General features: G+C 73.9%; 49 protein-coding genes (1 of these 49 only partly in view). 36 read left to right on the top strand and 13 right to left on the bottom strand.

Translation table 11 applies throughout. The features are described from left to right. Positions 1-347 precede the first annotated feature (347 nt). The 12 genes from pyrG to IE109_RS25325 all read left to right on the top strand — a co-directional run bounded on the left by pyrG (position 348) and on the right by IE109_RS25325 (position 13,953). Positions 348-1,997 carry a CTP synthase gene (pyrG, locus tag IE109_RS25380; RefSeq protein ID WP_189553647.1) on the top strand — a complete coding sequence of 550 codons (1,650 nt, stop codon included), beginning with the start codon at positions 348-350 and terminating at the stop codon, positions 1,995-1,997. Positions 1,998-2,135: 138 nt separating this feature from the next. Next, positions 2,136-2,762: an NUDIX domain-containing protein gene (locus tag IE109_RS25375; RefSeq protein WP_189553646.1), complete on the top strand. Its 627-nt coding sequence runs from the start codon at positions 2,136-2,138 to the stop codon at positions 2,760-2,762. A gap of 261 nt (positions 2,763-3,023) precedes the next feature. Beyond that, complete coding sequence (locus IE109_RS25370; protein ID WP_189553645.1) at positions 3,024-5,081, top strand: tetratricopeptide repeat protein; 2,058 nt, start codon at positions 3,024-3,026, stop codon at positions 5,079-5,081. 142 nt (positions 5,082-5,223) lie between these two features. Next, entirely contained in the window at positions 5,224-6,339 is a 1,116-nt protein-coding gene (gene ald / locus IE109_RS25365) for an alanine dehydrogenase (RefSeq protein ID WP_189553673.1), read from the top strand. A gap of 463 nt (positions 6,340-6,802) precedes the next feature. Next, on the top strand, positions 6,803-7,828 hold the full coding sequence (locus IE109_RS25360) for a ParA family protein (RefSeq protein WP_373297771.1): 1,026 nt from the start codon (positions 6,803-6,805) through the stop codon (positions 7,826-7,828). Beyond that, positions 7,813-8,319: a hypothetical protein gene (locus IE109_RS25355; RefSeq protein ID WP_189553643.1), complete on the top strand. Its 507-nt coding sequence runs from the start codon at positions 7,813-7,815 to the stop codon at positions 8,317-8,319. Before IE109_RS25360 ends, IE109_RS25355 begins: the two co-directional genes overlap by 16 nt. 52 nt (positions 8,320-8,371) lie before the next feature. After that, complete coding sequence (locus tag IE109_RS25350; protein WP_189553642.1) at positions 8,372-9,457, top strand: segregation and condensation protein A; 1,086 nt, start codon at positions 8,372-8,374, stop codon at positions 9,455-9,457. Beyond that, the gene (scpB, locus tag IE109_RS25345) at positions 9,457-10,059 is read left to right on the top strand and encodes an SMC-Scp complex subunit ScpB (protein ID WP_189553641.1); all 603 of its coding nucleotides are present in this window, start codon (positions 9,457-9,459) and stop codon (positions 10,057-10,059) included. The genes IE109_RS25350 and scpB overlap by 1 nt, the downstream gene beginning before the upstream one ends. Next, complete coding sequence (locus IE109_RS25340) at positions 10,059-11,174, top strand: pseudouridine synthase (protein ID WP_189553640.1); 1,116 nt, start codon at positions 10,059-10,061, stop codon at positions 11,172-11,174. Before scpB ends, IE109_RS25340 begins: the two co-directional genes overlap by 1 nt. 244 nt (positions 11,175-11,418) lie before the next feature. Beyond that, positions 11,419-12,168: an NUDIX hydrolase gene (locus IE109_RS25335; RefSeq protein ID WP_189553639.1), complete on the top strand. Its 750-nt coding sequence runs from the start codon at positions 11,419-11,421 to the stop codon at positions 12,166-12,168. Next, positions 12,165-13,187, top strand: a complete 1,023-nt coding sequence (locus IE109_RS25330; RefSeq protein ID WP_189553638.1) for an ADP-ribosylglycohydrolase family protein — start codon at positions 12,165-12,167, stop codon at positions 13,185-13,187. The genes IE109_RS25335 and IE109_RS25330 overlap by 4 nt, the downstream gene beginning before the upstream one ends. 4 nt (positions 13,188-13,191) lie before the next feature. Then, positions 13,192-13,953: a nucleotidyltransferase domain-containing protein gene (locus IE109_RS25325; protein ID WP_189553637.1), complete on the top strand. Its 762-nt coding sequence runs from the start codon at positions 13,192-13,194 to the stop codon at positions 13,951-13,953. Here the strand turns inward: IE109_RS25325 and IE109_RS25320 are convergent. From IE109_RS25320 to IE109_RS25310, 3 genes are read right to left on the bottom strand one after another with little or no spacing between them, the layout of a single operon-like run. Beyond that, on the bottom strand, positions 13,879-14,625 hold the full coding sequence (locus tag IE109_RS25320) for a nucleotidyltransferase domain-containing protein (RefSeq protein ID WP_189553636.1): 747 nt from the start codon (positions 14,623-14,625) through the stop codon (positions 13,879-13,881). The genes IE109_RS25325 and IE109_RS25320 overlap by 75 nt on opposite strands. 10 nt (positions 14,626-14,635) lie before the next feature. Further along, on the bottom strand, positions 14,636-15,163 hold the full coding sequence (locus tag IE109_RS25315; RefSeq protein WP_189553635.1) for a Rieske (2Fe-2S) protein: 528 nt from the start codon (positions 15,161-15,163) through the stop codon (positions 14,636-14,638). A gap of 52 nt (positions 15,164-15,215) precedes the next feature. Continuing rightward, positions 15,216-15,548 carry a DUF952 domain-containing protein gene (locus IE109_RS25310; protein ID WP_189553634.1) on the bottom strand — a complete coding sequence of 111 codons (333 nt, stop codon included), beginning with the start codon at positions 15,546-15,548 and terminating at the stop codon, positions 15,216-15,218. Between the two features lie 164 nt (positions 15,549-15,712). On the opposite strand from IE109_RS25310, the gene aroH reads away from it, so the two are divergent. From aroH to der, 5 genes are all read left to right on the top strand, one after another. Then, entirely contained in the window at positions 15,713-16,075 is a 363-nt protein-coding gene (gene aroH / locus IE109_RS25305; protein WP_189553633.1) for a chorismate mutase, read from the top strand. Continuing rightward, a complete protein-coding gene (locus IE109_RS25300) occupies positions 16,072-17,157 on the top strand; it encodes a prephenate dehydrogenase (RefSeq protein ID WP_189553632.1) in 1,086 nt (361 codons plus the stop codon). Before aroH ends, IE109_RS25300 begins: the two co-directional genes overlap by 4 nt. A gap of 152 nt (positions 17,158-17,309) precedes the next feature. Continuing rightward, positions 17,310-17,972 (top strand): (d)CMP kinase, encoded by a 663-nt coding sequence (cmk, locus tag IE109_RS25295; RefSeq protein WP_189553672.1) that lies wholly within the window; start codon positions 17,310-17,312, stop codon positions 17,970-17,972. After that, positions 17,930-18,610 carry a lysophospholipid acyltransferase family protein gene (locus IE109_RS25290; protein ID WP_189553631.1) on the top strand — a complete coding sequence of 227 codons (681 nt, stop codon included), beginning with the start codon at positions 17,930-17,932 and terminating at the stop codon, positions 18,608-18,610. Before cmk ends, IE109_RS25290 begins: the two co-directional genes overlap by 43 nt. Positions 18,611-18,679: 69 nt before the next feature. Continuing rightward, complete coding sequence (der, locus tag IE109_RS25285) at positions 18,680-20,128, top strand: ribosome biogenesis GTPase Der (protein ID WP_189553630.1); 1,449 nt, start codon at positions 18,680-18,682, stop codon at positions 20,126-20,128. Positions 20,129-20,206: 78 nt separating this feature from the next. Here der and IE109_RS25280 read toward each other — a convergent pair whose 3' ends face one another. Together IE109_RS25280 and IE109_RS25275 are read right to left on the bottom strand one after the other, a co-directional pair. Continuing rightward, positions 20,207-20,548, bottom strand: coding sequence for a hypothetical protein (locus IE109_RS25280; protein WP_189553629.1), 342 nt, complete (start codon positions 20,546-20,548; stop codon positions 20,207-20,209). Between the two features lie 155 nt (positions 20,549-20,703). Beyond that, on the bottom strand, positions 20,704-21,495 hold the full coding sequence (locus IE109_RS25275; RefSeq protein ID WP_189553628.1) for a DUF8842 C-terminal domain-containing protein: 792 nt from the start codon (positions 21,493-21,495) through the stop codon (positions 20,704-20,706). Between the two features lie 192 nt (positions 21,496-21,687). On the opposite strand from IE109_RS25275, the gene IE109_RS25270 reads away from it, so the two are divergent. Beyond that, positions 21,688-22,305 (top strand): LysM peptidoglycan-binding domain-containing protein, encoded by a 618-nt coding sequence (locus IE109_RS25270; RefSeq protein WP_189553627.1) that lies wholly within the window; start codon positions 21,688-21,690, stop codon positions 22,303-22,305. On the opposite strand, the gene IE109_RS25265 is transcribed toward IE109_RS25270, so the two are convergent. The 3 genes from IE109_RS25265 to IE109_RS25255 are packed head-to-tail and all read right to left on the bottom strand — an operon-like array spanning position 22,241 to position 26,089. Further along, positions 22,241-22,954 (bottom strand): ABC transporter ATP-binding protein, encoded by a 714-nt coding sequence (locus IE109_RS25265; protein ID WP_189553626.1) that lies wholly within the window; start codon positions 22,952-22,954, stop codon positions 22,241-22,243. The two genes, IE109_RS25270 and IE109_RS25265, sit on opposite strands and share 65 nt — an antisense overlap. Then, positions 22,951-25,686 (bottom strand): ABC transporter permease subunit, encoded by a 2,736-nt coding sequence (locus IE109_RS25260; RefSeq protein WP_189553625.1) that lies wholly within the window; start codon positions 25,684-25,686, stop codon positions 22,951-22,953. The genes IE109_RS25265 and IE109_RS25260 overlap by 4 nt, the downstream gene beginning before the upstream one ends. 7 nt (positions 25,687-25,693) lie before the next feature. Then, positions 25,694-26,089: a hypothetical protein gene (locus tag IE109_RS25255; RefSeq protein WP_189553624.1), complete on the bottom strand. Its 396-nt coding sequence runs from the start codon at positions 26,087-26,089 to the stop codon at positions 25,694-25,696. A 95-nt stretch (positions 26,090-26,184) separates the two neighbouring features. On the opposite strand from IE109_RS25255, the gene IE109_RS25250 reads away from it, so the two are divergent. From IE109_RS25250 to IE109_RS25225, 6 genes are all read left to right on the top strand, one after another. Continuing rightward, positions 26,185-26,709, top strand: a complete 525-nt coding sequence (locus tag IE109_RS25250) for an MTB12 C-terminal domain-containing protein (RefSeq protein ID WP_189553623.1) — start codon at positions 26,185-26,187, stop codon at positions 26,707-26,709. After that, positions 26,684-27,973 (top strand): ABC transporter substrate-binding protein, encoded by a 1,290-nt coding sequence (locus IE109_RS25245; RefSeq protein WP_189553622.1) that lies wholly within the window; start codon positions 26,684-26,686, stop codon positions 27,971-27,973. Before IE109_RS25250 ends, IE109_RS25245 begins: the two co-directional genes overlap by 26 nt. A gap of 208 nt (positions 27,974-28,181) precedes the next feature. After that, positions 28,182-29,465, top strand: coding sequence for a glycosyltransferase family 4 protein (locus IE109_RS25240; RefSeq protein WP_189553621.1), 1,284 nt, complete (start codon positions 28,182-28,184; stop codon positions 29,463-29,465). After that, positions 29,462-30,298, top strand: a complete 837-nt coding sequence (locus IE109_RS25235) for a hypothetical protein (protein ID WP_189553620.1) — start codon at positions 29,462-29,464, stop codon at positions 30,296-30,298. Before IE109_RS25240 ends, IE109_RS25235 begins: the two co-directional genes overlap by 4 nt. Positions 30,299-30,352: 54 nt before the next feature. After that, positions 30,353-31,351, top strand: coding sequence for a helix-turn-helix transcriptional regulator (locus IE109_RS25230; RefSeq protein ID WP_189553619.1), 999 nt, complete (start codon positions 30,353-30,355; stop codon positions 31,349-31,351). A gap of 324 nt (positions 31,352-31,675) precedes the next feature. Next, positions 31,676-31,891 carry an I78 family peptidase inhibitor gene (locus IE109_RS25225; RefSeq protein WP_189553618.1) on the top strand — a complete coding sequence of 72 codons (216 nt, stop codon included), beginning with the start codon at positions 31,676-31,678 and terminating at the stop codon, positions 31,889-31,891. A gap of 114 nt (positions 31,892-32,005) precedes the next feature. On the opposite strand, the gene IE109_RS25220 is transcribed toward IE109_RS25225, so the two are convergent. Then, positions 32,006-32,986, bottom strand: coding sequence for a phosphatase PAP2 family protein (locus IE109_RS25220; RefSeq protein WP_189553617.1), 981 nt, complete (start codon positions 32,984-32,986; stop codon positions 32,006-32,008). Between the two features lie 462 nt (positions 32,987-33,448). On the opposite strand from IE109_RS25220, the gene IE109_RS25215 reads away from it, so the two are divergent. Beyond that, positions 33,449-35,137, top strand: coding sequence for an MFS transporter (locus IE109_RS25215; RefSeq protein ID WP_189553616.1), 1,689 nt, complete (start codon positions 33,449-33,451; stop codon positions 35,135-35,137). A gap of 128 nt (positions 35,138-35,265) precedes the next feature. After that, positions 35,266-36,456, top strand: a complete 1,191-nt coding sequence (locus IE109_RS25210; RefSeq protein ID WP_189553615.1) for an acyl-CoA dehydrogenase family protein — start codon at positions 35,266-35,268, stop codon at positions 36,454-36,456. Positions 36,457-36,520: 64 nt separating this feature from the next. Here IE109_RS25210 and IE109_RS25205 read toward each other — a convergent pair whose 3' ends face one another. Then, positions 36,521-36,955, bottom strand: coding sequence for a cell division protein SepF (locus IE109_RS25205; protein WP_189553614.1), 435 nt, complete (start codon positions 36,953-36,955; stop codon positions 36,521-36,523). Positions 36,956-37,244: 289 nt separating this feature from the next. On the opposite strand from IE109_RS25205, the gene IE109_RS25200 reads away from it, so the two are divergent. The 3 genes from IE109_RS25200 to IE109_RS25190 all read left to right on the top strand — a co-directional run bounded on the left by IE109_RS25200 (position 37,245) and on the right by IE109_RS25190 (position 41,114). Then, positions 37,245-38,540 carry a DUF5685 family protein gene (locus IE109_RS25200; RefSeq protein ID WP_189553613.1) on the top strand — a complete coding sequence of 432 codons (1,296 nt, stop codon included), beginning with the start codon at positions 37,245-37,247 and terminating at the stop codon, positions 38,538-38,540. 1,051 nt (positions 38,541-39,591) lie between these two features. Continuing rightward, the gene (locus IE109_RS25195; RefSeq protein ID WP_189553612.1) at positions 39,592-40,494 is read left to right on the top strand and encodes a S1 family peptidase; all 903 of its coding nucleotides are present in this window, start codon (positions 39,592-39,594) and stop codon (positions 40,492-40,494) included. A gap of 128 nt (positions 40,495-40,622) precedes the next feature. Next, positions 40,623-41,114 carry a hypothetical protein gene (locus IE109_RS25190; RefSeq protein WP_189553611.1) on the top strand — a complete coding sequence of 164 codons (492 nt, stop codon included), beginning with the start codon at positions 40,623-40,625 and terminating at the stop codon, positions 41,112-41,114. Between the two features lie 6 nt (positions 41,115-41,120). Here IE109_RS25190 and IE109_RS25185 read toward each other — a convergent pair whose 3' ends face one another. Beyond that, positions 41,121-42,023, bottom strand: coding sequence for a DUF4231 domain-containing protein (locus IE109_RS25185; RefSeq protein ID WP_189553610.1), 903 nt, complete (start codon positions 42,021-42,023; stop codon positions 41,121-41,123). 230 nt (positions 42,024-42,253) lie between these two features. Here IE109_RS25185 and fxsA point away from each other — a divergent pair, with 230 nt between their 5' ends. The 4 genes from fxsA to fxsT all read left to right on the top strand — a co-directional run bounded on the left by fxsA (position 42,254) and on the right by fxsT (position 50,019). After that, positions 42,254-42,418 (top strand): FxSxx-COOH cyclophane-containing RiPP peptide, encoded by a 165-nt coding sequence (fxsA, locus tag IE109_RS25180; RefSeq protein ID WP_189553609.1) that lies wholly within the window; start codon positions 42,254-42,256, stop codon positions 42,416-42,418. A 9-nt stretch (positions 42,419-42,427) separates the two neighbouring features. Next, positions 42,428-44,647 carry a radical SAM/SPASM protein FxsBH, inactivated beta-hydroxylase extension form gene (gene fxsBH, locus IE109_RS25175; RefSeq protein ID WP_189553608.1) on the top strand — a complete coding sequence of 740 codons (2,220 nt, stop codon included), beginning with the start codon at positions 42,428-42,430 and terminating at the stop codon, positions 44,645-44,647. Positions 44,648-44,738: 91 nt separating this feature from the next. Then, entirely contained in the window at positions 44,739-46,103 is a 1,365-nt protein-coding gene (locus IE109_RS25170; protein WP_189553607.1) for a TIR-like protein FxsC, read from the top strand. Then, the gene (gene fxsT, locus IE109_RS25165) at positions 46,087-50,019 is read left to right on the top strand and encodes an FxSxx-COOH system tetratricopeptide repeat protein (protein WP_189553606.1); all 3,933 of its coding nucleotides are present in this window, start codon (positions 46,087-46,089) and stop codon (positions 50,017-50,019) included. The genes IE109_RS25170 and fxsT overlap by 17 nt, the downstream gene beginning before the upstream one ends. Positions 50,020-50,142: 123 nt before the next feature. Here the strand turns inward: fxsT and IE109_RS25160 are convergent, their stop codons facing one another. Continuing rightward, positions 50,143-51,015 (bottom strand): alpha/beta fold hydrolase, encoded by an 873-nt coding sequence (locus tag IE109_RS25160; protein WP_189553605.1) that lies wholly within the window; start codon positions 51,013-51,015, stop codon positions 50,143-50,145. A gap of 296 nt (positions 51,016-51,311) precedes the next feature. Between IE109_RS25160 and IE109_RS25155 the strand changes: the two genes are divergently transcribed. Next, positions 51,312-52,397 (top strand): S1 family peptidase, encoded by a 1,086-nt coding sequence (locus IE109_RS25155; RefSeq protein ID WP_444545564.1) that lies wholly within the window; start codon positions 51,312-51,314, stop codon positions 52,395-52,397. 191 nt (positions 52,398-52,588) lie between these two features. Here IE109_RS25155 and IE109_RS25150 read toward each other — a convergent pair whose 3' ends face one another. Beyond that, a complete protein-coding gene (locus IE109_RS25150) occupies positions 52,589-53,623 on the bottom strand; it encodes a DUF3533 domain-containing protein (RefSeq protein WP_189553603.1) in 1,035 nt (344 codons plus the stop codon). Positions 53,624-53,763: 140 nt separating this feature from the next. On the opposite strand from IE109_RS25150, the gene IE109_RS25145 reads away from it, so the two are divergent. Both IE109_RS25145 and IE109_RS25140 read left to right on the top strand, forming a co-directional pair. Beyond that, a complete protein-coding gene (locus IE109_RS25145) occupies positions 53,764-57,327 on the top strand; it encodes a DNA polymerase III subunit alpha (RefSeq protein ID WP_189553602.1) in 3,564 nt (1,187 codons plus the stop codon). After that, positions 57,324-57,671, top strand: partial view of a DNA polymerase Y family protein gene (locus tag IE109_RS25140; RefSeq protein ID WP_189553601.1) — the beginning only. Its footprint extends 612 nt past the window's final position; 348 of the gene's 960 nt are visible here — the first part of the coding sequence; the start codon lies at positions 57,324-57,326; the stop codon falls past the right edge of the window. The genes IE109_RS25145 and IE109_RS25140 overlap by 4 nt, the downstream gene beginning before the upstream one ends.

The following is a 57,671-nucleotide window of genomic DNA, read 5'->3' as shown; positions in this document are numbered from 1 at the left end:
ATACGACGCGTGACGGCCCTCTGTGTGATCGTCCTGGTGGAGCTGTTGAGCAGAACGAGTGACCCTCCTCTCCCCACCCGAAACCCCCGGCTCGTTCGTGTGCCCGCAGTGTCCGGGCGTGCGCGCTGTGTGGCGTCCGGCCCGAGCGGGGGCGCGCCCCCGGCTCGGGCGCGCGCGTGGCCGGAAGCGGGGGCCCTGGGTCGCTGATACCCTGGTAGCCCGTGGACCGGTGGGCGCCGCACCTCGAATCGGCGGCCCCCGAACCGCAGCGACGGCACCCCCGGAACACTCCGGACGGACGCCGGAACGCACCTCCAGAACGCGACCACGGGAGCCCCCTCTTGGCCATGCCGCCCAAATCCACGACGACCAAGCACATCTTCGTCACCGGGGGTGTCGCGTCCTCCCTCGGCAAGGGCCTGACCGCCTCCAGCCTGGGTGCGCTCCTCAAGGCCCGGGGCCTTCGGGTCACGATGCAGAAGCTCGACCCGTACCTCAACGTCGACCCGGGCACGATGAACCCGTTCCAGCACGGTGAGGTGTTCGTCACCAACGACGGCGCCGAGACCGACCTGGACATCGGCCACTACGAGCGGTTCCTCGACGTCGACCTCGACGGCTCGGCCAACGTCACCACCGGCCAGGTCTACAGCCAGGTCATCGCCAAGGAGCGCCGCGGCGAGTACCTCGGCGACACCGTGCAGGTCATCCCGCACATCACCAACGAGATCAAGCACCGCATCCGCCGCATGGCGGCCGACGACGTCGACGTCGTGATCACGGAGGTCGGCGGCACGGTCGGCGACATCGAGTCGCTGCCGTTCCTGGAGACCGTCCGCCAGGTCCGCCACGAGGTCGGCCGGGACAACGTCTTCGTGGTGCACATCTCGCTGCTGCCCTACATCGGCCCGTCCGGCGAGCTGAAGACCAAGCCGACCCAGCACTCGGTCGCCGCGCTGCGGAACATCGGTATCCAGCCGGACGCGATCGTGCTGCGGGCCGACCGCGACGTACCGACCGCGATCAAGCGCAAGATCTCGCTGATGTGCGACGTCGACGAGGCCGCCGTGGTCGCGGCCATCGACGCCAAGTCGATCTACGACATCCCCAAGGTGCTGCACACCGAGGGCCTCGACGCCTACGTCGTGCGCAAGCTGGACCTGCCGTTCCGCGACGTCGACTGGACGACCTGGGACGACCTGCTGGACCGCGTGCACAACCCCGACCACGAGGTCACGGTCGCCCTCGTCGGCAAGTACATCGACCTGCCCGACGCCTACCTGTCGGTGACGGAGGCCATGCGCGCCGGCGGCTTCGCCAACAAGGCCCGCGTCAAGGTCAAGTGGGTCACCTCCGACGACTGCAAGACGCAGGCGGGCGCGGCCAAGCAGCTCGGCGACGTCGACGCGATCGTCATCCCCGGCGGCTTCGGCGAGCGCGGTGTCAACGGCAAGGTCGGCGCCATCCAGTACGCCCGGGAGAACAGGATCCCGCTGCTGGGCCTGTGCCTGGGCCTGCAGTGCATCGTGGTCGAGGCCGCGCGCAACCTCGCGGGCATCGCCGACGCCAACTCCACCGAGTTCGACCCGGCCACCTCCCACCCCGTCATCTCGACGATGGAGGAGCAGCTGGCGTACGTCGAGGGCGCCGGCGACCTGGGCGGAACGATGCGTCTGGGCCTGTACCCGGCGAAGCTCGCCGAGGGCTCCATCGTCCGCGAGGTCTACGGCGACCAGCCGTACGTCGACGAGCGGCACCGGCACCGCTACGAGGTGAACAACGCCTACCGCGCGGAGCTGGAGAAGAAGGCGGGCATCGTCTTCTCGGGCACCTCCCCGGACAACAAGCTGGTCGAGTACGTCGAGTACCCGCGCGAGGTGCACCCCTACCTGGTCGCCACCCAGGCGCACCCGGAGCTCCGCTCCCGCCCGACCCGTCCGCACCCGCTCTTCGCGGGCCTGGTCAAGGCGGCCGTGGAGCGCAAGACGGGCAAGTGACGCGCGGGGCGTCCCGCCGATCAGCCCGTCATGATCGGCGAGACACCCCGTGGCTATACGGTGGACCGGGGTACGGGCCCGACAGGGCAGCGTGCCCCGGTTTTCTGTGTACGTCTGTGTACGAGGAGGGACGTCTTCATGACCATCAAGGACACGCCCGAGGAGTGGCGGGTCACCGCGACCGCCGAGCCGTTCAAGGGCAACAAGACGAGTGTCCGCACCGACGACGTGGTCATGCCGGACGGGACCGTCGTACGCCGCGACTACCAGGTGCACCCCGGCTCGGTCGCGGTCCTCGCCCTCGACGACGACGACCGGGTCCTCGTACTGCGCCAGTACCGCCACCCGGTGCGGCACAAGCTGTGGGAGATCCCGGCCGGCCTGCTGGACGTGCCCGGCGAGAACCCGCTGAGCGCGGCGGTGCGCGAGCTGTACGAGGAGGCGCACGTCAAGGCGGAGACGTGGCACGTGCTCACGGACGTGTACACCACGCCGGGCGGCTGCGACGAGGCCGTGCGGATCTTCCTGGCCCGCGGGCTGTCCGCGGCGGAGGGCGAGCGCTTCGAGGTCGCCGAGGAGGAGGCCGACATGGAGCTCGCGCGGGTGCCGCTCGACGAGCTGGCGCGCGGGATCCTGGCGGGCGAGCTGCACAACACCTGCCTGGTGGTGGGCGTCCTGTCGGTCCTCGCCGCCCGCGCGGGCGACGGCCTGGAGGCCCTGCGCCCCGCCGAGGCCCCCTGGCCGGCCCGCCCGTTCGAGGCGTAGGACCGCGCGGGGCCGGACCGGGTCTGTCCGGCCGGGTGTGCGAGGTCGGGTGTGCCGGGTCGGGTGTGCCGGGTGGGGTGTGCCGGGGGACCGTTCGGGAAAGAGACCGAACGGCCCTGCGGTGTGACGATCGGCTGATCCGATTGAGGGACTCGCCCGCCGTGCTCGGCCGGGCGGGGCACGGTGGCTGAACTACGCTCGGATCGCCCGCCTGGGGACCCGGCGGGATCAGCACGTGCGCAGCGGACGGGAGCGTGGCCCGTGACGGATCAGGCGGTGGACTTCGGCGGCGCGGGCGGTGCGGACCGGTCCGGTGCGCGGCCCGGGCGCCGCCGGTTCTACGGACGGGCGCGCGAGCTCAAGGAGCTGCGGGCCGACATCGCGCGCGCCGGACTCGACACGCTCGCCGGGCGGCCCTCCCCGCGCGCCCGGGTCCTCCTGATCGCCGGCCGCCCCGGCAGCGGCCGCACCGCGCTCGCCGAGGAGCTGGTCGGCGACCTCGCCCGCGGCTACCGCGACGGCGTCCTGCGGGCCCGGCTGACCGAGCCCGGCGGGGAGCCGGTGCCGGTCGAGCGGGCCGCCCGCGAGCTCCTCGACCGCCTCGGCGTCCCCGCGCCCGCCGGAGCCGGCGAGGACGAACTGACCCAGCTGCTGCGGGGCGCGTGCGCCGGGCGGCGCGTCCTGCTCCTGCTGGACGACGCCGCGAGCGCCGAGCAGGTCGACGCGCTGCTCCCCGACAACCCCGACTGCCTGGTCGTGGCCGTCGCGCAGGGCCCGCTCACCGGCATCCCGGGGGTACGGCCCTGCACGGTGGGCGGGCTGGACGCCAAGTCCGCCATCGAGCTGCTCGACGGCTACACCGGCTCGGTGCGGATCACCGTCGACCCCCAGGCCGCCGAGACGCTCGCCGAACTGTGCGCCGGCCAGCCCGCCGCCCTGGTGCTGGCCGGCGGCTGGCTCGCCGCCCGCCCCATGTCGTCCGTCGCCGACCTGACCAAACGGCTGCGCGCCCTGGCCGACGAGCCCGAGCGCCCGGTCGCCGCCCGCCCGCTGGCCCGTGCCTTCCGCCTGGTGTACGAGGCGCTGCCGGCGCCCGCCGCCCGGATGCTCCGCCTGCTCGCCCTCGCTCCGGACGGCACCGCCGACGCCCACACCGCCTCCGCGCTGGCCGGCTGCTCGGTGTCCGCCGCCCGCACCGCGCTGGAGGGCTTCGCCGCCTCCGGGCTCGTGCACGAGGCGGACGACGAGCGCTACGAGGTGCCCGGCTGCCTGATGCCCCTGCTGCGGGAGCTGCTCGACACCGAGGACCGGCCCGCCGAGGTGCAGCTGGCCCGGGCGCGGATGCTGGAGCGGACGGTGCGGCTGCTCCAGTCCTGCCGCGCGGTCACCGAACCGGAGGGCTCGCCGGCGCGGCGCAAGCTCGCCGGGCTGCCCCGGGCCCTGCGCTTCTCCGGCCCCGAGGCCGCCGCCGCGTGGCTGCGCACCCGGCAGCCCGCGCTGCTGGCCGCCGCCCGGGTGGCCGTCGCCGACGGGGAGCTGGACACCCTCGCCCGGCGCCTGGTCGCCGCTCTCGTCCGGGCGCTCGCCGCGCATCGGGGCACCGAGGAGGCCGCGCCGGAGCTGTACGGGCTGCACCAGCTGGTCCTGGACGTCGCCGAGCGGCGCGGGCTGCACCGCGAGCGGGCCGCCGCCCTGCTGAACCTCGCCGACCTGGACGCCCGGACCGGCCGTACCACCGACGCGCTGGTCCGCTACCGGGCCGCACTGGACGCCGGGCGGCTCGCCAACGACCCGTACGCGATCAGCCGCGCGATGGAATCCGTAGGCGGCGCCCACCAGGAGCTGGGGGACTGGCAGCGGGCCGCCGACTGGTACGGGCGCGCCCTGTCGCAGCGCCTCGCCCGCGACGAGCGGGCCGACCAGGCGCGGCTGTACGGCAGGCTCGGCGCCGTACACACCTATGAGGGCCGGTACGGCGAGGCGCTGAGGAACTGGCGGGCCGCCGCGGCCGGATATCGCCGCCTCGGCGATCCGGCGGGCCACGCGCGGGCGTTGAGCGAGGCGGCCCGGGTCCAGGAGTACGCGGGACGGCCGCAGGAGTCGCTGCGCACCTGCGAGGAGGCCGTCGAATGGGCCCGCCGGGCCAAGGACGTGCGGCTTCTCGCGGCGCTCCAGCTGCGGCTGGCGGACACCCTGGACCGGCTCGGCGATCCCGCCGCGGCCCGGCTGCACCGCGCCGCCGCCGACCAGCTGCTGGGAACCGGAAGCTCCGCCCCGCGCACTGCCTACGAAATCCGCAGTGCTTCAGCCAAAGATTAATGCTTTGCAAGGCTAGACAACGACAGACCCTTCAATAGACTGGGCGAGCCGCGATTGACCGCGGTCTATCCCGGTGCGTCCAGTGCATCCGGGTATGTATTGCATTGCCCCCGTACCCCCAAAGCCAAGGACCGTGATCGACGTGAAGGTCGGCATCCCCCGCGAGGTCAAGAACAACGAGTTCCGGGTGGCCATCACCCCCGCCGGTGTGCACGAGCTCGTGCGCAACGGGCACCAGGTCTTCGTCGAGCAGAACGCCGGTGTCGGCTCCTCGATCACGGACGACGAGTACGTCGCCGCGGGCGCGCAGATCCTGCCGACCGCCGACGAGGTCTGGGCCACCGCCGACCTGCTGCTCAAGGTCAAGGAGCCGATCGCCGAGGAGTACCACCGCCTCCGCAAGGACCAGACCCTCTTCACCTACCTGCACCTCGCGGCCTCCCGTGAGTGCACGGACGCCCTGATCGCGTCCGGCACCACCGCCATCGCCTACGAGACGGTCGAGACCGCGAACCGCGCCCTGCCGCTGCTGGCCCCGATGTCCGAGGTCGCGGGCCGGCTGGCCCCGCAGGTCGGCGCCTACCACCTGATGCGCGCGGCCGGCGGCCGCGGTGTCCTGCCCGGCGGCGTCCCGGGCGTGATCCCGGCCAAGGCCGTCGTCATCGGCGGTGGCGTCTCCGGCTGGAACGCCACCCAGATCGCCGTCGGCATGGGCTTCGAGGTGACCCTGCTCGACCGCGACATCAACAAGCTCCGCGAGGCCGACAAGATCTTCGGCACGAAGGTCAAGGCCGTCATGTCCAACTCCTTCGAGCTGGAGAAGGCCGTACTGGAGGCCGACCTCGTCATCGGCGCGGTGCTCATCCCCGGCGCCAAGGCCCCGAAGCTGGTCACCAACGAACTCGTCTCCCGGATGAAGCCCGGAAGTGTCCTTGTCGACATCGCGATCGACCAGGGCGGCTGCTTCGAGGACTCCCGTCCCACCACGCACGCCGAGCCGACCTTCACGGTGCACGAGTCGGTCTTCTACTGCGTCGCCAACATGCCGGGCGCGGTGCCGAACACCTCCACCTACGCGCTGACCAACGCCACGCTTCCCTACATCGTGTCGCTGGCCAACAACGGCTGGGTCGAGGCGCTGCGCCGCGACGCCGCCCTGGCCAAGGGCCTCAACACCCACGACGGCAAGGTCGTCTACAAGGAGGTCGCCGAGGCCCACGGCCTGGAGCACCTCGAACTCGGCTCGCTCATCGGCTGACCCGCGGCCCCACCGGCCGACCGTCAACGGTTGCCGTCAACCTCACACATCCGGCCGGACCTTGCACGACGAGGTCCGGCCGGACGTGTGTCCGGCCACCCGCTGACCCTCGCTCAAGTCGTCTCGAACGTAACCCTTTAACCGTTTCGCACACCCGGGAAACGTGTCGATGCATGGCCGTGCGCCCTTGACACGGGACTGTTTCTTTGCCGACACATCGGCCCGTGTCCGGGCGATTGTGTTGCTGCGGAGCGGTGACACGCCATAGAGTCGCAAACCGTCGGCATGGTGCCACGCTGACCTATCGATAAGTTTCCTGGTCACATCCAAGGAGGTAAGACGACTTGTGAATGAGTCGACATTTACTCCTGGGGGTGGTCAACCGGGAACGGTCGGCGACGCCGGCTCGGTCGCTGTCCGAACCTTCGCGGGCGGCCAGCAGCACAGGACGACAGCCCACACGATGAAGATGATGGACGGCCAACACGTGAACGCCATGGCCGGCAACGAGAGTGGCCGAGAGTCCGCCCACTTCGCCGCCTACGACGAAGTCCCCGAGGGGCACTTCTACGACCCTGACGCCGAGTACGAGCCCGATCCGGAGTACGCGGCCACCCTCGCGCCCGACGCTGCCCGCCAGCGCCGCGAGCGGATCGGCCCCACCGGACGGCCCCTGCCGTACTTCCCGATCCCCGGACCGCTGACCGACCACGGTCCCGCGAAGATCATCGCGATGTGCAACCAGAAGGGCGGCGTGGGCAAGACGACGTCGACCATCAACCTGGGCGCCGCGCTCGCGGAGTACGGACGCCGGGTCCTGCTCGTCGACTTCGACCCGCAGGGAGCCCTGTCGGTCGGCCTCGGCGTGAACCCGATGGAGCTGGACCTCACCGTCTACAACCTGCTCATGGAGCGGGGCATGTCGGCGGACGAGGTCCTGCTGAAGACCGCCGTGCCCAACATGGACCTGCTCCCCAGCAATATCGATTTGTCAGCCGCCGAAGTGCAGCTGGTGAGCGAGGTCGCGCGCGAGTCGACGCTCCAGCGGGCGCTCAAGCCGCTGCTCAACGACTACGACTACATCGTGATCGACTGTCAGCCCTCGCTCGGTCTGCTGACCGTGAACGCGCTGACGGCGGCTCACAAGGTGATAGTGCCGCTGGAGTGCGAGTTCTTCGCGCTGCGTGGCGTCGCGCTGCTCACCGAGACCATCGAGAAGGTCCAGGAGCGGCTCAACCCCGAGCTGGAGCTCGACGGCATCCTCGCCACCATGTACGACTCGCGCACGGTGCACAGCCGGGAGGTCCTCGCGCGGGTCGTCGAGGCCTTCGACGACCACGTGTACCACACGGTGATCGGCCGGACCGTGCGCTTCCCGGAGACCACGGTCGCGGGCGAGCCGATCACCACGTACGCCTCGAACTCGGTCGGTGCGGCCGCCTACCGCCAGCTCGCCAGGGAGGTGCTCGCCCGGTGTCACGCCGAGTGAGTCTGCCCGGTGCCGACGAGTTGTTCCGTACGACAGGGGGGATGGCGCTCCAGTCGTCGACCCCGCGCCGTCAGAACGGCGAGCCGCGGGTGCCGGCGCCGGCGGGCGAGAGCGACCCGGGGGCGGCGGTGTCCTCCCCCGCCCCGGCCCCCGAGGAGCACGCGGCCGCCGGGGCGGACACCGCGGAGCCCCGCAGCCGCGAGGCGGAGTCGTCCGCGAAGGCGGGCCAGCCGACCGCCCCGGCCCGGCGCCGGGGGCGCGCGGCGAACCGGCGCCCCAGCGGGCGTGAGCGGCACGACGAGAAGATCACGGTGTACGTCTCCGCCGAGGAGCTGATGGACCTGGAGCACGCGCGCCTGGTCCTGCGCGGCGAGCACGGTCTGGCCGTCGACCGCGGGCGCATCGTCCGCGAGGCGGTCGCCGTGGTGCTGGCCGACCTGGAGTCGCGGGGCGACGCGAGCATCCTGGTGCGGCGCCTGCGCGGGCGCTGACGGTAGCCTGCGCGGGCCGCCGCCCGTTCCTCGCCCCGCCCCCAGGACCACGATGCCCCCGACCGACGCCTCCTCGCCCCGCCGCCGTGCCCTCGGGCGTGGCCCGGGCGCCGCACGGCCGGAGGCCCCCCTTCACGCCCCGGTGCCGGACGCTCCCGTACCGCCGGACGATTCCGGCTCTCCCGTCCCGCCGGAAGCGCCGGCCACGGCCGGCCCCGCCGCGCCGGACGACGCCGCCGCGCCATCGGCGCCCCTCCTCGGGCCCGCCGACGGGCCGGCGCCCGGCCGGGAGACCGCGGGGGACACGGGGGACACCGGGAACGCCGGGGACGCCGGGGACGCCGGGGACGCCAAGGATTCCGGCGGGAGGTTCACCGTCCGGCTGGCGAACTTCGAGGGGCCCTTCGACCTGCTGCTCCAGCTGATCTCCCGGCACAAGCTGGACGTCACCGAGGTCGCCCTGTCGAAGGTCACCGACGAGTTCATGGCGCACATCCGCGCCATGGGGCCCGACTGGGACCTGGACCAGACCACCGAGTTCCTCGTCGTCGCGGCCACCCTGCTCGACCTGAAGGCCGCGCGGCTGCTGCCCGCCGCCGAGGTGGAGGACGAGGCGGACCTCGCGCTCCTGGAGGCGCGGGACCTGCTCTTCGCCCGGCTGTTGCAGTACCGCGCGTACAAGCGGGTCGCCGACATCTTCAGCGAGCGGCTGGACAGCGAGGGGCGGCGTCACCCCCGTACGGTCGGCCTCGAACCGCACCACGCCGAGCTGCTGCCCGACGTCGTCATCAGCATCGGCGCGGAGGGGTTCGCCGCGCTGGCCGTGAAGGCCATGCGGCCCAGGGCGAAGCCGCAGGTGTACGTCGAGCACATCCACGCCCCGCTGGTCAGCGTCCAGGAACAGGCCGGGGTGGTCGTCGCCCGGCTGAAGGAGCGCGGCGAGGCGAGCTTCCTGGAGCTGGCCGAGGACGCCCCGGACACGCTCACGGTCGTCGCCAGGTTCCTGGCCCTGCTGGAGCTGTACCGGGAGAAGGCCGTCGCCCTCGACCAGGAGGAGGCGCTGGGCCGGCTCATGGTGAGGTGGACCGGGGCGGAGGACGTCGCGGTGACGGACGAGTTCGACCAGGAGGAGTCGTGATGGAGCTGAAGCCGGCCCTGGAGGCCGTCCTCATGGTCGTCGACGAGCCGGCCACGGAGGAGCACCTCGCCAAGGTGCTGGACCGTCCCCGGCGCGAGGTGGCCGACGCGCTGCGGGAGCTGGCCGACGAGTACGACGTGCAGAGGCGCGGCTTCGAGCTGCGGCTCGTCGCCGGCGGATGGCGGTTCTACACGCGGCCCGAGTACGCGGAGGCCGTCGAGAGCTTCGTCCTCGACGGGCAGCAGGCCCGGCTCACCCAGGCCGCGCTGGAGACGCTCGCGGTCGTCGCGTACCGCCAGCCGGTCAGCCGGTCGAGGGTCTCGGCGGTGCGCGGGGTGAACTGCGACGGGGTCATGCGCACCCTCCTCCAGCGCGGTCTGGTCGAGGAGGCGGGCGCGGAACCCGAAACAGGTGCGATCCTGTACAGGACGACGAACTACTTCCTGGAGCGGATGGGCCTGCGCGGCCTGGACGAGCTCCCCGAGCTCGCGCCCTTCCTCCCCGAGGCGGACGCGGTCGAGGCGGAGTCCCGGGAAGGGGTCCCGTCGTTCGATCCGGACGCTCCGGACTCCGAGCACGCAGACGACAAGACGGAACTTTGATGCGAAGCAGCAGCGGCAGGAACAGCAGCGGAAACAACGGCGGGAGCCGTGGTGGCAACAGCGGCGGCCGCGGCAGCAGCGGCGGCCGCGGCGATCACCGGGGTGCCGGTAACAGCCGCGACGACCGCAGGCAGGGCGGCGGCAACCCGCGCCGCCCCCGCCCCGAGGAGCGCAGCTACGACGTGGGCGCCCCCGGCGAGGGCGGCCCCAAGCGCGGGCGCGGCGCCGCGGCCCGGGGCGGCGCCAAGGGCGGCCCCCGGCAGTCCCCCCAGCGCGGGGGCGGCCGCACGACCCCGGCGCGTCCGCGCGAGCTGGACGCCCGGATCGAGGAGCGCAACCGCGAGCGGTACGCGAACAAGCCGCAGATCACGACGCCCAAGACGTTCGGCGAGCCGGAGGGGGAGCGGCTCCAGAAGGTGCTCGCCCGCGCCGGCATGGGGTCGCGGCGCGCCTGCGAGGAGATGATCGACGCCGGCCGGGTCGAGGTGAACGGCAAGATCGTCATCGAGCAGGGCACCCGGGTCGACCCGGAGAAGGACGAGATCAAGGTCGACGGCCTGACCGTGGCGACCCAGTCGTACCTCTTCTTCGCGCTGAACAAGCCCGCCGGTGTCGTCTCCACGATGGAGGACCCGGACGGCCGCCAGTGCCTGGGCGACTACGTCACCAACCGAGAGACCCGGCTCTTCCACGTCGGGCGTCTCGACACCGAGACCGAGGGCATCATCCTGCTCACCAACCACGGTGAGCTGGCCCACCGCCTCACGCACCCGAAGTACGGCGTGAAGAAGACCTACCTGGCCGCCATCACCGGCCCGCTCCCGCGCGAGGTGGGCAAGCGGCTCAAGGAGGGCATCCAGCTGGAGGACGGCTACGCCCGCGCCGACCACTTCCGGGTGGTCGAGCAGACCGGCAAGAACTACCTGGTCGAGGTGCAGCTCCACGAGGGCCGCAAGCACATCGTGCGCCGCATGCTCGCCGAGGCCGGATTCCCGGTCGAGAAGCTGGTGCGGACCGCCTTCGGCCCGATCCAGCTCGGCGACCAGAAGTCGGGCTGGCTGCGCCGCCTGACGAACACCGAGGTCGGCATGCTGATGAAGGAAGTCGGTCTGTAACAGCCCGTACCGGTACGAAAGCCCGCGGCCCGCGAAGGCCGCGGGCTTTCGCGCTTGTGGGACACCCGCGTCCAGCTTTATAGTCAGGGTGACTCTTAAAGGGGGATGGCGTGCACGTCGCCGACAGGACCGTCTTCATCACCTCCGCCGCGCCGGGCCGGCGGATCCGGCCCCACGGGGGTGGACCAGGCCCCGACGCCCGCGCGGCGGAGGTGATGGGGACCCGCACCAAGGGGCGGCGGGCATGAGCGCCCCCCGCCCCGGACCCCGGCGCCCGGACGGCTACGACCCGCGCGCCTTCGAGCCCTTCGCCGTCACCGTCGACCTCGCCGTCTTCACCGTCCGCGAGGAGCGGCTCCAGGTGCTCCTGGTCCAGCGGGGGCAGGAGCCCTACCGGGGCGCGTGGGCCCTGCCAGGGGGCTTCGTCCTGCCCCGCGAGTCGGCCGGCCTGGCGGCCCGCCGCGAACTCGCCGAGGAGACCGGCCTGTCCGACGCCACCGTCGCCCACCTGCACCTGGAACAACTGCGCACCTACAGCGACCCCGACCGCGACCCCCGGATGCGGGTCGTCTCGGTCGCGTACACCGCACTCGTACCGGACCTGCCGGAACCGCGCGGCGGCGGCGACGCGGCACACGCCCAGTGGCTGCCCTACGGGTCGTACGGGCCCCTCGCCTTCGACCACGACACGATCCTCGCCGACGCCCACGAGCGCGTCGGCGCCAAGCTCGAGTACACCTGCCTCGCCACCGCCTTCTGCCCGCCCGAGTTCACCCTCGGCGAGCTGCGGCAGGTGTACGAGACGGTGTGGGGCGTCGAACTCGACCGCCCCAACTTCCGGCGCAAGGTCCTCGCCACACCCGGCTTCGTCCAGGCCGTGGAAGGACCGCCGCGCCTCACCGGCGGACGGGGGAAACCGGCCGCTCTGTACCGGGCGGGCCAGGCCACGGCCCTGCACCCGCCACTGCTGCGACCGGAGGGACGACAGAAATGATCACGTCCAGGACCATCACCAAGCAGGCGGCCACCGGCTCGCTCATCGGGCTCGCGCTCGGCGACGCGCTGGGCTTCCCCACCGAGTTCAACGACGTCCCGGCCATCCTCGCCAAGTGCGGGCCCTGGCGGGCGATGACGCTGCCCACACCCGCCTTCGTCACCGACGACACCCAGATGACCCTCGCCGTCGCCCGCGCCGTCCGCACCGCCCTCGCACGCGGCGCGCTCGCCCCGCAGTGGCTCACCCGCCCGCTGCGCGACGAGTTCGTCGCCTGGTACCACTCGCCCGAGAACAACCGGGCGCCCGGCCGCACCTGCCTGGTCGCGTGCGAGAAGCTCGACGGCGACCGCCCCTGGCAGCAGGCCAGCCGGATCGGCTCCAAGGGCTGCGGCGCCAACATGCGGGTCGCCCCCCTCGGCCTCGTACCGGGCCTCAGCCAGGAGCAGCGCGCCGGCGCCGCCCAGCTCCAGGCCGCCCTCACCCACGGCCACCCCACCGCCCTGGCCGCCTCCGACCTCACCGCCCAGGCCGTCCACCTGCTCACCCGGGGCGCCGAACCGCTCGGCCTGGTCGGGCGCCTGCGCTCCTACGCGTACGACAACCGCTCCCGCTACCGCGAGCAGTGGCTCGGCGACCTGTGGACGTACTCCCACGACGCGTCGCCCCAGGCGTTCATCCAGCGGGGCTGGGACGAGTGCGCGGACGCCCTGAGCAGGCTGGACACGGCGCTGCGCACGGCCGACCCGGAGACCGACCCGTGCCTGCTCACCGGCGAGGGCTGGGTCGCCGAGGAGGCGCTGACCACCGCGCTGCTGTGCTTCCTGCAGTTCCCCGGGGAGCCGCTCACCGCCCTGCGCCGCGCCGCCTGCACCAAGGGCGACTCCGACTCCCTCGCCTGCCTCACCGGAGCGTTCGCCGGGGCCCATCTGGGCGCCGGGGCGTGGCCGAAGGAGTGGGCGGACCGCATCGAGTACGGCAGCGAGCTTCTGACGCTGGGGGCTCTCTGGGACGCTTAGGTCCATGACCGAACTCCTGGAGCTCCCCGACCTGGCCTCCGTCGTCGCCGCACAGCCCGACCGGCTGCTGTTCGCCACCGTCTCCGGCGCGCACCTGTACGGTTTCCCGTCCCGCGACTCGGACGTGGACGTACGCGGGGTGCACCTGCTGCCGGTGGACGCGCTGATCGGGCTGCGCGAGCCCGAGGAGACCCGCTCCCGCATGTGGGAGCGGGACGGGGTCGAGATGGACCTGGTCACGCACGACCTGCGCAAGTTCGTGCGCCTGATGCTGCGGCGCAACGGCTACGTGCTGGAACAGCTGCTGTCGCCGCTGGTCGCCCACACCACCGGCGCGCACACCGAGCTGGCCGCCCTCGCGCCCGGTGTGCTCACCACCCACCACGCCCACCACTACCGGGGTTTCGCCGCCACCCAGTGGCGGCTGTTCGAGCGGAGCGGGGAGCTCAAGCCGCTGCTCTACACCTTCCGCGTGCTGCTCACCGGCATCCACCTGATGCGCACCGGGGAGGTCGTGGCCCACCTGCCGACCCTGCTCGGCTCCGTCCCGGCACCGGAGTACGTGGCGGAACTCATCGCCGCCAAGGCCGACGCCGAGCACGGGGCGGCCACCGGCGTGGACACCGGGCGGGTGCGGGCGGACGTGGAGGCCCTGCACACCGTCCTGGACGAGGCGCAGGCGGCGTCCGCGCTACCGGACGCCCCCGCCCCCGCCACCCACGACGCCCTGCACGACTTCGTCGTACGGGTGAGGCTGGAGGGCTGACGCCCGCCGCGTACGGAACAGGAAGTCCTCGACCGCCCGCCGGTCCGGCCCAGGCGGCAGCGGGGAGCCGGCGACCGCCTCGTCCGCCTCGCCGGCGAGGCGGACCATCCACGCCTCCACCCGTGGCCACGGCACCTCGCCCCGCTTGACCGCCAGCAGCCGCTCGCGGCCGTCGCCGACGTGGATCACCAGCTCGCCGGTGCGCAGCAGGTCCCGGCAGCTCCCGAGCAGGCGCAGCAGGTGCATGGCGTGCTTCCAGCGGGGCGCGCCGTACCGGCGGACGTCCGCGTCCAGCTTCCGGCGCTGACCGGTCGCATACCGGACGAAGGTGCGGTGGGCCTCGCGGGAGAGGAACGCGGAGCGCAGGGCCAGCAGTTCGCGGCCGGTGTCGTCGACGCGCTCGACGAGCGGGGAGTGCAGGCACTCCAGGACGGTGGGGTTGGCGCGCAGGGCCAGCTCGCAGAACCGCTCCAGCTCCCAGCTGAACTGTTCCTCGGCCGGGCCCTCGATGTGCGTGGGCGGCTTGTCGAAACGCCACTGGAGCGCGGTGGGGGCCAGGAACACACCCCGCCGGTCGGTATCGCTGTCGTCGGTGGCCAGCCCAAAGGCGCGCGACCCCATGACACAGGAGTAGATCGTGTGGTCGCGCACCAGTTCGTCGGGGGTCGGCATGCGCCCGACCCTATGCCAGACGGATGGTGTCCCCCGTCACGGTGATCCGCTCGGCGGGCAGCGGGCGGGTGGCCGGGCCGCGCGCCACGGAGCCGTCCGCGATGCGGAAGCGGCTTCCGTGGCAGGCACAGTTGATCGTGCCGTCCTCCACCGTGGCGACGACGCACCCCTGGTGGGTGCAGACCGCGGAGAAGGCCATGAACTCGCCCTCCCGGGGCTGTGTCACGACGACCTTCCGCTCCTTGAGGACCGCTCCGCCGCCGGACGGGATGTCGGACGTCCTGGCCAGCTCCCCGGCGGCGGGCGCGGACGTGGAGGCCGAATCCGCCGGCACGGAGGCCGACGCGGAATCCGTCGGCACGGAGGCCGAGGAGGCGGGGCCGGTCGCGGAGCCGGTCGCCGGGTCGGTCGGGGGCACGGGACCGGTGGTGGGCGGCGGGGCGTCGCCCGCGCCGTCGCCGCAGCCGGCCGCCAGGGCGAGCGTGGCGGTGCCGGCGGCCCGGAGCACGGTACGGCGGGGGGTGGGAGCTGGACTCATGGGCGGCATCCTGGCGCCGTACGGCCCCGGTGCGAAGCCACCGCGCTGCCGGTTAAGCCCAGGGGGCGAGCCCCGTGACACGGCCGGCCGCATCGCGGCGGACCTCCCGCACGCCCGTGACGGCGGCCGGGTCCAGCGGACCGTACACGTGCGGGAAGAGCCGGCCGCCCGAGCCCTCCCAGCGGACCTCCGCGGTGAGCCGCGCCTCGTCGAGGTCCAGCAGCAGCAGCGGCCCCGGCACGTCCCGGTAGTGGGCGTCGGCCACGGCCAGCGCCGTCTCCTCGTCGGGGGAGCAGTGCACGAACCCCTCCGAGGCCAGGGAGGCGGGCCGGTGGGGGACCCCCGGACCGGCCCACTCGGCGGCCGGCGCGATGTGAAGAAGCATGGCGACAGTTCTACCCGGACAGACCCCTCCCCGGACGGACCGCCCCCCGTTCCGCAGGCCGGGCGCCCGTCGGTCCGGCGTCTGCATGCCGGACGGATCGGGCGCCGGCGGCCGGGCTGACTAGGCTGACCGACAGCACAAGGCACCAGGTGAAGGAGCGGGACGTGGCGGTACGAGCGGTCCGAGGGGCCGTCCAGATGGAGCGGGACGACGCCGGGCACATGCGCGACCGGGTGGGCGAGCTGCTCACCGCCGTCCTGGAGCGCAACGACCTCGTCCCCGACGACCTCATCAGCGTCTGGTTCACCGCCACGCCGGACCTGCACAGCGACTTCCCCGCCGCGGCGGTGCGCGAGCTGGGCATCGTGGACGTACCGCTGATCTGCGCGCAGGAGCTGGACGTCGCCGGCGCGATGCCGCGTGTCGTGCGCCTGCTCGCCCACGTCGAGACCGACCTCCCCAAGTCCGCCGTCGCGCACGTCTACCTCGGCGCCGCGGCCGCCCTCCGCAAGGACATCGCCCAGTGAGAACCGCCGTCGTCATCGGAACCGGGCTGATCGGCACCTCGGCCGCCCTCGCGCTGACCGCGCGCGGTGTCACCGTCCACCTCGTCGACCACGACCCGGACCGGGCCCGCACCGCCGCCGCACGCGGGGCCGGCACGGAGGAGCCGCCCGAGGGCCCCGTCGACCTCGCCGTCGTCGCCGTACCGCCCGCGTACGTCGCCGCCACCCTCGCCGACGCCCTGCGCGGCGGGATCGCCCGCGGCTACCTGGACGTCGCCAGCGTCAAGGGCGGGCCCCAGCGGGAGCTGGAGGCGATGGGCCTGGACCTCTCCGCGTACATCGGTACGCACCCGATGTCCGGCAAGGAGCGCTCGGGTCCGCTGGCCGCGACGGCCGACCTGTTCGAGGGCCGCCCCTGGGTGCTGACCCCCACCCGGGACACCGACACCGAGGTGCTGAACCTCGCCCTGGAACTGGTCGCCCTGTGCCGGGCGGTCCCGGTCGTGATGGACGCGGAGACCCACGACCGGGCGGTCGCGCTGGTGTCGCACACCCCGCAGCTGGTGTCGTCGATGGTCGCCGCGCGGCTGGCGGACGCCGACGAGACGGCGGTACGGCTGTGCGGCCAGGGCATCCGGGACGTGACCCGCATCGCGGCCTCCGACCCGCGCATGTGGATCGAGATCCTGTCGGCGAACCCCGGCCCCGTCGCGGACGTCCTCGCCGGGGTGGCCGCCGACCTGGACGAGACGGTCCGGTCGCTGCGGTCGCTGCAGTCCGCCGACGAACACGAACGCCGCGACGGCGCCACGGGCGTCGAGGACGTCCTGCGCCGGGGCAACGCCGGGCGCGCCCGCGTCCCCGGCAAGCACGGCGGCGGCCCGGTCGCCTACGAGACGGTCGCCGTCCTCCTCAGCGACCGGCCCGGCGAGCTCGCCCGCATCTTCGCGGACGCCAGCCGGGCGGGTGTCAACGTGGAGGACGTCCGCATCGAGCACGCCACGGGCCAGCAGGCCGGTCTCGTCCAGCTGATGGTGGAGCCCGCCTCCGCCCCGGTACTGGCCGCCGCCCTGCGAGAGCGGGGCTGGGCGCTGCGCCAGTAGGGGCCGGGGGGCCCACGGGACGGCCGGGCCGGGGGGCGTAGCCCGAATGGGTGCAAGGGGTGGCGGCAGCAGTCGGTAACCTTGTGCGGGGCCCCTCGCAATCGGCCGGCCCTCTCCCGCGTACCAGGAAGGTGTCCGACACCGTGGAATCCGTGATCGTCGCCATCGACGGGCCCTCCGGCACGGGCAAGTCGAGCACCTCCAAGGCGGTCGCCGCCAAGCTGGGGCTCAGCTACCTGGACACCGGCGCCCAGTACCGGGCGATCACCTGGTGGATGATCACCAACGGGGTCGACGTCGACGACGCCGACGTCGTGGCCTCCGCCGCCGGGAAGCCCACCATCGTCTCCGGGACCGACCCCTCCCACCCGACGATCACCGTCGACGGCGTGGACGCCTCCGGCCCCATCCGCACCCAGGAGGTCACCTCCAAGGTCAGCGCCGTCAGCGCCGTGCCGGAGGTGCGGACGCGGATCACCGAGCTCCAGCGGTCCATCGCCGCGAGCGCCGAGCACGGCATCGTCGTCGAGGGGCGGGACATCGGCACCACCGTCCTGCCGGACGCCGACCTCAAGATCTTCCTCACCGCGTCCCCCGAGGCCCGCGCCGCCCGCCGATCCGGCGAGCTGAAGGGCGCCGACGTCCACGCCACCCGCGAGGCCCTGATCAAGCGGGACGCGGCCGACTCCAGCCGCAAGACGTCGCCGCTCGCCAAGGCGGACGACGCCGTCGAGGTCGACACCACCCAGCTCACCCTCCAGCAGGTCATCGAGTGCGTCGTCACGCTCGTCGAGGAGAAGCGGGCCGCCGCGTGACCCCATCCCCCCAGGGCGCCTCCGTCGGCCGGGGCATCGGCATCGGGCTGATGTACGGGCTGTGGAGGCCGCGCGTCCTCGGCGCCTGGCGGGTCCCGGCCTCCGGGCCCGTGATCTTCGCCGTCAACCACGCGCACAATCTCGACGGCCCCATGCTGATGGGCACCGCGCCCCGACCCGTGCACTTCCTGATCAAGAAGGAAGCCTTCAAGGGGCCCCTCGGCCCCTTCCTGGAGAGCATCGGCCAGGTGAAGGTGGACCGCGGCGCACCCGACCGCACCGCCATCACCGGCGCCCTGGACGTCCTGACCTCCGGCGGCGTCCTCGGCATCTTCCCGGAGGGCACCCGCGGCACGGGCGACTTCGCCTCCATCCGGGCGGGCCTCGCGTACTTCGCCCTGCGCAGCGGCGCCCCGATCGTCCCGGTCGCCGTCCTGGGAAGCACCGACCGCCGCGGACGGTTGATAAAGGCGCTGCCCCCGCTGCGCAGCGGCGTCGACGTCGTCTTCGGCGACGCCTTCGAGGCGGGTGACGGCTCCGGCCGGCGCACCCGCAAGGCGCTGGACGACGCCACCGTACGCATCCAGGAGAAGCTCACCGCCCACCTGGAAAACGCCAGGCGCCTCACCGGGCGCTGAGCGAGACTGAGTCTTGAGTAGCGGATCACTCGATCCGCCGATGACGATGATGAACGAGGAACGGACTTCATGAACGACCAGCACGACCACGGGGCACTCGGCGACACCGAGTACACGGAGTTCATGGAGCTCGCCGCCGAAGAGGGCTTCGACATCGAGGACGTCGAGGGCGCCATCGAGGAGGCCGGGCACGGCCCGCTCCCCGTGCTCGCCGTCGTCGGCCGGCCGAACGTCGGCAAGTCGACCCTGGTGAACCGCATCATCGGCCGCCGCGAGGCCGTCGTCGAGGACAAGCCCGGCGTCACCCGGGACCGCGTCACCTACGAGGCGGAGTGGGCCGGCCGCCGCTTCAAGGTCGTCGACACCGGCGGCTGGGAGCAGGACGTCCTCGGCATCGACGCCTCCGTCGCCGCCCAGGCCGAGTACGCCATCGAGGCCGCCGACGCGGTCGTCTTCGTCGTCGACGCCACCGTGGGCGCCACCGACACCGACGAGGCCGTCGTCAAGCTGCTGCGCCGCGCCGGGAAACCCGTCGTCCTCGCCGCCAACAAGGTCGACGGCCCCTCGGCCGAGGCCGACGCCTCCATGCTCTGGTCGCTCGGGCTGGGCGAGCCGTTCCCGGTCTCGGCCCTGCACGGCCGCGGCACCGGCGACCTCCTCGACGAGGTCCTCAAGGCCCTTCCCGAGGCCCCCGAGCAGACCTTCGGCACCGCCGTCGGCGGCCCGCGCCGCATCGCGCTCATCGGCCGCCCGAACGTCGGCAAGTCGTCCCTGCTCAACCAGGTCGCCGGCGAGGAGCGGGTGGTCGTCAACGAGGTGGCCGGCACCACCCGCGACCCGGTCGACGAGCTGATCGAACTGGGCGGCACCACCTGGAAGTTCGTCGACACCGCGGGCATCCGCAAGAAGGTCCACCTCCAGGAGGGCGCGGACTACTACGCCTCGCTGCGTACCGCCGCCGCCGTGGAGAAGGCGGAGGTGGCCGTCGTCCTGATCGACACCACCGAGTCCATCTCGGTCCAGGACCAGCGCATCATCACCATGGCCGTGGAGGCGGGCCGCGCGCTCGTCATCGCGTACAACAAGTGGGACGACCTCGACGAGGAGCGGCGCTACTACCTGGAGCGCGAGATCGAGACGGAGATGCAGCAGGTCGCCTGGGCGCCGCGCGTCAACGTCTCCGCCCGCACCGGCCGCCACATGGACCGGCTCGTCCCGGCGATCGAGACGGCGCTGGCCGGCTGGGAGACCCGCGTCCCCACCGGACGGCTGAACGCGTTCCTCGGCGAACTGGTCGCCGCCCACCCGCACCCCATCCGCGGCGGCAAGCAGCCGCGCATCCTGTTCGGTACGCAGGCGGGCACCAAGCCGCCGCGGTTCGTGCTGTTCGCGTCCGGCTTCCTGGAGCACGGCTACCGCCGGTTCGTCGAGCGCCGGCTGCGCGAGGAGTTCGGTTTCGAGGGCACGCCGATCCACATCTCGGTGCGGGTGCGCGAGAAGCGCGGTCGCAAGAAGTGACGCGCCCACCGGGCGCATGACGACGGCGGGGCCGGAGCGAATCGTTCGCTCCGGCCCCGCCGTCGTGGCCGCCGCCGGTCACAGCCCCCTGCGGGGCGCCGGTGGCAGTGCCGCCGGTACGTGGTGGTAGCCGGTCGCCCGGCGCATCGACTGGACCGGCTGCCAGCCGCTCGTGTAACCGCCGTGGTGCGTCGGGTACGACCCCGCGCCGCCGCCCGGCCCGGACGAACCGAACGCCCTGAAGCCCAGGTCCTCCTCGCCGCTGCGGTCGCCCGGCAGGCTCCTGAACGACCTCAGGTACTCGGAGTACAGCGCGTCGTAGATCGGCGTGGCCGACGGGGCGGCGGACAGTCCGTCCTGCGTGGAACGCATGGCGGGAATCTGCTGGTACGGCTGGCGGGAAGACTCGTATGCGTGCACGTATGAGCCAACGACCTCACCGCCCTTCGGATGCGGCCCCGGTGCGGAAAACGCCGGGCGCGGCAGGGGCGCCGCGTACCCGCTCCGCGCACCGGGGCGTACGGCCGGGTCCTGCGGGTCCTGCGCGGTCCGGCCCTCCGTCGCCGCCGAGTGCATCAGGTACCGGCCAGCGGCATCGCCGCCGCGACCAGCCGGCCGTTCGCGGCCGCCTTCTCCAGAGCGTCCCGCAGCAGGTCCTCACGCGGCTGCTGGCCGATGGAGCCGACCGGAGCCGCGAAGACCAGCACCGTGTGCGACTTGTTCGCCGCCGCGCGCCAGCCCTCGGTGACCTGGAGCGGCTGGTGGGCCTGCCACCAGGCGACGGGGCTGCCGCCGCCCGTACCCGGCTGGAGGATGGCGTGCAGCTGACCCATGGCGAGCAGCACCGACCAGCCGGCGATCGGGCTCGGCCGCTGGTTGACGTCACCCACCGGCAGGAAGCCCTGTTCGATCAGCAGCGGCAGGAACTCGTCACCGCCGCCGGTCGTCCCGGGGCGCGCGATCGGCGCGGTCGGCTCGACGACGAGAGCCGGGTGCAGCTCGTTGTCGATCAGCACGAGACCGCTGGTGACGCCCAGGACGGCCTGGTCGCCGGCCGGTACGGGCGCGGTGGCGGCCGCCGCCTGCGCCTCCGCGCCGGTGATCGACCGGACGGCGCCCTGGAGCTGCTCCTCGGCGACCTTGACGACCTGCGAGGGGATGCAGGTGGCGTGGGCGAAGGCGAGGACGGCGGTCTCCTCGCCCACGAACAGGACGGTGCTGGTGCGCTCCTGCTCGGAGTCGCCCGGGGTGCGGCAGGAGGTGCAGTCGTAGCTGCCCGGGGCGTTCTCGCCGGCGAGCAGCCGGTCGGCTTCTTCGTCGCCGATCTCGGCGCGTACGTCCTCGCTGACGTCGAGCATGCGGGGCACGGGTGGCTCCTCGGACTCGTTGCGTGCGAAGCCGGGCGGTTCCCGGCTCGTCTCATGAAGGGTTCAACGGGTGATATGCGGCCGGAGTCACGGGTCGGCCGCGCCCCGGTGCGTCGGCCGACCGGGTGGGGTCCGGCCGCCGCCCCGCGCGGCGGCGCCGGGCGGCCCCCGCGCCCCGCCTAGCGTGAGCCGATGCCGAAGATCCGTTTGTGGCCGGGCGCGCTGCCCGCCGTGCTGCTGCTCGCCTGGGGAACGACGGCCGCGGTCGCGGCCCCGGCCGGCCCCGGCTCCCACCCTCCCCCGCCCGCGTCCGGCCCCGGGGCCCGGACCGCGTCCGCACCCGGCTGCGCCGGTGACCAGTGGCCCTGGGGCTGCGTCGCGGACTGCGAGAGCAGCGGCCGGTGGAACCTCAACACCGGCAACGGCTTCTACGGCGGGCTGCAGTTCAAGCAGTCCACCTGGGAGGCGTACGGCGGTCTCGCCCACGCCCGCCGCGCCGACCTGGCGACCAGGCCGCAGCAGATCGCTGTCGCCGAGGAGGTGCTGCGCTGGCACGGGTGGAAGGCCTGGCCCGTCTGCTCCAAGAAGTACGGCCTCTCCGGCCGCGCCCACACCGTCCAGCCGGACGACACGCTGTCCTTCGTGGCGCGGCGCTTCAAGGTGCCCGGCGGCTGGAAGGCGCTGTACAAGGCGAACCACAAGGTCGTGGGCAGCGACCCCGACCGGATCCGGCCGGGCATGATGCTCACCCTTCCCGGCCTGAAGCCCGCCCCGAAGGCGGCCGCCGTTCCCGCGCCGCGCGGGAAGTGAACTCGGCCAGCTCGCCGCTGAACGACAGGGTCCCGCGCCGTAGTTCGTGCACCGGCGACCCGCCGGGCAGCCCCGCCGGCGGGCGCTGCTCGGCCACCACCACCGCCGCGCCGTACCGGTCGCAAAGACCGCGCAGCAGGCGGTGGGTGCGGGCCGCGACGACGGGCGACATGCCGAGCGCCGGCTCGTCGACGAGGACGACCCGCGCGGGCGCGAGCAGGGCGCGGGAGAGCGCGAGCATCCGCTGCTCGCCGCCGGAGAGCGTGCCGGCGGGCCGGGCGAGCAGCGGGCGGAGCTCGGGGTAGGCGTCCAGGGCGGGCGCGGGGTCCCGGCCGGGGGCGCTCAGCGCGAGATTCTCGGCGACCGTGAGCGTGGCGTACAGCGCGCGGCGGTCCGGTACGAAGCACAGGCCGCGCCGCGCCCGGCGGTGGGCGGGCAGCCGTGTCACGTCGGCGCCCCGCCACACGACCCGTCCGGCGCTCAGCGGCACCGTGCCGGCGAGGGCGCGCAGCACGGTCGTACGCCCCGATCCGTTGCGGCCCAGCAGTACGGTGACGGTGGCCGCCGGGACCGGGAGGTCGACGCCGTGGAGGGCCTCCAGGGCGCCGTAGCGGACCCGGGCGGAGCGCAGCGCGATCTCGATGCTCATGACACGATCCGCCCCGCCTCCATGACGTGCACGGTGTCCGCGACGTCCGCGACCAGGTCCACGTCGTGCTCGACGACCAGCACCGCCGTGCCGTCCGCCGCCAGGGCCTTGAGCACCCGGGCGAGCATGGCGGCCTCGGCCGCGTCCAGCCCGGCGGCGGGTTCGTCGAGCAGGAGCGTGTGCGGCTGCCCCGCCAGGACGCGGGCCACCTCGACGCGGCGCACGGCGCCCGTGGACAGCCCGCCGGCGGGCAGGTGGCGGGCGCCGGTCAGACCCAGGAGGCGCAGGGCGCGCTCGACGGCGTACGGATCGTCGCGCACCCGGCCCTGCTCGCCGCCGACGCGGACGTTCTCCTCGACGGTCAGCGACGGGAACACGGCCGGCTCCTGGAACGTGCGGGCGATGCCGAGCCGGGCCCGGGCGTGCGCGGGCCGGAGGGTGATGTCGGTGCCGTCCAGCCCGACCCGCCCGGCGGTGGGGCGGGCGGTGCCGGCCAGGCAGTGGAACAGGCTGCTCTTCCCCGCCCCGTTGGGCCCGACGAGCGCGGTGACCCTGCCCGGCTCCACGCGCAGGTCGACGCGGTCGAGGGCGGTGAACCCGGTGTGGCGGAGGGTCAGGCCGTGGGCCTCCAGTCCGCGTACGGGCGCGGGGGCGGCGGGCCGCCGTGCGGGGCGGGGCGGCGCCGGGGGACGCGGTGCGGTGCGGGCCGGCGGGCGGTGGCGGAGCGCCCGGACCCCGGCGGGGCGGGCGGCGGTGTCGGTACGGGTACCGGTGGTGCCGGTGTCGGTGCCGGTTTCGGTGCCGGTGCCGGTGCCGGTTCCGGTTCCGGGCGGGGGGCCGGACGAGGGTGCCGGGGGCGCGGTCGGGGGCCGGGGGGCGTCCGCGGCCGCGGACACCGGCCGGCCGGCCGCGCCGGGGGCCACCGGCGCGGGCGGGCGCGTGCGACGCGGGGTCCCGGCGGCGCCCGGCAGGAGCGAGGCCAGCGGGGGGACGCGCGCCGTGAAGGCGGCCAGCAGCCCGATCACGGCGGCCGCGGCGCCGCCCCGGGCGCCCGCGTCGAGGCCGACCAGCAGGGCCGCGGCGGCCAGCGGGGCCAGCAGGCTGTCGGCGCCCAGCACGAGCACGGCGGCGAACCACAGCAGCCCCCGCACCGGGTCGTACGCCGCCGGGTCGAAGGCCTGGACGCCCATGCCGAGCAGGCCGCCGCCCAGCGCGGCCAGGGCGGCGCCCGCCACGAAGGCCAGGACCTTCAGGGCCGGGACCCGCACGCCCGCCGCCTGCGCGCCCGCCTCGTGGTCGCGCAGCGCGGCCAGCGCCCTGCCCGTACGGCCCCGGCGCAGTGCGGCGACCAGCAGTAGGGCGCACGCCAGCACGGCGAGCTCCACGGCGTAGTACGCGCGGTCCGGTGCCAGGCCGGCCGGGCGCGACAGCGTCAGCCCCGCCGTCGCGTACGGCTGCGCGAAGACGAACCGGCTCACCGCCACCCCCACCGCCAGCGTCGCCAGCGCCAGGGCCAGGCCGTGGCGGCGGATCGCCGGCCCGCCCGTGAGCAGGCCCAGCGGGGCGACCAGCGCCACGGCCACCAGGAGCGCGGCCGGCTCCGCCAGGGCCGGCAGGCCCGGGAAGCGTCCGGCCGCCAGCAGTGCCGTGAACAGCGCCCCCAGACCCGCGTACGCCGCCTGGCCGAGCGAGATCTGCCCGCCCCGGCCGGTGACCACGACCAGGGACAGCAGGACCACCGCCAGCGCCGGCACCTGGACCGCGGTCCGCAGGTCGCTCCCGGCGAAGCCGAGCGGCAGCAGGTACAGCACCCCCGCGACCACCCACAGCCCGGCCGGGACGCGCGCCCCCGCCGGGGCGGCGCGCGGCCCGACGTCCCGCGCCCCCACCCCCGGCAGCGCCAGGGCGGCGACCAGCAGGGCGACGACGAACAGGTTGGTGGCGACGGCCTGGACCAGCGGGCCGGCCCAGCCCGCCGGGTGGAGGCGGGTCAGCTGCGCCTGGGCGACACCGATGGCCAGCGCCGTCGCCACCGCCACCGGCAGGCTCCGCATCCTGGCGGCCACCGCCACCGCGATCACCTCGACGACCAGCAGCGGCAGCCCGTACGGGTCGAGCCGGACGTAGGGCGCCAGCAGCACGCCCGTCAGGCCCGCCGTGAACGACCCGAACGCCCAGCCCGCCGCCGACACCCGGTCCGCCGCGATCCCGCTGAGCACCGCCAGCTCCCGGTTGTCCACGACCGCCCGCAGCTCGCGCCCCAGCCGCGTCCACCGGGTCACCGCCCCGACCGCGCCGCCCACCAGCAGCACCGCGGTGAGCTGCGCCCACGGGTCGTCGCCCAGCAGCACCGGCGCGTCCGCCCGCGCCCCCTCGCCCCAGACCAGGGTCGCGCCGCCGACGAGCAGCACGAACACGCCGATCGACGCCACCAGGGTCCTGGCCGGGTCCAGGCCCAGCACCGCCGCCGGCCGGAACACCGCCCGGTCCAGCACCAGCCCGATGCCGGGCGCCACGACCAGCAGGGTCAGGCAGGCGGCGAGCGGCAGCGGCCAGCCCGCCTCCACCACCAGCTCGCGCAGCACGTACGCGCAGACCATGGCGATCGCGCCGTGCGCGAGGTTCAGCACGCCCGTCGCGCGGTATGTGACGATCAGCCCGATCCCGGTCAGGGCCGCCGCGCTGCCCACCGCCAGCCCGGCGAGGACGAGGTCGTACGTCAGCGAGGGCACCGGGGCCTCAGACCTCCGGCTCGCACACCGGACACGGGTCGAGCGCCGCGTCCCCGGCCGGCACCGCGTCCGCCTTGCCGGCCACCAGCGGACAGTCCGGGCGGTGCGCCAGCGTCCCGCCCGGCACCCGCACCGGCGGGCCGGAGGAGGAGGGGCGGACGTCGTCCGCGCCGGGCTCCCGCACCGCCCCGCCTCCGGGGCCCCGCCGCGGCGGGCCGCCGGCCAGCAACACCGCCCCGGCGACCAGCAGGGCGGCGCCCGGCACCGTGCGGGACGCCAGGTACGGGACCTGCCGCTCCGCGAAGCGCTCGCCGGACACCCCGTACCAGCCCAGCACGCACAGCACCACGCCGGCGGCGGCGGCCACGATCCCGCCCCACCACAGCACCCGCGACGTCGGCATCCCGAACCCTCCGGCTGGCGATGTATGGCGATTCCTTGCACTATGCCCAAGAAGGCCCAACAAGGCACAGACCCCGGAACCCGGTGGTGAGCCAGATGGTCCACAAGAGCCCCCGCAAGCACCCGCGCACCGCGGCCCTGGCCGCGGCCGCCGTGCTGGTACTGGTACCGGTCGCCGCCGGCTGCGGCGACGACGGCGGCGGCGAGCCGCAGAGCTCCCCGACGCCCACCGCGACGGCGGCCCGGGAGGGGAACCAGCCCGCCGACCCCGCAGCGGCCCGGCAGGAGATCCGGAAGAACTGGACCACCTTCTTCGACCCCAGGACGCCGATCGACCAGAAGGCCGCGGTGCTGGAGAACGGCGACCGGATGCGGCCCGTGCTCCAGGCCTTCTCCGCCGGCCCGGAGGCGGCCCGGACGTCCGTGAAGGTCAAGGACGTGGCCTTCACGTCCGCCGACCGCGCCGACGTCACCTACGACCTGCTGGTCGGGGGCACCCCCGCCCTGCCCGACTCCAAGGGAACCGCCGTGCACCAGCAGGACACCTGGAAGGTGTCCGTGAAGACGCTGTGCGCCCTGGTGAAGCTCAGCCCCGATGCCTCGGCCGTACCGGGCTGCTGAGACCTTCCTGCTGGTGGCGCTCCTCACGCTGAGCGCCGCCTGCGGCAGCCGCCTCCCCGAGAGCGACTTCACGTCGCGGCCCTCCGCGCCGGCGACCGGCGGCGGGGAGCCCGTCCGCGTCGGCATCATCACCGGCGCCACCAGCCCCGTCGGCGGCGACGCCCTCACCGGCCCCCGGGACGGGGCGCTGGCGTTCTTCGCGGCCCTCAACGCCCGGGGCGGCATCGGCGGGCGCCGCGTGGAGGTCACCACCTGCGACGACGGCGGCAGCGGCATCGGCAACGACGCGTGCGTGCGCGAACTCGTCGACGGCGAGCGGGTCCTCGCCCTGGTCGCCACCACCGCCCTCGACTACGCGGGCGCCGCCCGCGTCTCCCGCGCCGGCGTCCCCGACATCGGCGGCCAGCCGCTCGGCCCCGCGTACGACACCTACCCGCACCTGTACGGGATCTACGGCAGCTCCGCCCCGCGCACCGGGCGCGAGCCCGGCTGGAACGGCGTCCTCACCGGCGGCACCGAGGTGTACCGCTGGTTCAGGCGGGAGCTCGGCGCCCGCACGGCGGCCGTCGTCTCCTACAACCAGGCGGCGTCCGCGTCGTACGCCCGGCTTGTGACCGCGGGCCTGAAGGCGGAGGGGTACCGGGTCGTCCCCGAGCAGGTCGACTTCGCGCTCCCCAACTACCGTGCCGTCGCCGCCGACCTCCGCGCGCAGGGCGTCGACGTCGTGTTCGACGCCCTCGACGCACACGGCAACGCCCAGCTGTGCGAGGCGATGGACGCCGTCGGGGCCACCGTCACCGCCAAGGTCACCAACGTCCAGAACTGGAACCAGGACGTGCCCCGCGACTACCGGGGCGCCCCGCGCTGCCGCAACGCCCTGTGGGCGACCGGCGCCAGCCGCAACCACGACGACACGGCACACCCCGCCGTACGGGAGTTCCGGCGGGCCATGAAGGGCGAACCGCTCTCCCAGTGGGCCCTGGAGGGCTGGGCCGCCGCCAAGTGGTTCACGGACGCCGCGCGCTCCTGCCCGCCGGCGGGGCTCACGCGCGCGTGCGTCGAGCGGTTCGTCGACCGCCCCGAGCCGTACACCGCGGGCGGTCTCCTGCTGCCCGTCCGCTTCGAGCGGCTCCCCGAGCCTCCGAGGACCCGGCACACCTGCCTGTCCGTGGCGCGCTGGCAGGACGGCCGGGGCTGGGTCACCCAGGGCGGCGACATGAACGACAACTGCGCCACCGTGCCGCAGCTGCCCTACCGGCCCTGACCGTCGCCGCCGTCCGTCGCCGCCGCCGTAAAGCCAAGTACAGTCGCCCTTTGACGACCGGGCGGACCGGCCGGCGACCGGACGGACCTGAGTCCGATCGCACCACACGGACCGGACCGACCACACAGATCAGACCGACCAGAGACCGAGACCGAACCATCGGACGGGACCACCGGGCACGTCCGGACCAGGGGGACGCGGCGACGCGATGCATATCTCTTTCCTGCTGCACAACGCCTACGGCATCGGCGGCACGATCCGCACGACGTTCAACCTCGCCCGGACGCTGGCCGAGCGGCACGACGTCGAGATCGTCTCCGTCTTCCGCCACCGCGAGGAACCGACCCTCGGCGCCCCCGCCGGCGTGACCATGAAGCACCTGGTCGACCTGCGCAAGAACAGCCCCACCTACGACGGCGCGCACCCCGACTACAAGAAGCCCGCCAGGGTCTTCCCACGCGGCGACGGCCGCTGGAAGCAGTACAGCCGCCTCACCGACGACCGGATCGCCGCCCACCTGAAGACCCTTCAGGCGGATGTCGTCGTCGGCACCCGCCCCGGCCTCAACGTCCACATCGCCCGCCAGGCCCGCCGCGGGCCCGTCCGCGTCGCCCAGGAACACCTGACGCTGGACAGTCACGGCTACCGGCTGCGCCGGGAGATCGGCCACCGCTACGCCCTGCTCGACGCCATCACCACCGTCACCGAGGCCGACGCCCGCTCGTACCGCACCAAGCTGAAGCTGCCCGGCGTACGCGTCGACTCCGTGCCCAACAGCGTCCCCGCACCGGTCGTCGAGCCCGCCGACTCCACCGCCAAGTGGGTCGTCGCGGCCGGCCGGCTCACCCGCGTCAAGCGCTACGACCTGCTCGTCGAGGCGTTCGCGAAGGTGGTGGCGGCCCGCCCCGACTGGCGGCTGCGCATCTACGGCTCCGGCGACGCCACCGGCAACGAGCGCAACGCGCTGCTCGCCCTCATCGAGGCGCGCGGGCTGCACAACCACGTCTTCCTGATGGGCACGGCCAACCCGCTGGAACCCGAGTGGGTCAAGGGCTCGATCGCCGCCGTGACCTCCCGCCTGGAGTCCTTCGGCATGACCATCGTCGAGGCCATGCGCTGCGGTCTGCCGGTGGTCTCCACCGACTGCCCGCACGGGCCCCGCGAGATCATCGAGGACGGCGTCGACGGGCGGCTGGTACCGGTCGGCGACGTGGACGCGTTCGCCGACGCGCTGCTGGCCCTCATCCAGGACGACGACCTCAGGCGCCGGACCGGGCAGGCAGCGCTCGCCGCGTCGCAGCGCTTCGACCCGGTGCGGATCGCCGAACGCCACGAGGCGCTGTTCGCCGAGCTCGTCGCCCGCGGCGGGGGCGGCCGCTCCCGGGGCCGGGTCCGTGACGCGCTGCACCGCACCCGCGGGGTGGCCCTGGACGCCGCCTACTCCGCGCGCTACAAGGCCGCCGACCTGCTCCGGAAGGGGAAGTCCGCATGAGTGACGCCACCGACCCGGCCCCCGCGCCCGGCACGCCGCCGCGCGCCGACTGCGTCGCGGACTCCGCCGGGGGCATCACCTTCGACATAGCGGTCGTCGACGCGGCGGAGCCGGTCCTGGTGCTGCGCCGGCGCGGTGGTTCCGCTGGTCCGGCCCCCTCCGGCGGTCCGGGCCCCGGTCCGGTTCCCGGCGGAGCCCCGGACGAGGCCCGGCTGCCCCTCACCCCGGCGGGGGCGGGGCACCTGCGGGCGGTGCTGCCCGGCACGGTGCAGCTCGCCGAGGGCCGCTGGGACGCGTACCTCGGCGACCGGGCGGTCGAGCCGGGCGTCCGCGATCTCCGGGCGCTCGTCGACCGGGTCCCGGACGAGCGGGACGGAGTCCGCGCACGCGTCCCCTACCCGACGGCGGACGGCCGGCTCGCCGTGCGCAGCTGGGTGCGCCGACCGCACGCCGAGGCGGGCGACATCGTCCTCGGCGAGGGCGTCTGCACGGTCGAGGGGACGCTGTACGGGGCGCGGTGCGCGGCAGGCGCGGTGGCCGAGGCGCGACTGGGCGGAACGGTGCACCGGGTGCCGGCCGGTGGGGAGGGCGGTGCCTTCGCCTTCACCGTCCCGTACGACCTGCTCGCCGAGCCGCCGGTCACCTCCGAGCAGCTGTGGGAGCTGTGGCTGCGGCCGGACGCCGGCGCGGAGCCGGTACGGGTCGCGCGGGTCCTGGACGACGTCTGGGACCGGAAGAACGTGTTCGTCTACCCGGCGCACCGGGGCGAGGGGTACGGGGCGGCGCCCTGCTACACGGCCGACAACGACCTCTGCGTACGGCTCACTCCCTGACCGAACGGGTCGTCGAGGACCGTACCTGTCCGCGAGCGGTGGCAGACTCGCCCCATGTTGGAGACCTCGGCACGACTGCTGCGCCTGCTGTCCCTGCTCCAGGCGCACCGCGACTGGTCCGGCGCCGACCTCGCGCAGCGGCTGGGCGTCACGCCCCGCACCGTACGGCGTGACGTCGACCGGCTGCGCGAGCTCGGCTATCCCGTCCACGCCAGCCCCGGCACGGGCGGCGGCTATCAGCTCGGCGCGGGCGCCGCGCTGCCGCCGCTGCTCCTGGACGACGACGAGGCGGTCGCGGTGGCCGTCGGGCTGCGCACCGCGGCGGGCAGCGGGATCGAGGGCGTGGGCGAGACCTCGGTGGGCGCGCTGGCCAAGCTGGAGCAGGTGTTGCCCGACCGGCTGCGGCGCCGGATCAGCGCGCTGACCACCTTCACGGTCCCGCTGCTGCGCGCGCCGGAGTCCTCGGTGGACCCATCGGTGCTCACCGAGCTCGCGGCGGCCTGCCGGGACGGTGAGCGGCTGCGCTTCGAGTACCGCGACCACGGCGGCTCGGCCACCCGCCGGACGGTCGAGCCGCACCGCCTGGTGTGCACCGAGCGCCGCTGGTACCTGGTCGCCTGGGACGTGGACCGTGACGACTGGCGGACGTTCCGGGCGGACCGGATCGTGCCCAAGCCGCCGCACGGGCCGCGTTTCCCGGCCCGTACACCGCCGGCCGAGGACCTGGCGGCCTACGTCTCCGAGGGCGTGGGCAGGAGGGCGTACGCGGCGCAGGCGGTCGTCCGGCTGCACGTCCCGGCCGCCGAGGCGGCGCGCGTCGTCGGCCCGATGGACGGCGTCCTGGAGGCGGAGGGGGAGTCGACGTGCCTGCTGCGCACCGGCGCGGCGAGCCTCGACGTCCTGGTGATCCACGTGGCGCTCATGGGGCTGGAGTTCGAGGTGGTCGAGCCGCGCGCGCTCGACGACCACGTCAGGGTGGTCCGCGACCGTCTCTCGCGGGCGCTGGACCGGTCCGCGCGGTCCGCCGGCGGTGAGGTGGCGGTCGACGGGTGACATGTCGGCGTACTGGGGGAATTCTGCGGCGACCTCGTGAAGGCACCCCGTCGCGGGGATTATCGTGACGATATGCCGAAGCGCTTTTCCCGGACCCCGGCAATTCGCGGTGGCGGCGCACGGCGAACGCGTTCGCGGCCCCGGGGAATTCCCCCGGTAAGACCCCGGGGAGGGCTGCGGGAGCCCTCCGGAAGTGAAGAGGGCCTTACTGAACACATGTCGTGATCCTGTGACACAAGCGTGACCGCAGAGGTACGTGAGGATGGTGGGGCGATGTGCCCCGGGCGGCTTCCGTCACTGTCCGCCGCGCCCTACGGTGAGGGCATGGCACCGATTCCGAGCTCTCCCGCACAGCCCGACGACAGCACCGAGTCGTATGTCGGCCTCGACGAAACCGCGGCGGAACGACGCGCCCGCTCCCGCGGCTGGACCACGGTGCGGTCGCTGCCGCCCGGCTCGATCATCACCCTGGAGTTCGTGGCGGGCCGGATCAACTTCGAGGTCGACGACTCCACCGTCACCCGTTGCTGGGTCGGCTGACCCGTACACCTCCCGGGCGCGTCCACGGCGAGGAAGGGCCCCGGCTGCGTCAGCCGGGGCCCTTCTCTCCGCGTCGTGCGACCGCGCCGCGCGTCGCGCGACCGTGCCGTCCTCTCAGCCGCCCGTGACGGGCCGGGACCGCGGCGGCCGGCGGCTGCCCGCGGGGGTGACCGGGGTCCGCTCCGAACGCACCACGGCGTGCGGGCGCGGCTGGGTGAGCGTGGTCCTGCCCGAGGGGCGGCCGACACCGCCCGCCGGGGAGACCGACTCGCGCACCGGCTCGTCGTCCGCGCCGACCGGCCGCTGCGGGTACATGACGGGCCGGGGCCCGCCCGCCGCGACGGGCAGCGACGGCACCCGGCGGCGGCTCGCCCGCAGCTTCTCGCGCACCGCGAAGACCATCGCCTCCGCGCGGGCGATCAACGGCTCGCACCAGGGCAGTCCGAGCAGGATCAGCAGGCCGGCGGCCCAGCCGAGCAGCACGTCGCTCAGCCAGTGCGTACCGAGGTAGACGGTGGTCAGGCCCACGCCCAGCGCCACCACGGCGGACAGGGCCGACAGGTAGCGCCTGGCCCGGGGGGTGGTGGCGAGGTACGCCAGAATGCCCCAGGTCACCACCGCGTTGGCCGTGTGACCGGAAGGGAATATATCGCCGCCCGCGAACATCTCGGCCGAGCCGATCCGCGTCGCGTAGTGGGGTCCGAGCCGTCCCAGGCCGAGCTTGACCGCGCCGACCGTGACGTTCAGCGCGAGCAGCGCCGCGCCGAGCGCCAGCAGCGGCCGGAGCGTGTGCTGCCGCCAGGAGCGCCAGCCGAGCCAGGCGGCCACCATCACGGCCGTGGGGCCGCGCTGGCCGAGCACCACGAAGTAGTCCAGCGTCGCGTGCAGCTCCGGCCACTGCTGATACGGCCGGAAGAGCATGACCTTCCAGTCGAGGGTCACCAGCCACGACGAGACGAGCACGGCCACCACGATGGCGAGGTAGAACGCCGACGTCCCGCCGAAGAGGGCGAGACGGGTGCGGCTCATCCGCGGGATCTCAATCTTCGGCGGTTCCGGCTCCCGGTCCAGACGGGCAAAGATGTCGGTACGCACCCAATCGACGTTACAGGGAGTGAGTGTCGGCCCACGCCGATCCGCTCCCTTCGTGATGACGATGTGATGTGGAGTGCGTCTCAGCGGGATGTTTATTCCGTGCTTATCCATAAACCCTGGGTGCCGGGGGCCCTATTGACGAGGGGCCTCGGGAGGAAGGGTGTTTGCCCACCGCCGGAAAGGGCCGGATTCGGCCGGGGGCCGGAATTCCTCCCTGCGGGCGGCGGGCGGCCGCCCACCGGTACGCGGCGTGGCGCGGTCCGGCGGCGGGCCGGCCGCAGTGGTGTACGCCACACCCTGAGCGCCTGCCCCGTGAGAGGTGGGCCACGCGCCGCCGGCCCGGACTCGCGTACGCTGACGGCTCACTCGCCCGTCGATGCCGGGCCCCCGGGAGGTCGTCCCCCTCCGGCCGGTGCCCACCGAGCGCGAGGGAATCGTCTGTGGTCAGTGGGAGGTAGGTACATGTCCGTGACGACCACGGCCGGAGCACGGCTGCGTGCCACCGGTGGCGGTGCCAACCGCTGGGTCGTCCTGCTCGTCCTCTGCGTCAGCCTGCTGCTGGTCGCGCTCGACGCCACCGTCCTCCACGTCGCCGTCCCCGCGGTCACCGAGGACCTGCGCCCCAGTTCCACGGCGCTGCTGTGGATCGTCGACGCCTACCCCCTGGTCTGCGCCTCGCTGCTGATCCTCTTCGGCACGCTGGGCGACCGGGTCGGGCGTCGCCGGGTCCTGCTGGCGGGCTACGGCCTGTTCGGCGCGGCCTCCGCGGTCGCGGCCTTCGCCGACACCCCCGCCGTACTGATCGCCGCCCGCGCGCTGCTCGGCGTCGGCGGCGCCATGATCATGCCCGCCACCCTGTCGATCCTCCGCGCCGTCTTCCCCGACCGGCGCGAACGGGCCACCGCGATCGGTGTCTGGACGGCCGTCGCGGCGGTCGGCGCCGCGACCGGACCGGTCCTCGGCGGTTTCCTGGTCGAGCACTTCTGGTGGGGCTCGGTCTTCCTCATAAACATCCCGCTGATGGCGCTCATCCTGCCCCTCGGCCGCTGGCTGCTCCCGGAGTCCCGGGGCAGCGGCGACGGCCCGTGGGACGTGCTGGGCGCCCTCATGGCGGCGGCCGGCGTGCTGGGCGTGGTCCTCGGCGTCAAGCGGGCCGGCGCCGGCGGCCCGGTGATGAGCCCGGAGACGGCGGCACCGCTGCTGCTCGGCGCCGCCCTGCTGGTCCTCTTCGTCCGGCGGCAGAAGCGCCGCGCGCACCCGCTCGTCGACATGCGGATGTTCGCCCGCGCGGCCTTCACCACCTCCGTCGGCTGCATCGTGCTCGCCATGCTCGCGCTGGTGGGCCTGGAACTCATCGCCGTCCAGTACCTCCAGCTCGTCCTGGCGCTTACCCCGCTGGAGACCGGACTGCGGCTGCTGCCGCTCACCTTCGCCGCCATGGCCGCCGGCGCCACCGGCTCGTACACGCTGCGGCGCGTGGGGCCGCGCCGGATGGTGGGCTGGGGCTTCGTCCTCACCGCCGCCGCCGTCCTGCTGCTCGTCCTCATGGGACAGCACGACCGGCCGCTGCTGCTCACCGCCGGCTTCGTGCTCCTCGGCTTCGGACTCCAGACCACGCTGTTCGGGGCGTACGAGTCGATGCTCAGCGAGGCACCGGCGCACAGCGCGGGCGGGGCCGCCGCGATCGGCGAGACCTCGTACCAGCTCGGCGCCGGCATGGGCATCGCGCTGCTCGGCAGCGTCATGAACGCCGCGTACGCGCCCGGCCTGGCGCACGTGCCGGGCGTCCCCGCACCGGCGGGAGCGGCCGCCGCCAACTCGCTGGGCGAGGCCTACCAGGTGGCGGCCCGGCTCGGCGGCCCGGCGGGCGAGGCCCTGCGCACGGCCGCGCGGCACGCGTTCGTGCACGGCCTGCACGTCACACTCGCCGTCAGCGCGGGGCTGCTGCTGCTCGGCGCGCTGATGGCGCTGCGGCTGCCGAGGGTGATGGACTGCCGGCCGGACGCCGACGCCCGGCTGGGCGGTACGGACACCTGGCCCGGCCCCCAGGCCGGGGCGGGCCCGGACACCGCGCCGCCGGCCCGAGTGCCCGCGCGGCGCGAACCGGCCGAACCCGCGAGGTCGGGGCGTGCGGCCGGGCGCGGGGCGTAGGGCACACTGCCGGTGTGGCGCCCGCCACCGGGTCTGGACGCGCGACCCTCGTCGTCGTAACGTCGGCGGCGCAGCGTGACTAACACCGCTAGTTTTAGTGCCGCCCCGTGCCGCCCGGAGGTCCCGCCATGTCCGCACCCGCGAAGCTTCCGCCGTTCGACGCCGGCGACCCCCTCGGCATCGACGACCTGCTCGGCCCCGAGGACCTCGCCATCCGCGACACCGTCCGCACCTGGGCGGCCGACCGGGTGCTGCCGCACATCGCGGAGTGGTACGAGAAGGGCGAGCTGCCCGGCATCCGCGAGCTGGCCCGCGAGCTGGGCGCGCTCGGCGCGCTGGGCATGTCGCTGGAGGGCTACGGCTGCGCGGGCGCCACGGCCGTCCAGTACGGGCTGGCCTGCCTGGAGCTGGAGGCCGCCGACTCCGGCATCCGCTCCCTGGTCTCCGTCCAGGGCTCCCTCGCCATGTACGCGATCCACCGGTTCGGCTCCGAGGAGCAGAAGCGGCGCTGGCTGCCGTCCATGGCGGCGGGCGAGACCATCGGCTGCTTCGGCCTGACCGAGCCCGACCACGGCTCCGACCCGGCGGGCATGCGGACGTACGCCAAGAAGGACGGCGGCGACTGGGTCCTCAACGGCCGCAAGATGTGGATCACCAACGGCTCGGTGGCCGGGGTCGCCGTCGTCTGGGCACAGAGCGACGACGGCATCCGGGGCTTCGCCGTCCCGACGGACACCCCCGGCTTCTCGGCGCCGGAGATCACCCACAAGTGGTCCCTGCGCGCCAGCGTCACCAGCGAACTCGTGCTGGACGACGTACGGCTGCCGGCGGACGCCGTGCTCCCCGGCGTCACCGGCCTCAAGGGCCCGCTCAGCTGCCTGAGCCACGCCCGCTACGGCATCGTGTGGGGCGCCATGGGCGCCGCGCGCTCCTCGTTCGAGGCGGCGCTGGAGTACGCGAGGACGCGCGAGCAGTTCGGCAGGCCCATCGGCGGCTTCCAGCTCACCCAGGCCAAGCTCGCCGACATGGCGCTGGAGCTGCACAAGGGGATCCTGCTCGCCCACCACCTCGGGCGGCGGCTCGACGCCGGGAGGCTCCGCCCCGAGCAGGTCAGCTTCGGCAAGCTCAACAACGTCCGGGAGGCCATCGAGATCTGCCGCACCTCGCGGACCATCCTCGGCGCCAACGGGATCTCGCTGGAGTACCCCGTCATGCGGCACGCCACCAACCTGGAGTCGGTGCTCACCTACGAGGGCACCGTGGAGATGCACCAGCTCGTCCTGGGCAAGGCGCTCACCGGCCTCGACGCGTTCCGGTGACCGTCGTGGCGAACGGCCGGCTAGCGCGCGCGCCGGCGCGTGCTCCGGTGAGCCGCCCCGCCCGCTAGCTCTGGTTGAAGAAGCCGTCCTGGGTGTGGGGCCCGGGCTCCCCGTTGACGATCTGCGTGTCCGCGGGCGTCAGCAGGAAGACCCGGGTCGCCACGCGCTCGATCGAGCCGCGCAGCCCGAAGGTCAGACCGGCCGCGAAGTCGACCACGCGCTTGGCGTCGGCGGGCTCCATGGACGTGAGGTTCATGATGACCGGGACGCCGTCCCGGAAGAGCTCGCCGATGCTGCGGGCGTCCCGGAACCCGTCGGGGGACACCGTGGCGATCCGGCGGCCCTCCTCCTGGGCGGTCTCGGAGACCACGCGGACCCGCGGGTCGGTCACCCAGGAATCGCCGGCGCGGTCACCCTCGGCGTACTCGTCGTCGTAGTAGCGCTCGTCGTTGTCCTCGACGAGACCGAGCCATGCACTCGCCTTGCGCACCGATCCCATGGACGCCTCCTTTCACGCGGTCACTTGTGGTTCCGCTATCCCTATCGTCGTCCATCATGCGGATCGCGCGCCAAGTGGACAGTCACCGCGCGAGCGATTCGTGACGGTACTGGTGCAGAGGATGTGGCGATTCGTCAAGGTTCCACGGGTGTAAGGGCCCTGAGAAGGGGCCTGCGCAACTCAAATATGACATTCGGGCCGTACGGGTGAGCGTGCGGACGTACGGGTGAACGACACGGGCCGGTACGATGCCCGCCCGCGTACCACGCACAACTCACGGGGGAGCACCATGTTCGGAATCGTCAGGCCGTGCACGCACCGGCTGAGCGACGGGCTCAAGACGGAGTGGATGGCCCATCTGTGCGGGCTCTGCCTGGCACTTCGGGCCGACCACGGGCAGTTCGCCCGGATCGCCACCAACTACGACGGCCTCATCGTCTCCGTCCTGACGGAGGCTCAGACCGATCCGGACCCCGGTGCGCGGCGCACGGCCGGTCCCTGCCCGCTGCGCGCCATGCGGACGGCGCCCGTCGCCAGGGGAGAGGGCGCGCGGCTCGCGGCGGCCGTCTCGCTGGTGCTGGCCTCGGCCAAGGTACGGGACCATGTCGCCGACCGGGACGGACTGCTGGCACGCCGTCCGATGGCCGCGGCGGCGCGCCGGGTGGCCGTCGGCTGGGACCGGGCGGGCGCCAGGGCCGGGCGCGAGCTGGGCTTCGACACCGCGGTCCTGGTCGACGCGGTGGACCGGCAGGGCGGCATCGAGGCGCTGGCCGGCGTGGGCACACCCCTGCTGACGGTGACCGAGCCGACCGAGACGGCCACCGCCGCCGCCTTCGCGCACACCGCCGTGCTGGCCGGCAAGCCGCGGAACGTGGCGCCGCTCGCGGAGGCGGGCCGGCTCTTCGGGCGGCTGGCGCACCTGCTGGACGCCGTGGAGGACCGGGAGGCCGACGCCGCCTCGGGTGCCTGGAACCCGCTCACCGCGACCGGTACGTCCCTCGCGGAGGCCCGCCGGCTCGCGGACGACGCGCTGCACGGGGTGCGCCTCGCCCTGCGCGACGCGGAATTCGTGGACGACACGCTGCTGCACGTGCTGCTCGCCCACGAGCTGCGCCGGTCGGTGGACCGGGCGTTCGGCACGGCGGCCTGTTCGCACCAGGGGTACGGCGCCGGCGCCCCCCGGCAGGGCGGCGGCCAGGGCCCGTACGTGACACCGAACCCGTACGGCGGCCAGAACCCGTACGGCGGCGGGCCGGGAGCCCCGCAGACCCCCGGCCACCCCGGCGCCGGGTACGGCGGCGGTCACCCCGGCGGGTACGGCGGGGGCTCCGGCGGGTTCGGCGGGGGCTCCGGCGGCGGGATGCCGCCCGGGTCCGGCGGGCCCGGCGGCGAGCCGTCCCGGCCCAGGCCCCGCGGGCTCCTGGCCGGCTGCGCGGCCTTCACCTGGCTCTTCTGCACCTGCCAGATGTGCTGCGCCAAGGAGTACGAGGGCCCCTGGTCCCGCAAGAAGCGCGAGGGCTGCTGCCGCGACTGCGACTGCAACCCCGGCGGCTGCGACTGCTGCTGCCCCTGCGACGGCTGCTGACGGCCCGTGAGGTGGGCCGCGCGGTCGCCCGCCGCCCGGCCCCGGGCCGGCCGATCACCCGAAGGGGCGACTTCCGGCCGTTCCCGGAAGGTGACGCGACGAGGGCGGCCGGGTGCTCCGCGCCTCCGCCGCCGGCCGCTCCTCCACCGGTCACAGGCTCCTGACCGGCGACGTCCCCCGGCAGCCGGCCGCGCCGGGGTCTCCCGGTCCGGCGCCGGGAAGGACCGGGGGCGGCACGCGACTTCGGCCCCGGCCGCCGCAGCGGCGCGCCGTCACGACCCCCGGCACCACGCCGTACGGCAGGCGCCGGACCGCCGGCGCACCGCCCGGCGGCGACCCGGCGCCCCACCCCGGAACACCGCCGCGCCCGGGCGCGGCCCCGCCGCCGGGGCGGCCCGTCCGCCGCGCGCCGGACACCGGGCCCGCCCCCGGCACGGGTCGCCGGCGACGACGCGCCGGACCCGGCCCCCACCGGCGCGACCAGCGGCGGGAGCCCTCACCGCGCCCGCCGCCCGTCCGGGCCGGCCGCCCCCGCCCGGACGTACGGTCAGCGCCGGCCCCGCCCGGGCGTCACCACCGCGACGCCATGAGCGCGCACGTCGGCCGTCCGGTCCCGCGGCCCGGCACCCACCCCGGCGCGCGGTCCCGGCGGGGGAGGGGAACCCTGCGGACGGCCGCCTCGTCCCACCGGTGGACACCGGCGCGGTGGCACCGCCCCGCCGGGTTTCGCCGCGCCCTGGGACGCACGGCCGAAACATGCCCTTGCGGGGCTCGGCCGGCCGCACGAATACTCCCGGAGCAGCGCTTGTCAGGAGCACGTCGTGTCCGAAAACCGAACACGGCCACGCCTGGGGCGAGTGAGCCGAAGGGGCGCGCGGGCGTCGAAAGGAAGAACGCGCGGAGGGTCGCGAGGAACGAGCGATCCGAGCACGATCGACCGTCGAAGCACGCTTCAGCGCCCCGGAGGTGAACCGAGCCCTGAAAAACTGACTGCGCCTCACGGGCCCGTCCCCCACGGTGGGCCCCCGATTCCCCTCGGGAGGAACGACAAGTGAGGATCAAGCGCACCACCCCCCGCAGCGGCGCCGCCAGACGATCCCGTCTGCTCGCCGTCGCCACCGGTCTCGCCGCCGCCGCCACCCTCGCGGTCCCCGCCGCGAACGCCGACACGTCACCGGCCTTCAGCGCCGCCCAGCTGTCCGCCGCCGGCTCGGCCGTCCTGGAGGCGGACGTACCGGGTACCGCCTGGCACGTCGACCCGGCGACCGACAAGCTGGTCGTCACCGCCGACTCGACCGTGTCCCGGGCCGAGATCGCGGAGATCAAGCGCCGGGCGGGAGCCAACGCCGGCGCCCTCAAGATAGAGCGCACCCCGGGGAAGTTCACCAAGCTGATATCCGGCGGTGACGCCATCTACGCCAGCAGCTGGCGCTGCTCGCTCGGCTTCAACGTCCGTGACGGCGCGGGCGCGTACTACTTCCTGACCGCCGGTCACTGCACCGACGGCGCGGGCACCTGGTACTCCAACTCCGGCCGCACCACCGTGCTCGGCTCGACCTCCGGGTCCAGCTTCCCGAACAACGACTACGGCATCGTCCGCTACACCAACAGCTCCGTCACCAAGTCCGGCACCGTCGGCAACGTCGACATCACCAGCGCCGCCAACGCCACCGTCGGCATGTCCGTCACCCGCCGCGGCTCCACCACCGGCACCCACAGCGGCTCGGTCACCGGACTGAACGCCACGGTCAACTACGGCGGCGGCGACATCGTCTACGGCATGATCCGCACGAACGTGTGCGCCGAGCCCGGCGACAGCGGCGGGCCGCTGTACTCCGGCTCCCGCGCCATCGGTCTCACCTCCGGTGGCAGCGGCAACTGCTCCTCCGGCGGCACGACCTTCTTCCAGCCGGTCACCGAGGCCCTGAGCGCCTACGGCGTCAGCGTCTACTGACCGACCCGCCCGGCGCCACGAGCCCCCGGCCGGATTCCCGGCCGGGGGCTCGACGCCCTGCCCGGAAGCGCCCACATTTGAGAGGATGTGGCGGCGCGGCCACAGGGGACTTCGGGAAGCGGGGGCGGATGAGGCGCATCGGAGTGACCGGTCACAGGGACATCCCCGGCGAGCTCCACGCCCATGTGCGCGCCGCCCTCCGCACCGCCCTCCACGCCGCGGCCCGCGGGCACGAGGGCGGGCTGGAGGCACTGTCCAGCCTGGCCGCCGGGGCGGACCAGCTCTTCGCGGACATCGCCCTCGCCTGCGGCGCCGAGCTGACCGCGGTCATCCCCAGCGGGGAGTACGAGGACGACTTCGACGACCCCGAGGAGCTGGCCCGCTACCTGTGGCTGCGCAAGCGGGCCACCCGCGAGGTGCGGATGGACTACCCCCGCTCCACCGACGAGGCGTACTACGCGGCCGGTACCTACATCGCCGACCACTGCGACCGGCTGCTCGCCGTCTGGGACGGCCGGCCCGCCCGCGGTCCGGGCGGCACCGGCGACATCGTCCGCTACGCCCGCGGCCTCGGGAAACCGGTGACGGTCATCTGGCGCGCGGGCGTCGAGCGGTCCTGACGGCGCCTACCGCCGGTGCTGCACCAGCCAGTCGGTGTGCTGCGGGGAGACCACCCGCTCGGTCTCGTAGACCGCCGCCGCCCACCGGTCCTCGCCGACCACCGTCTCCATGGCGGTGTGCATCGCCGCCAGGTCCTCCTCCACCAGGGAGTGCGCCGCTATCAGCGGCTGGTGGCGGCGGATCTCGCTCCAGGCCACGCACGCCGCCGCGGCGGCCGACAGCAGCCCGGCCGGCACGGCCGAGTCGCCGACCGAGAAGGTCCGCAACACGCCCAGGAAGAGGGCGAGGGCGGTGAACACCGAGACGGTGACGGACCACAGCGCGGTGGCCCGGCGCGACAGCACCGTCTTCCTGTGGTACCAGTTCCGCTGCTCGATCAGCCGGTCCCGGACGTACGTCTCCTTGCGTACCCGGAAGGGCTTGTCGCGCAGCATCCGCATGGCCGGGGTGATGAGCTCGCTCCGGTCGTCGGCCGGTGCCGAGGCCCGGGGGTCGACCCAGCCCACCTTCCGCAGCTCGGCGAGCCCCGCCTCCAGCCGGGACAGGAACTCCCCGTCCGGGTCGGGGAAGGCGGCGTCGAAGGGCGCCCCGTGGACCGCGTACCGCCAGCACATCGATTTGATGAACTCGGCGGCGGAACGGTTCAGTTGCCAATGCGATGTCGCCCGGCGCCTGGAAGCGCGGTACGTCGCCAGGAGTACGCCGGCGTACGCCAACGCGCTTAGTGCTCCCGCGAGTTGAAACGTGTCGCCGACGCGCCAGCCGCCCGGTACCGCGGCGAGGCAGGCGCCCAGCACCAGCAGCCACAGCTGCAGGCGCGTGTCCTGCACGGCGTCCCGCTGCCGGGCGATGGCGATCTCGTCGGCCCGGTGGAAGAGCACGGGCAGGTCTGCGTTGCGGAAGACCATGCTTTGCAGCGGACCCTGAAACCCGGTCATGCGCACCCCCGTCTGCGGTTTTGTCTTCACTCTTTTGATGGAATGTCTCGTTCCGCGCCGGTCGGGGAATACTGGCGCAACGCTTTTGTTTCAACCCCTTGCGCTGATTTGCTGTAGGTGGGCATGAGAGTAAAGTCGTGCCGCCGACACTGCAACGGTGCGGTTATCCCCAACCGACCCACTTCCCGAGGACGGCCGTCGTGAGCTTTCACACCTCAGTCACCTTCGCAGTAGCGAAGAAGAATCGCGTTCCTCTCGCCGAGATCGACGTGCGTGGTGCCGCCGTCACCAAGAAGCTCAGCCGGGTCCTGCCTTCCGTGAGCGACCGTACCGAGCGTGTCCCGACGTTCAACTCCGCGCTCTAAACTGGCGGAATGACCGGACCCCTGGTCCCCTTCCGCGAGATCGTCCTGAAGGTCCACAGCAGGTGCGATCTCGCATGCGACCACTGTTACATCTACGAACACGCTGATCAGAGCTGGCGCACCCGCCCCAAAGCAATCTCTGACCAGGCCATTTCCCGGACAGCTCTGCGACTGGCCGAGCATGCCAAGAAACATGCCCTGCCCTCCGTGACAGTGATCCTGCACGGAGGGGAGCCGCTGCTGGCGGGGCCCGCCCGGCTGAGGCGCGTCTGCGAGGAACTGACCGCCGCCCTCGCCCCGGTCACCGCGCTCGACCTGCGGATCCACACCAACGGCCTCCAGCTGAGCCCCCGCTACCTCGACCTCTTCGACGAGTACGGCGTGCGGGTGGGCATCTCCCTCGACGGGGACAAGGCGGCCAACGACCGCCACCGCCGCTTCGCCGACGGCCGCAGCAGCCACCCGCTCGTGCTCAAGGCCGTCGACCTGCTCCACCAGGAGCGCTACCGCCACCTCGACCTCGGTCTGCTCTGCACCATCGACGTGGCCAACGACCCCGTCGCCGTGTACGACGCGCTCCTGGAGCTGGCGCCCCCGCGCATCGACTTCCTGCTGCCGCACGCCACCTGGGAGGAGCCCCCGCCCCGGCCGGACGGCTCGCCCACCGCGTACGCGGCGTGGATCCTCGCCGCCTTCGACCGGTGGAACGACCGGGGCAGGCCCGTCCCCGTCCGGCTCTTCGAGTCCGTGCTGTCCACCCTGAACGGCGGCCCCAGCCTCACCGAGTCCCTGGGCCTCGCCCCCACCGACCTCGTGGTGGTCGAGACCGACGGCACCCTCGAACAGGTCGACTCCCTGAAGAGCGCCTACCAGGGCGCCGCCGCCACCGGCTTCGACGTGTACCGGCACTCCTTCGACGACGTCGCCGCGCACCCCGGTGTCCGGGTCCGCCAGCTCGGCCTCGCCGGGGTCGCGGACACCTGTCGCCGGTGCCCCGTCGTCCGCTCCTGCGGCGGCGGCCTCTACACCCACCGCTACCGGGCCGGCCACGGGTTCGACAACCCCTCCGTCTACTGCGCGGACCTCGAGGCGCTCGTCAGGGGCGTCGAGGACCGCACCGCCGCCGCCACCGCGGCGCCCGCGGTGACCGACCCGGCCGTCCTCGTCGCCGAGCAGCACGAGCTGACCCGCGTCCTGCTCGCCGAACTCCACAGCGAGCTCGACGGGCGCGGCGGCGAGCGGTGGGCCGAGGTCTGGGAGCTGGCCGGTGCGGTCGAGGGGCGGTCGGACGGGCTCGACGAGGTGCTCGCCCACCCCTACGCCCGCACCTGGCTCCTCGACTGCCTGGACGCCCTGCGCGAAGGCCGCCCCGGGGCCGCCGCCCCCGCGCGGATGCTGGCGCGGTACGTGGCCGCCGCCGCGGTGCGTGGCCGGGTCGACGTCCCGGTCCGCGTCCCCCACCGGGGCGGCGCGCTGCACCTGCCCACCCTCGGGACGCTCACGCTCGACGCGTCCGGGACCGCCGAGGTGCGGGCGACCGGCGACGGCTTCCTGGTGCGGGCGGCCGGGGGCGCCGAACTGCGCGTCCGGCGGCTCCGTGAGGAGGCCGCCGGGTGGCGGCCGGTACGGCGCGGGGCGCACGGCACGGCGCTCGACGACCTGGACCCCGGCCGCGACCGCTTCGGCGTGCCCGTCACCGGACGGCTCACGCCCGGGGAGGCGGGGGAGTGGAGCGGACGGCTGGACGGCGCCTGGGCGCTGCTGCGGGACGCCGCCCCGGAACTGGCGGGGGAGGCCGCCGCGAGCCTGTCCACCCTGACGCCGCTCACCGGGACGGAACCCGCCGTGGGCCGGCACGGGTACGGGGCGCTGGGCCTGCCGCTCGCGGGTGACGCCCGGGCGCTGGCGCGGGCCCTGGTGCGCGGTTTCCGGCGCGCCAAGCTCCGGGCACTGCTCGACGTCACGGACCTCTACGCGCTGGACGGCGCGTGGACCCACCCCGCGCCCTGGCGGGAAAACCCGGTGCCGGTTTCCGCCCTGCTCGCGGAGGCGTACGAGCGGGCCGGAATCGCGGTGTACGAGGAAGGTCGCGCCGATCATGTGGAAAAGGCGCTCGACCTGCTCGACAACGCGGCCGAACTGACCGTGAGCGGCAAACTGCTGGTCGCCGGGGTGCGCAAGGAACTGTGCCGATCAAGGGACCGTTCCGTCCTGCTGTCGCGGGGATGACCGAAAAGCGGCGGTGAATGACTGAACGTCGAGGGGGTGCGGCAAAGCCTGCTCCGGAATGATTAACCAGCTCGTATCCTTCTCATCCCGGATGCGGGTGATCACAGAGGACGGGGGTCGTGTGCAGGCGTCACCGCAAGCGCGAGCGGCGGACCATCGGCCGTACTTCTTCCTGAGTTATGCGCACACGCCGAGGTACGGACCCGGCGGCCCCGATCCCGACATGTGGGTCGAACGGCTCTTCCGCGATCTGTGCGGCCATGTGATGGCCATGACCGATCTCCCCGCCGGAGCCCCCGCCGGTTTCATGGACCGGGAGATACGCTCCGGAGAGGGCTGGTCGGAACGGCTGGGCGAAGTCCTGGCCACCTGCCGGGTCTTCGTCCCCCTGTTCTCCCCCCGCTACTTCGCCAGCGAGATGTGCGGCAAGGAGTGGTACGCCTTCGCCACCCGGGCCATCTACCACCACGCCAAACACAACAAGCCCGCCGACGCCATCGTCCCCGCCCTGTGGGTCCCGATGCCGCCCGAACAACTGCCGGGCCCCGCGGAGCGGTTGCAGTTCAACCACCGCGACTTCGGCGACCGGTACGTCACCGACGGGCTCTACGGCCTGATCAAACTCCGCATATTCACCGAGGAATACGAGCGGGCCGTGTACGAACTGGCCAAACGCATCGTCTCCGTCGCCGACACCGCGGCCATCAGCCCCAGCCGGCCCGTCGACTACCGCTCCGTGCCCAGCGCCTTCGGCACCCCCGGCCGCGGCCCGAGGCCCCTCCACATCACCGTCGCCGCCCCCACCCGCCACGACCTGCCCGCGGGCCGCGACCCCGCGTACTACGGCGACATGCCGCAGGACTGGAACCCGTACCACCCCGACGCCGCCCGGCCGCTCGCCTACGTCACCGAGGACCTGGTCCGCTCGCTCAACTACCAGGCCACCGTCTCCTCCTTCGACCACGACTCCGGCCCGCCCGACGCCAAGCAACCCCCCAGCCGCCCCGAGATCCTCCTCCTCGACCGCTGGGCCCTGAGGGACGAGGAGTGCCGCGAACGGCTCGCCGCCTTCGACGCGGAACACCGCCCCTGGGTGAGCGTCGTCGTCCCCCGCAACCAGACGGACCCCGAGACCAGGGCTGCGGACGCCGAACTCAACCGGACGCTGGAGGAGACCATGCCCGTCAAGACGGGCCAGGGCCGCGCCGCGAGCCGCGCCGCCGCCAGGGGCGTACCGAGCATGGAGGCGTTCGGCCGGATCCTGCCCCAGGTGGTGGAGGCGGCCGCGCAGCAGTACCTTCGGCACGCCGCCGTCTACCCGCCCGCGGGCGGCCGCCACACCGAGCGGCCCCGGCTGCGCGGTCCGATGGCGGGCGAACCGGGCACCACGCACTTCCTTTCCGAGACGCACGAGAACGCGCCCGATGCGGAGGATCTGGATGACAGCCAGTCGTGACGGACGCATCGTCACCTTCTACTCCTACAAGGGGGGTACGGGACGGACGATGGCCCTGGCCAACACGGCCTGGATTCTCGCCGCGAACGGCAAGCGGGTCCTGGCCGTCGACTGGGACCTCGAAGCACCCGGCCTGCACCGTTTCTTCCACCCCTTCCTCGACCCGTCCACCCTCGGCGCCACAACCGGCGTCATCGACCTGATCACCGAATACGCCTGGGCGGCCACCAGCCCCGTGCAGCGGCCCGACGACTGGCACCGCGACTACGCCCGCATCCAGCCGCACGCCGTCTCCCTCACGCCCGAGGCGCTCGGCTGGGAGTTCCCGGGCGGCGGCACCCTCGACTTCGTCTCCGCCGGCAAGCAGAACCGCGAGTACTCCGCCACCGTCTCCACCTTCGACTGGGACAACTTCTACGACCGGCTCGGCGGCGGGCACTTCTTCGACGCGCTGCGTGACGACATGAAGGCCAACTACGACTACGTCCTCATCGACAGCCGCACCGGCCTCAGCGACATCGCCGACATCTGTACCGTCCACCTGCCCGACGCGCTGGTCGACTGCTTCACCCTGAGCGACCAGTCCCTGGACGGCGCCGCCGCCGTGGCCCGCCAGATCGACGAGCGGTACGGCGGCCGGGGCATCAGGATCTTCCCCGTGCCCATGCGGATCGACGAGGGCGAGAAGGAGAAGGCCGACGCCGGCCGGGCGCTGGCCCGGCTGAAGTTCGACGGCTTCCCCAGCGGACTCACCGGAGAGGAACTCGCCTCCTACTGGGGGGCCGTGGAGATCCCGTACCGGCCCTACTACGCCTACGAGGAGACCCTCGCGACCTTCGGCGACGACGCCGGGATCGCCAACTCGCTCCTCGCCGCCTTCGAGCGGCTCACCGCCGTCGTCACCGACGGGGACGTCACCGCCATGCCGACGGTGAACGAGGAGGTACGGCTGCGGATCCGCGACGCCTTCACCCGCCGCCGCCCCGCCCTGCCCGCCGACCTGTTCCTGTCGTACGTCGCCGAGAACCGCATGTGGGCCGACTGGATCGAATCCGTCCTCACCCGGGCCGGCTTCCGCGTCGTCCCCCGCGACGTCTCCGCCGACCCGGCGACGAGCGGCGGCGACGCGCTGCACGCCGTCGAGAACGCCGCCCGCACCGTCGTCCTGCTGTCCAGCGCGTACCTCAAGTCGGCGCGCGCGGTGCAGGTGTGGGAGCGGGCCGCCGGCGAGGACCCCGGCGGCGGCCGGCGCCACCTGCTGCCGGTGCGCGTCGGGGACGTCCGGCTCACCACCCCGTACATCGACCGCAACCCCGTCGACCTCTTCCGGCTCGACGAGGTGCACGCCACGGCCGCGCTGCTGCGCGCCCTGGACCGGCCGGTCACGCTCAACGAGGGCGTGCCGCCCGGGCCGCGGTTCCCCGGGACCGTACCCAAGATCTGGAACGCGCCGCCCCGCAACCCCGGCTTCACCGGCCGGTCCATCGTCCTGGAGCGGATGCGCGACCAGCTCGGCGGCGGGATGGCCGTCGTCCTGCCCCAGCCGCAGACCCTGTACGGGCTCGGCGGCGTCGGCAAGACGCAGGTCGCGCTGGAGTACGTGCACCGCTTCATGGCCGACTACGACCTGGTGTGGTGGATGTCCGCCGAGCAGACCGACGACGTGATCGCCGGCCTCGCCGAGCTGGCCGTCCGCCTGGGCGCGCAGGGCGGCGACGACATGGCCGCCGCCTCCCAGGAGGCCGTCGACCTGCTGCGGCGCGGCGTGCCCACCAACCGCTGGCTGCTCGTCTTCGACAACGCCGACGACCCCGACGCGCTGAAGCGCTTCTTCCCGACCGGCGGGCACATCCTGGTCACCTCCCGGAACCAGACCTGGTCGCAGTACGGCGACGCGCTGCCGGTCGACGTGTTCCTGCGCGAGGAGTCCGTCGAGCACCTCCAGCGCCGCGCCAAGGGGCTGAGCGCCGAGGACGCCGAGCAGGTCGCCGAGGCGGTCGGCGACCTGCCGCTCGCCGTCGAGCAGGCGGCGGCCTGGATCGCGGAGACCGCCACCCCGGTCGGCGCCTACCTGGAACAGCTCCAGGAGGCCGCCGCGCGGACCCTGGCGCTCAACCAGCCGGCCGGCTACCCCGAGCCGGTCGCCGCGACCTGGAACGTCTCCATCGCACGCCTCAAGGAGCGCTCACCGGCGGCCGTGCGGCTGCTCCAGCTCTGCGCCTTCTTCGCGCCCGAGCCCATCCACGCCAACCTCCTGTACAGCAAGGAGATGATCGAGGCCCTCAAGCCGTACGACGCCTCCCTCCAGGAGAAGCTGGTGCTCGGCCGGGTGATCCGGGAGATCGGACGGTTCGCGCTGGCCAAGGTCGACCAGGTGTCCAACTCGATCCAGGTGCACCGGCTGGTGCAGGCCGTCATCCGCGCCCAGTTGTCCGAGGAGGAGCAGCGCCAGGCCCGGCACGCCGTCCACCGGATCCTCGCCGGAGCCCGGCCGGACGACGACGAGCCCATCGACAACCCCGAGACCTGGCCCCGGTTCGCCACCATCTGGCCGCACCTGGGCACCTCCGAGGCCCGGTACTGCAAGGAGCCCGAGACCCGCCGGCTGCTCATCGACCGCGTCCGCTACCTCTGGAAGCGCGGTGACTGGCAGACCGCCGGCGCGCTCGCGGAGGACCTGCGCGACGCCTGGCGCGAGATGCTCGGCAACGACGACCTCCAGTACCTCTACCTGCGCTTCCACCTCTCCAACATCCTGCGCTCCCAGGGCCGGTACGTGGAGGCGCGCGAACTGGACGAGGTCACCCTGGAGCGGCAGCGCGCCGTCCTCGGCCGCTCCCACCCGCACACCTACATGACCACCTCCAGCCTCGCCATGGACCTCGGCGCGCTCGGCCAGTACGGCAGGGCCATGGAGCTGGCGACCGAGGCGCACGAGGGCTTCAGCCAGATCTTCCACGACTCCCACCCGCGCACCCTGGCCGCCGCGAACAACCTGGCGCTCAACCTCCGCATGGTCGGCCACTACTCCCGGGCCCGCGAGATCGACCAGGAGGTCTTCGACCGGCGCACCGAGGTGCTGGGCCCCGAGCACCCGTACACCCTCTCCTCCGCCGCCTCGCTCGCCCGCGACCTGCGGGAGGTCGGGCGGTACGAGGACTCGGTGTCGCTCCTCTCGCGCACCTACGCCATCTACAAGGAGACCCTCGGCCGCGCCTTCCCCGGCACCCTGGCCGCCGGCAAGAGCCTCGCCGTGTCGCTGCGCCGGGCGGGCAGGACGGAGGACGCGCGGCGGCTCACCACGGCCACCCGCAACCGGTACCGCGCCAAGTACACCTACGCCCACCCCGACTCGCTGGCCTGCGACCTGAACCTGGCCGCCGACATGTTCGCGGCCGGGGAACCGGTGGCGGCCCGCGACCTGGCGCAGGAGGTCGTCGACCAGTACCGGGAGGTGCCCGGGGAGCGGCACCCCTACACCCTGGCCGCCCTCAACAACCTGGGCATCTACCAGTGGGGCTGCGGGGCGCCGGAGAGCGCGGAGCAACTGCTCCAGGCCGCGCTCAGGGTCATGCGCGAGGTCCTCGGGGAACGGCACCCGCACGCCCTGTTCTGCACGGTCAACCTCGCCAACGCCAAGGCCGACCTGGGCGAGCTGGAGGAGGCCCTGGCGATCGAACAGCGCACCGTGCGGGCGCTGCGCGAAGTCCTGGGCGGCCACCACCCGGAGGTGCTGGGCGTCGCCTCCAACCTGGCCGTCACCCTCGGCGCGCTGGGCCGCAAGGACGAGGCGGCCCAGCTGCGGACCGAGACCGTCGGCGAACTGGCCCGGCAACTGGGCGACGATCACGCGCTCACCCGCCTGGCGCGGGACGAGCGGCGGGTGCACCGGGACCTGGAGCCGCTGGCTGTCTAGTCCTGTGGCCCGGTTCGCCTCCGGGGCGCTTCGGCCGGTGTCGACGGTCGATCGTGCTCGGGTCGCTCGTTCCTCACGACCCTCCGCGCGTCCTGCCTTTCGACACCCGGGCGCCCCTTCGGCTCACTCGCCCGTGGCCAGCAGCCAGGTCAGGACCCGGGGGAGGGCGTGCAGGGCGTCGAAGTGCGCGGCGGCCGGTTCCAGGACGGCCGTCGCGCCCGGGATGCGCTGCGCGAGCCAGCGCGAGTGGCCGACGGGCGAGAACACGTCCTGCTCGCCGTGCCAGAGCAGCACCTCGCCCGGGATGTCGGCCGGGTCGAACCCCCAGGGACCGCAGAAGGCCAGCGCGTCGTCGATCCAGCCGTACGCGGAGGTGCGCAGCGCCTCCTGGTAGTTGCGCAGCAGCATCGACCGTACGCCCGCGTCCGAGACGACCATCCGGTCGGACGCGGTCAGCTCCCGCCGCAGGTCGTCCAGGAGCCGGACCGGGTCCTGGCGGATCGCGTCGGCGCGGGGCGTGAGCCGGGCCGCGACGCCCTCGGGGTCGAGGGTCGCGTGGGTGTACTCCGTGACGTTCGAGGCGGCCATGCCCTCGAACCAGTCCAGCCCGTCCGCGTCCCGGGGCGCCAGCGTCACCAGCGCGGCGGTACGGGTCACCCGGTGCGGCAGCAGGGCCGCGCAGGCCAGCGCGTGCGGCGCTCCGCCGGAGCGGCCCACCACCGCGAACCGCTCCAGGCCGAGGGCGTCCGCGATGTCCGCCACGTCCGAGGCGACGTGGGCGACGCTGCGCCCGGCCAGCCGGTCCGAACCGCCGTAGCCGGGACGGTCGTACGCGATCAGTTGCATGCCGCGCTGGTAGAGCACCATGCCCCGGGGAGCCGGTCCCAGTCTGCTGCCCGGCGTGCCGTGCAGCAGGAAGACCGGACGGCCCTGCGGGTCCCCCAGGCGTTCCACCATCAGATGCCGGCCGTCCGCCGCGCGCACCCGACGTCGCAAACCCCCCGCCTCCTCACACCGTGTCCGTCGTGGACCGTGTCCGTCGATGACTACCCCTCAGGGTGCCCCGGGAGCACCGCCTTTGTCGCCGGTGGGAACGCGGTGGGTGTTCGCAAACGGAACCGACGGGGGCACCGGGATCAGTGGGAGCCGCGGGGGCGCGCGGTGAAGGTCATGTGCGCGTCCGCAGGTCGACCTTGTGTGCTACCGGCCGGTATCGGGATGGTGGACCGACCATCCTCCGTGTCCGGGCACCCCCACGTACCCGGACACGGCCCCCCACAGGAGGTCATGTCGTGAAGCACCGACGCACACCCAGGCGGCGCGCGGCCGTCGCCGGCGCGGCCACAGTCGCTCTGCTCGGAGTCGGAGTCACCTTCCAGACTGCGAACGCCACCGAGGAAGCGCCCCGGACCGCCGTGAAGACCCTGTCGGCTCCCGCGGCGGTGACGCTCGCCGCGAAACTCGACACAGCGCTCGGCGGCGACATGGCCGGCGCGTACTACGACGCGAAGGCCGGGACCCTCGTGGTCAACGTGGTCGACGAAGCGGCCGCCGATTCCGTGCGTGAGGCGGGCGGCAGGGCCAGAATCGTCGAGCACACGCCGGCCGAGCTGACGGACGCCCGCCGGACGCTGAAGAGCCGCGCGACCATACCCGGCACGTCCTGGGCCGTCGATCCGGTGAGCAACAAGGTCGTCGTCACGGCCGACCGCACGGTCGAGGGCGCGGACTGGGAGAAGCTCGGGCAGGTCGTCAAGGGCCTCGGCTCCAAGGCCGAACTGAGGCGTACGGCCGGTGAGTTCACGCCGTTCATCGCGGGCGGCGACGCCATCCACTCCGGCGGCGGGCGCTGCTCGCTCGGGTTCAACGTGGTCAAGGACGGGGCGCCGCACTTCATCACGGCCGGCCACTGCGGCGAGCGGGGCAGCGAGTGGTCCGACTCCCCGGGCGGGGCGGCGATCGGCACCATGGTCGACTCGCAGTTCCCGGGCAACGACTTCGCGCTGGTCAAGTACGACGGCGACACCCCGCACCCGAGCGAGGTCGACCTCCATGACGGCAGCAGTCAGGTGATCACCAAGGCGGCCGAGGCGACCGTCGGCATGAAGGTGACGCGCAGCGGCTCGACCACCCAGGTCCACGAGGGCCAGGTCACCGGTCTTGACGCCACCGTGAACTACGGCGGCGGACAGGTCGTCGAGGGGCTCATCCAGACGGACGTCTGCGCCGAGCCCGGCGACAGCGGCGGCTCGCTCTTCTCGGGCGACGCGGCGATCGGCCTGACCTCGGGCGGCAGCGGCGACTGCTCCTCGGGCGGGGAGACGTTCTTCCAGCCGGTCACGGAGGCGCTCAGCACCCTCGGGGCGCAGATCGGCTGACGCACCCGCACGCCGGCCGTGCCGCCCGCACCGCCCCTGGCGCGGCCCGACACCACCGGGCCCCGGACCGCCGCACCGCCGGCGGTCCGGGGCCCGTCCGTATCCGTTCGCCGCTCCTGATCACCTCCCCGAAGGCAGGGGCGGCCCGACGGCGGAGGGTGGGGGAGCGGTGCGGCCGGGGAGCGGCGGGCCTAGGAGGGGTCCGCGCCGACGGGCCCGCCGTCCTCCCGGTCGCCCCGTCGGCGGACCGCCGACATCACCAGGGTGAGCACGGCGCCGAGGACGGCCCAGACGGCCAGCACCTGCATCGCCCCGGAGAGCGCGTTGCCCTTGAAGTACGCGATGGAGCGGGCCGCCCAGGTGCCCGCGCCCGGCGGCAGGGCGGGGCCGATCGCCCGCCAGAAGTCGGGCAGCATCGGGGCGGGGAAGGCGCCGCCCGCGCTCGGGTTGCCCGCGATCACGATCAGCAGGACCGCCAGGCCGATGCCGACGATCCCGGTGAGCGCCTGGAGCGCGAGCGTGACCGCGCCGACCGAGAAGACCACCAGGGCGCCGAGCCCCCACAGGGCGGCGACGCTGCCGGGCAGGGCGCCGAGGACCGGGCCGACGATCACCGCGCCGCCGAGGCCCCCGAGGAGCGCGGAGAGCGCCAGGACGACGAGCCGGATGACCGCGCGCTGCGGATTGGCGGGCCGGGAGCCCGCGCTGATCGCCAGGATCGACGCGAGCAGGTAGCCGCCCACGCACCACCCGACCACCAGGTAGAACGCGGACAGACCGTCGAAGTCCCGGGCGGAGGCGGGCGCCACGTCCACGGTCCGCACCGTGCGGCGCTGCGGCTTCTCGACCTCCGTGGTGATCGTGTTCAGGGCGTTGGCGAGGACGGTGCCGCCGCCGGAGGCGACCAGCAGGGTGTCGGTCGTGCCCCTCGGGTCGATGATCAGCGCGCCGTCGATCTCCCGGTCCACGATCTGCCGCCGGGCCTCCTCGGGGTCGGCGAGCACCCGGGGGTCGAGCGGGTCGCCGGGCAGCTCCGCCAGCCGGCCGGCGGCCCGGTCGGCCGCCGCTCCCGGCGCCACCACGCCGAAGGGCACGTCCCTCGGCTTCGGGTCGTGGAGCGCGCCCACGTAGGAGGCGATGAACAGCAGCTGGAGGGCGAGGACGCCGACGACCAGCAGCGCGGCGCGGGGGGAGACGGCGTTCCTGACTTCGGCGGCGAGCTTCATGTCCCCACGCTCCGGGGCGCGCCCCGTTCGCGCAGGTGGGGCGGGCCGAATGGCGGACGGGATTCGTGTCGTACGAATGTTCGAAACTGGTCTATGGTGGAAGTGGGGGAGGTGAGACAGGATCGATCCAGGAGGCGCGGGTGCCAGGGTTCACGCATCTGCACACCGTTTCGGGCTTCTCCCTGCGGTACGGGGCCTCGCACCCGGAGCGGCTGGCGGCACGCGCCGCCGAGCGCGGCATGGGCGCTCTCGCCCTGACCGACCGCGACACCGTCGCGGGCGCGGTCCGCTTCGCCGCGGCCTGCGCCAAGGAGGGCGTCCGCCCGGTCTTCGGCGTCGACCTCGCGACCGCCGGACCCGCCCCGGGCCCCGGCACCGGCGCGGGCTCCGGCACCGCCCCGGGCTCCGGCGGTCACGGCCACGGCTCCGGCGGTGGGCCGGGCGGCGGCGGGCCGGGCGGCCATGGCGGTGGCCCCCGCGACGGCGGCCTCCCCGGGACCGCCGGGCGGCGCCGCACCCCTGTGCGCGGCGGCGCCTTCGTCGACGAGTCCGCGCCCCGCGCGGTCTACCTCGCCCGCTCCCGGCAGGGCTGGGCCACCCTGTGCCGGCTGATCACCGCCGCGCACACGGCGGAGGGCTCCCCCCTGCTGCCCCGGGCGGAGAACCACGGCGACGGCGTGACCGTCCTCCTCGGGCCCGACTCCGACGTCGGCCGCGCCCTCGCCGCCGGCCGCCCCGACCACGCCGTCCGGCTCCTCGCCCCCTGGCGCGACGCCCACGGCGACGCCCTGCGGCTGGAGGTCGTCCACCACGGGCGCACCGGCACGGGGCCCGGCTCGCTGCGGCACGCCGCCCGCACCCTGGGCCTCGCCGCCGAGCAGGGCGTACGCGCCGTGCTCACCAACGCCGTGCGGTACGCCGACCCGGGCCAGGGCCCGGTCGCCGACGTCCTCGACGCGGCCCGCCGCCTGGTGCCCATCGACCCCCGCAAGGGCCTCGACAGCGGGGAGCGCTGGCTCAAGGACCCCGCCGCGATGGCGGCCACCGCCGAACGCGTCGCCGAGGCCGCCGGGCTGGGCCGCGACACCGCGCGCCGGCTCCTCGCCATGACCGAGGAGACCGCCGCCGCGTGCCTGGTCGACCCCGAGGGCGACCTGGGCATCGGCTCCGTCCACTTCCCCGAGGCGCACCTGGTCGGCGCAGGCCGGCGCACCGCCGAGCGGGTGCTGCGCTCCCGGTGCGCCGCCGGGATGGTGCTGCGCGGGCACGACCGCGAGCGGGCGTACTGGAACCGGCTGGAGGACGAGCTGCGCACCATCGAGCGGCTCGGCTTCGCCTCGTACTTCCTCACCGTCGCCCGGGTCGTCGACGACACGCGGGAGATGGGCATCCGCGTCGCCGCCCGGGGCTCCGGCGCCGGCTCCCTGGTCAACCACCTCCTCGGCATCGCGCACGCCGACCCGGTCGAGCAGGGCCTGCTCATGGAGCGCTTCCTGTCGGTGCGGCGGCCCGTGCTGCCCGACATCGACATCGACGTGGAGTCCGCCCGCCGCCTGGAGGTCTACCGCGCCATCCTCGACCGCTTCGGCCCCGAGCGCGTGGCCGCCGTCGCCATGCCCGAGACGTACCGGGTGCGCCACGCCGTACGCGACGTGGGCGCCGCCCTGTCGATGGACCCGGCCGAGATCGACCGGATCGCCAAGGCATTCCCGCACGTCCGCGCCCGGGACGCCCGCGCCGCGCTCGACGAGCTGCCCGAGCTGCGCGAACTCGCGGGGCGCAGGGACCGGTACGGCAGGCTGTGGGAGCTGGTCGAGGCGCTGGACGCGCTGCCGCGCGGCGTCGCCATGCACCCGTGCGGGGTGCTGCTCTCGGACTCCTCGCTGCTGTCGCGCACCCCGGTGGTGCCGACCAGTGGCGAGAGCTTCCCCATGTCCCAGTTCGACAAGGACGACGTGGAGGAGCTGGGGCTGCTCAAGCTCGACGTGCTCGGGGTGCGGATGCAGTCGGCGATGGCGCACGCGGTCGCCGAGATCGAGCGGGCGACCGGCGAGGTCGTCGACATCGACGACCCGGAGCAGGTCCGGCCCGGCGACCCCGCCACGTACCGGATGATCAAGTCCGCCGAGACGCTCGGCTGCTTCCAGATCGAGTCGCCGGGCCAGCGGGACCTGGTCGGGCGGCTCCAGCCGTCCACCTTCCACGACCTGGTGGTCGACATCTCCCTCTTCCGTCCCGGTCCGGTCGCGGCCGACATGGTGCGGCCGTTCATCGAGGCCCGGCACGGCCGCGCGCCGGCCCGCTACCCGCACCCCGACCTGGAGGACGCGCTGAAGGAGACGTACGGGGTCGTCGTCTTCCACGAGCAGATCATCAAGATCCTCCACATCATGACCGGCTGCGGGATGGAGGAGGCCGACGCGGTACGGCGCGGCCTGTCCGACCCCGAGTCGCAGGGGCGGATCAAGGTCTGGTTCGCGCGCCACGCGAAGGCCAAGGGGTACGCCGACGACGTGGTCGCCCGGACCTGGGAGATCGTCGAGGCCTTCGGGTCGTACGGCTTCTGCAAGGCGCACGCGGTGGCGTTCGCCGTACCGACGTACCAGTCGGCGTGGCTGAAGGCGCATCACCCGGCCGCCTTCTACGCCGGGTTGCTCACCCACGATCCGGGGATGTACCCCAAGCGGCTGCTGCTGGCCGACGCGCGGCGGCGGGGTGTGCCGGTGCTGCCGGTGGACGTGAACCGGTCGGCGGCCGCCCACACGATCGAACTGGTGTCCGGTTCACTGGGGAAGTGGGGTCTGCGGCTGGCGCTCTCCGACGTCCACGGCATGAGCGAGGCGGAGGCGGCGCGCATCGAGGCCGGCCGGCCGTACGCCTCACTGCTGGACTTCTGGGAACGGGCCAGGCCCAGCCGCCCCGTCGCCGAACGGCTCGCCCAGGTCGGCGCGCTCGACGCGTTCGGCGGCAACCGGCGCGACCTGCTGCTGCACCTCTCCGAACTCCACCGCCTCCAGCGCGGCTCCGGCTCCTACGGTGACCAGCTCCCGCTCGCGGGCGGCCGGAAGTCCGCGCCCGTCGGGCTGCCGGACCTCGACGACGCCGAACGCCTCAGCGCCGAGCTGGGCGTGCTGTCCATGGACGCCTCGCGCAACCTGATGACCGACCACCACGCCTTCCTGGCCGAACTCGGCGTGGTCTCCGCGCAACGGCTGCGTGCGGTGCCGAACGGCCGGACCGTGCTGGTCGCGGGCTCCAAGGTGGCCACCCAGACCCCGCCGATCCGGTCCGGCAGGCGCGTCATCTTCACCACCCTCGACGACGGGACGGGCCTGGTCGACCTGGCCTTCTTCGACGACAGCCACGAGCGGTGCGCGCACACCGTCTTCCACTCCTGGCTGCTGCTGGTGCGCGGCGTGGTGCAGCGGCGCGGCCCGCGCAGCTTCAGCGTGGTCGCCTCGGCCGCCTGGAACCTCGCCGAACTGGTGGAACTGCGGCGCGAGGGCGGTCTGGAAGCGGTGGCGGCCCGGCTGGCGGAGCCGGCGCCCGGGTCCCCGTCCGGTTCCTCCCCGGGCAGCGACCGCCGCATCACCATGCCCACCGGCTACCAGATGAACCCCTGGGCGGACCTGCGCCCGGCGGGCGACGGGGCGGCGAAGGTCCCGAAGAAGCTGTGGCACCAGAGTCAGGGGAGCGCGGGATGATCCTGTACGTACGATTCCGGCTGGAGCCGATGTACGAGTCGCTCCTGCCGCATCTGGTCGCGCTGCTGGGCGAGTTCACGCCCGTCGTCGAGGCGGCCCCGCCCGACGCCGCGCTCGCCGACGTACGCGGCGCCGCACGGTACTTCGGGCGCGGCCCCGCCGAACTGGCCGCCGTGATCCGGGTCAGGGCGCTCGCCCGGTACGGCGTGGACTGCGTCATCGGTGCCGGGCCGAACCCGATGCTCGCCCGTATGGCGGCGCGGGACACCGTGCCCGGCACGACCCTGGTCGTCGACGACCCGGAGAGCTTCCTGCGCGACAAGCCGGTCGCCGCGCTGGACGGG

Origin of the sequence: Streptomyces lavendofoliae, from assembly GCF_014649735.1 — a bacterium.
In the GTDB taxonomy this organism is placed as follows: domain Bacteria; phylum Actinomycetota; class Actinomycetes; order Streptomycetales; family Streptomycetaceae; genus Streptomyces; species Streptomyces lavendofoliae.
Note: the sequence above shows the minus strand (reverse complement) of the source record. Positions and strands in the feature narration are given on the sequence as shown.

What these genes read in the sequence shown, in the direction of transcription:
- IE109_RS25315 (WP_189553635.1), bottom strand. Translation starts at nt 15,163, where the DNA reads ATGAGTCCAGCTCCCACCCCCCGCCGTACCGTGCTCCGGGCCGCCGGC.
- IE109_RS25310 (WP_189553634.1), bottom strand. Translation starts at nt 15,548, where the DNA reads ATGCTTCTTCACATCGCGCCGGCCGCCGAGTGGGCCGGTCCGGGGGTC.
- IE109_RS25230 (WP_189553619.1), top strand. Translation starts at nt 30,353, where the DNA reads ATGTTGGAGACCTCGGCACGACTGCTGCGCCTGCTGTCCCTGCTCCAG.
- IE109_RS25185 (WP_189553610.1), bottom strand. Translation starts at nt 42,023, where the DNA reads ATGGTCTTCCGCAACGCAGACCTGCCCGTGCTCTTCCACCGGGCCGAC.
- IE109_RS25265 (WP_189553626.1), bottom strand. Translation starts at nt 22,954, where the DNA reads ATGAGCATCGAGATCGCGCTGCGCTCCGCCCGGGTCCGCTACGGCGCC.
- fxsBH (WP_189553608.1), top strand. Translation starts at nt 42,428, where the DNA reads ATGACCGGACCCCTGGTCCCCTTCCGCGAGATCGTCCTGAAGGTCCAC.
- der (WP_189553630.1), top strand. Translation starts at nt 18,680, where the DNA reads ATGAACGACCAGCACGACCACGGGGCACTCGGCGACACCGAGTACACG.
- IE109_RS25320 (WP_189553636.1), bottom strand. Translation starts at nt 14,625, where the DNA reads ATGCCGACCCCCGACGAACTGGTGCGCGACCACACGATCTACTCCTGT.
- IE109_RS25335 (WP_189553639.1), top strand. Translation starts at nt 11,419, where the DNA reads ATGAGCGCCCCCCGCCCCGGACCCCGGCGCCCGGACGGCTACGACCCG.
- IE109_RS25330 (WP_189553638.1), top strand. Translation starts at nt 12,165, where the DNA reads ATGATCACGTCCAGGACCATCACCAAGCAGGCGGCCACCGGCTCGCTC.
- fxsT (WP_189553606.1), top strand. Translation starts at nt 46,087, where the DNA reads ATGACAGCCAGTCGTGACGGACGCATCGTCACCTTCTACTCCTACAAG.
- IE109_RS25210 (WP_189553615.1), top strand. Translation starts at nt 35,266, where the DNA reads ATGTCCGCACCCGCGAAGCTTCCGCCGTTCGACGCCGGCGACCCCCTC.
- IE109_RS25360 (WP_373297771.1), top strand. Translation starts at nt 6,803, where the DNA reads ATGAAGATGATGGACGGCCAACACGTGAACGCCATGGCCGGCAACGAG.
- IE109_RS25245 (WP_189553622.1), top strand. Translation starts at nt 26,684, where the DNA reads ATGCCTCGGCCGTACCGGGCTGCTGAGACCTTCCTGCTGGTGGCGCTC.
- pyrG (WP_189553647.1), top strand. Translation starts at nt 348, where the DNA reads ATGCCGCCCAAATCCACGACGACCAAGCACATCTTCGTCACCGGGGGT.
- IE109_RS25270 (WP_189553627.1), top strand. Translation starts at nt 21,688, where the DNA reads ATGCCGAAGATCCGTTTGTGGCCGGGCGCGCTGCCCGCCGTGCTGCTG.
- IE109_RS25340 (WP_189553640.1), top strand. Translation starts at nt 10,059, where the DNA reads ATGCGAAGCAGCAGCGGCAGGAACAGCAGCGGAAACAACGGCGGGAGC.
- IE109_RS25190 (WP_189553611.1), top strand. Translation starts at nt 40,623, where the DNA reads ATGAGGCGCATCGGAGTGACCGGTCACAGGGACATCCCCGGCGAGCTC.
- IE109_RS25255 (WP_189553624.1), bottom strand. Translation starts at nt 26,089, where the DNA reads ATGCCGACGTCGCGGGTGCTGTGGTGGGGCGGGATCGTGGCCGCCGCC.
- IE109_RS25150 (WP_189553603.1), bottom strand. Translation starts at nt 53,623, where the DNA reads ATGAAGCTCGCCGCCGAAGTCAGGAACGCCGTCTCCCCCCGCGCCGCG.
- IE109_RS25350 (WP_189553642.1), top strand. Translation starts at nt 8,372, where the DNA reads ATGCCCCCGACCGACGCCTCCTCGCCCCGCCGCCGTGCCCTCGGGCGT.
- IE109_RS25325 (WP_189553637.1), top strand. Translation starts at nt 13,192, where the DNA reads ATGACCGAACTCCTGGAGCTCCCCGACCTGGCCTCCGTCGTCGCCGCA.
- IE109_RS25200 (WP_189553613.1), top strand. Translation starts at nt 37,245, where the DNA reads ATGTTCGGAATCGTCAGGCCGTGCACGCACCGGCTGAGCGACGGGCTC.
- IE109_RS25240 (WP_189553621.1), top strand. Translation starts at nt 28,182, where the DNA reads ATGCATATCTCTTTCCTGCTGCACAACGCCTACGGCATCGGCGGCACG.
- IE109_RS25235 (WP_189553620.1), top strand. Translation starts at nt 29,462, where the DNA reads ATGAGTGACGCCACCGACCCGGCCCCCGCGCCCGGCACGCCGCCGCGC.
- IE109_RS25250 (WP_189553623.1), top strand. Translation starts at nt 26,185, where the DNA reads ATGGTCCACAAGAGCCCCCGCAAGCACCCGCGCACCGCGGCCCTGGCC.
- IE109_RS25205 (WP_189553614.1), bottom strand. Translation starts at nt 36,955, where the DNA reads ATGGGATCGGTGCGCAAGGCGAGTGCATGGCTCGGTCTCGTCGAGGAC.
- IE109_RS25170 (WP_189553607.1), top strand. Translation starts at nt 44,739, where the DNA reads ATGCGGGTGATCACAGAGGACGGGGGTCGTGTGCAGGCGTCACCGCAA.
- IE109_RS25225 (WP_189553618.1), top strand. Translation starts at nt 31,676, where the DNA reads ATGGCACCGATTCCGAGCTCTCCCGCACAGCCCGACGACAGCACCGAG.
- IE109_RS25375 (WP_189553646.1), top strand. Translation starts at nt 2,136, where the DNA reads ATGACCATCAAGGACACGCCCGAGGAGTGGCGGGTCACCGCGACCGCC.
- IE109_RS25215 (WP_189553616.1), top strand. Translation starts at nt 33,449, where the DNA reads ATGTCCGTGACGACCACGGCCGGAGCACGGCTGCGTGCCACCGGTGGC.
- scpB (WP_189553641.1), top strand. Translation starts at nt 9,457, where the DNA reads ATGGAGCTGAAGCCGGCCCTGGAGGCCGTCCTCATGGTCGTCGACGAG.